This window comes from Butyrivibrio proteoclasticus B316 (assembly GCF_000145035.1).
In the GTDB taxonomy this organism is placed as follows: domain Bacteria; phylum Bacillota; class Clostridia; order Lachnospirales; family Lachnospiraceae; genus Butyrivibrio; species Butyrivibrio proteoclasticus.
In genome coordinates this window covers 2,232,057-2,289,727 of record NC_014387.1, presented here as the reverse complement: position 1 = coordinate 2,289,727, position 57,671 = coordinate 2,232,057, and the positions used below count along the sequence as shown (strand labels likewise).

General features: G+C 41.1%; 54 protein-coding genes and 1 tRNA gene (2 of these 55 cut by a window edge). 54 read left to right on the top strand and 1 reads right to left on the bottom strand.

What is annotated here, in order from left to right; genetic code table 11:
- The 32 genes from BPR_RS09485 to BPR_RS19805 form a co-directional block, all read left to right on the top strand.
- A protein-coding gene (locus BPR_RS09485) for a HEPN/Toprim-associated domain-containing protein (RefSeq protein ID WP_013281261.1) crosses the window boundary here: on the top strand, window positions 1–267 show its 3' portion. It extends 213 nt beyond the left edge of the window; 267 of the gene's 480 nt are visible here — the last part of the coding sequence; the start codon falls outside the window, past its left edge; the stop codon is at window positions 265–267.
- 286 nt (window positions 268–553) lie between these two features.
- The gene (ychF, locus tag BPR_RS09480) at window positions 554–1,651 is read left to right on the top strand and encodes a redox-regulated ATPase YchF (RefSeq protein ID WP_013281260.1); all 1,098 of its coding nucleotides are present in this window, start codon (window positions 554–556) and stop codon (window positions 1,649–1,651) included.
- A 33-nt stretch (window positions 1,652–1,684) separates the two neighbouring features.
- Window positions 1,685–2,581, top strand: a complete 897-nt coding sequence (lgt, locus tag BPR_RS09475; protein WP_013281259.1) for a prolipoprotein diacylglyceryl transferase — start codon at window positions 1,685–1,687, stop codon at window positions 2,579–2,581.
- Window positions 2,582–2,821: 240 nt separating this feature from the next.
- A complete protein-coding gene (gene mraZ / locus BPR_RS09470; protein WP_013281258.1) occupies window positions 2,822–3,262 on the top strand; it encodes a division/cell wall cluster transcriptional repressor MraZ in 441 nt (146 codons plus the stop codon).
- A gap of 56 nt (window positions 3,263–3,318) precedes the next feature.
- Window positions 3,319–4,260, top strand: a complete 942-nt coding sequence (gene rsmH / locus BPR_RS09465; protein WP_013281257.1) for a 16S rRNA (cytosine(1402)-N(4))-methyltransferase RsmH — start codon at window positions 3,319–3,321, stop codon at window positions 4,258–4,260.
- 71 nt (window positions 4,261–4,331) lie between these two features.
- On the top strand, window positions 4,332–4,772 hold the full coding sequence (locus BPR_RS09460; RefSeq protein WP_013281256.1) for a cell division protein FtsL: 441 nt from the start codon (window positions 4,332–4,334) through the stop codon (window positions 4,770–4,772).
- Between the two features lie 54 nt (window positions 4,773–4,826).
- Window positions 4,827–7,067, top strand: coding sequence for a penicillin-binding transpeptidase domain-containing protein (locus BPR_RS09455; protein WP_242662149.1), 2,241 nt, complete (start codon window positions 4,827–4,829; stop codon window positions 7,065–7,067).
- A gap of 45 nt (window positions 7,068–7,112) precedes the next feature.
- Window positions 7,113–8,081 carry a phospho-N-acetylmuramoyl-pentapeptide-transferase gene (gene mraY, locus BPR_RS09450; RefSeq protein ID WP_013281254.1) on the top strand — a complete coding sequence of 323 codons (969 nt, stop codon included), beginning with the start codon at window positions 7,113–7,115 and terminating at the stop codon, window positions 8,079–8,081.
- A 51-nt stretch (window positions 8,082–8,132) separates the two neighbouring features.
- Window positions 8,133–9,506: a UDP-N-acetylmuramoyl-L-alanine--D-glutamate ligase gene (gene murD, locus BPR_RS09445; protein ID WP_013281253.1), complete on the top strand. Its 1,374-nt coding sequence runs from the start codon at window positions 8,133–8,135 to the stop codon at window positions 9,504–9,506.
- Between the two features lie 42 nt (window positions 9,507–9,548).
- On the top strand, window positions 9,549–10,694 hold the full coding sequence (locus BPR_RS09440) for an FtsW/RodA/SpoVE family cell cycle protein (protein WP_042256864.1): 1,146 nt from the start codon (window positions 9,549–9,551) through the stop codon (window positions 10,692–10,694).
- A 75-nt stretch (window positions 10,695–10,769) separates the two neighbouring features.
- Complete coding sequence (locus tag BPR_RS09435; protein WP_242662148.1) at window positions 10,770–11,558, top strand: cell division protein FtsQ/DivIB; 789 nt, start codon at window positions 10,770–10,772, stop codon at window positions 11,556–11,558.
- A gap of 111 nt (window positions 11,559–11,669) precedes the next feature.
- Window positions 11,670–12,911 (top strand): cell division protein FtsZ, encoded by a 1,242-nt coding sequence (ftsZ, locus tag BPR_RS09430; protein ID WP_013281250.1) that lies wholly within the window; start codon window positions 11,670–11,672, stop codon window positions 12,909–12,911.
- Between the two features lie 204 nt (window positions 12,912–13,115).
- Window positions 13,116–13,628, top strand: a complete 513-nt coding sequence (gene nrdR, locus BPR_RS09425; protein WP_013281249.1) for a transcriptional regulator NrdR — start codon at window positions 13,116–13,118, stop codon at window positions 13,626–13,628.
- Between the two features lie 195 nt (window positions 13,629–13,823).
- Window positions 13,824–15,428, top strand: coding sequence for an ABC transporter substrate-binding protein (locus tag BPR_RS09420; RefSeq protein ID WP_013281248.1), 1,605 nt, complete (start codon window positions 13,824–13,826; stop codon window positions 15,426–15,428).
- 106 nt (window positions 15,429–15,534) lie between these two features.
- A complete protein-coding gene (locus BPR_RS09415; RefSeq protein ID WP_013281247.1) occupies window positions 15,535–16,479 on the top strand; it encodes an ABC transporter permease in 945 nt (314 codons plus the stop codon).
- A gap of 6 nt (window positions 16,480–16,485) precedes the next feature.
- Window positions 16,486–17,301: an ABC transporter permease gene (locus BPR_RS09410; protein WP_013281246.1), complete on the top strand. Its 816-nt coding sequence runs from the start codon at window positions 16,486–16,488 to the stop codon at window positions 17,299–17,301.
- Window positions 17,292–18,095, top strand: coding sequence for an ABC transporter ATP-binding protein (locus BPR_RS09405; protein WP_013281245.1), 804 nt, complete (start codon window positions 17,292–17,294; stop codon window positions 18,093–18,095). The genes BPR_RS09410 and BPR_RS09405 overlap by 10 nt, the downstream gene beginning before the upstream one ends.
- 167 nt (window positions 18,096–18,262) lie before the next feature.
- Entirely contained in the window at window positions 18,263–19,021 is a 759-nt protein-coding gene (locus BPR_RS09400) for an ABC transporter ATP-binding protein (protein ID WP_143754281.1), read from the top strand.
- Between the two features lie 149 nt (window positions 19,022–19,170).
- Window positions 19,171–19,599 (top strand): hypothetical protein, encoded by a 429-nt coding sequence (locus tag BPR_RS09395; RefSeq protein WP_026661880.1) that lies wholly within the window; start codon window positions 19,171–19,173, stop codon window positions 19,597–19,599.
- Between the two features lie 612 nt (window positions 19,600–20,211).
- Window positions 20,212–21,744, top strand: coding sequence for a shikimate kinase (locus tag BPR_RS09390; protein WP_013281242.1), 1,533 nt, complete (start codon window positions 20,212–20,214; stop codon window positions 21,742–21,744).
- A gap of 93 nt (window positions 21,745–21,837) precedes the next feature.
- Window positions 21,838–22,572, top strand: a complete 735-nt coding sequence (locus BPR_RS09385) for an epoxyqueuosine reductase QueH (RefSeq protein ID WP_013281241.1) — start codon at window positions 21,838–21,840, stop codon at window positions 22,570–22,572.
- Window positions 22,565–22,987, top strand: a complete 423-nt coding sequence (locus BPR_RS09380) for a hypothetical protein (protein ID WP_042256859.1) — start codon at window positions 22,565–22,567, stop codon at window positions 22,985–22,987. Before BPR_RS09385 ends, BPR_RS09380 begins: the two co-directional genes overlap by 8 nt.
- Before the next feature lie 155 nt (window positions 22,988–23,142).
- Entirely contained in the window at window positions 23,143–24,912 is a 1,770-nt protein-coding gene (gene argS / locus BPR_RS09375) for an arginine--tRNA ligase (protein ID WP_013281240.1), read from the top strand.
- A 268-nt stretch (window positions 24,913–25,180) separates the two neighbouring features.
- Window positions 25,181–26,524 carry an MATE family efflux transporter gene (locus tag BPR_RS09370; protein ID WP_013281239.1) on the top strand — a complete coding sequence of 448 codons (1,344 nt, stop codon included), beginning with the start codon at window positions 25,181–25,183 and terminating at the stop codon, window positions 26,522–26,524.
- Between the two features lie 131 nt (window positions 26,525–26,655).
- A complete protein-coding gene (locus tag BPR_RS09365; protein WP_042256857.1) occupies window positions 26,656–29,169 on the top strand; it encodes an EAL domain-containing protein in 2,514 nt (837 codons plus the stop codon).
- Complete coding sequence (locus tag BPR_RS09360; RefSeq protein ID WP_013281237.1) at window positions 29,144–29,779, top strand: L,D-transpeptidase; 636 nt, start codon at window positions 29,144–29,146, stop codon at window positions 29,777–29,779. Before BPR_RS09365 ends, BPR_RS09360 begins: the two co-directional genes overlap by 26 nt.
- A gap of 303 nt (window positions 29,780–30,082) precedes the next feature.
- On the top strand, window positions 30,083–30,868 hold the full coding sequence (locus BPR_RS09355) for a DUF975 family protein (RefSeq protein WP_013281236.1): 786 nt from the start codon (window positions 30,083–30,085) through the stop codon (window positions 30,866–30,868).
- A 67-nt stretch (window positions 30,869–30,935) separates the two neighbouring features.
- On the top strand, window positions 30,936–31,625 hold the full coding sequence (locus BPR_RS09350; RefSeq protein WP_042256852.1) for a response regulator transcription factor: 690 nt from the start codon (window positions 30,936–30,938) through the stop codon (window positions 31,623–31,625).
- Window positions 31,626–31,645: 20 nt separating this feature from the next.
- Complete coding sequence (locus BPR_RS09345) at window positions 31,646–32,731, top strand: sensor histidine kinase (RefSeq protein WP_013281234.1); 1,086 nt, start codon at window positions 31,646–31,648, stop codon at window positions 32,729–32,731.
- Window positions 32,732–33,363: 632 nt separating this feature from the next.
- Complete coding sequence (locus tag BPR_RS09340) at window positions 33,364–34,401, top strand: alpha/beta hydrolase (RefSeq protein ID WP_052301816.1); 1,038 nt, start codon at window positions 33,364–33,366, stop codon at window positions 34,399–34,401.
- Window positions 34,402–35,373, top strand: coding sequence for a YwqG family protein (locus BPR_RS09335; RefSeq protein WP_013281232.1), 972 nt, complete (start codon window positions 34,402–34,404; stop codon window positions 35,371–35,373).
- Between the two features lie 23 nt (window positions 35,374–35,396).
- The gene (locus tag BPR_RS19805; RefSeq protein WP_052301815.1) at window positions 35,397–37,031 is read left to right on the top strand and encodes an SGNH/GDSL hydrolase family protein; all 1,635 of its coding nucleotides are present in this window, start codon (window positions 35,397–35,399) and stop codon (window positions 37,029–37,031) included.
- Between the two features lie 157 nt (window positions 37,032–37,188).
- Here the strand turns inward: BPR_RS19805 and BPR_RS09325 are convergent.
- Window positions 37,189–37,262: transfer RNA gene (locus BPR_RS09325), tRNA-Met, on the bottom strand.
- A 220-nt stretch (window positions 37,263–37,482) separates the two neighbouring features.
- Between BPR_RS09325 and BPR_RS09320 the strand changes: the two genes are divergently transcribed.
- From BPR_RS09320 to prfA, 22 genes are all read left to right on the top strand, one after another.
- Window positions 37,483–38,427, top strand: coding sequence for a phosphatase PAP2 family protein (locus BPR_RS09320; RefSeq protein ID WP_013281230.1), 945 nt, complete (start codon window positions 37,483–37,485; stop codon window positions 38,425–38,427).
- 86 nt (window positions 38,428–38,513) lie between these two features.
- On the top strand, window positions 38,514–39,818 hold the full coding sequence (locus BPR_RS09315) for an alpha-amylase family glycosyl hydrolase (protein ID WP_013281229.1): 1,305 nt from the start codon (window positions 38,514–38,516) through the stop codon (window positions 39,816–39,818).
- 47 nt (window positions 39,819–39,865) lie between these two features.
- Window positions 39,866–42,169, top strand: coding sequence for a beta-L-arabinofuranosidase domain-containing protein (locus tag BPR_RS09310; RefSeq protein ID WP_013281228.1), 2,304 nt, complete (start codon window positions 39,866–39,868; stop codon window positions 42,167–42,169).
- A 23-nt stretch (window positions 42,170–42,192) separates the two neighbouring features.
- A complete protein-coding gene (locus tag BPR_RS09305) occupies window positions 42,193–44,112 on the top strand; it encodes an EAL domain-containing protein (RefSeq protein WP_013281227.1) in 1,920 nt (639 codons plus the stop codon).
- A 1-nt stretch (window position 44,113) separates the two neighbouring features.
- On the top strand, window positions 44,114–44,551 hold the full coding sequence (locus BPR_RS09300) for a hypothetical protein (protein WP_013281226.1): 438 nt from the start codon (window positions 44,114–44,116) through the stop codon (window positions 44,549–44,551).
- 1 nt (window position 44,552) lies between these two features.
- Entirely contained in the window at window positions 44,553–45,116 is a 564-nt protein-coding gene (locus BPR_RS09295; protein WP_013281225.1) for a GNAT family N-acetyltransferase, read from the top strand.
- Window positions 45,117–45,325: 209 nt separating this feature from the next.
- Window positions 45,326–45,844 (top strand): CarD family transcriptional regulator, encoded by a 519-nt coding sequence (locus BPR_RS09290; RefSeq protein WP_013281224.1) that lies wholly within the window; start codon window positions 45,326–45,328, stop codon window positions 45,842–45,844.
- Between the two features lie 102 nt (window positions 45,845–45,946).
- Window positions 45,947–47,176 (top strand): alanyl-tRNA editing protein, encoded by a 1,230-nt coding sequence (locus tag BPR_RS09285; RefSeq protein WP_013281223.1) that lies wholly within the window; start codon window positions 45,947–45,949, stop codon window positions 47,174–47,176.
- A 16-nt stretch (window positions 47,177–47,192) separates the two neighbouring features.
- Window positions 47,193–47,909, top strand: a complete 717-nt coding sequence (locus tag BPR_RS09280) for an AzlC family ABC transporter permease (protein WP_013281222.1) — start codon at window positions 47,193–47,195, stop codon at window positions 47,907–47,909.
- A complete protein-coding gene (locus BPR_RS09275) occupies window positions 47,902–48,210 on the top strand; it encodes an AzlD domain-containing protein (protein WP_013281221.1) in 309 nt (102 codons plus the stop codon). Before BPR_RS09280 ends, BPR_RS09275 begins: the two co-directional genes overlap by 8 nt.
- Window positions 48,211–48,263: 53 nt before the next feature.
- The gene (gene ispF, locus BPR_RS09270; protein WP_013281220.1) at window positions 48,264–48,737 is read left to right on the top strand and encodes a 2-C-methyl-D-erythritol 2,4-cyclodiphosphate synthase; all 474 of its coding nucleotides are present in this window, start codon (window positions 48,264–48,266) and stop codon (window positions 48,735–48,737) included.
- Window positions 48,738–48,756: 19 nt separating this feature from the next.
- On the top strand, window positions 48,757–50,181 hold the full coding sequence (cysS, locus tag BPR_RS09265; protein WP_013281219.1) for a cysteine--tRNA ligase: 1,425 nt from the start codon (window positions 48,757–48,759) through the stop codon (window positions 50,179–50,181).
- Window positions 50,166–50,603: a Mini-ribonuclease 3 gene (locus BPR_RS09260; protein ID WP_013281218.1), complete on the top strand. Its 438-nt coding sequence runs from the start codon at window positions 50,166–50,168 to the stop codon at window positions 50,601–50,603. The genes cysS and BPR_RS09260 overlap by 16 nt, the downstream gene beginning before the upstream one ends.
- A 26-nt stretch (window positions 50,604–50,629) precedes the next feature.
- Window positions 50,630–51,379, top strand: a complete 750-nt coding sequence (gene rlmB / locus BPR_RS09255) for a 23S rRNA (guanosine(2251)-2'-O)-methyltransferase RlmB (RefSeq protein ID WP_013281217.1) — start codon at window positions 50,630–50,632, stop codon at window positions 51,377–51,379.
- 93 nt (window positions 51,380–51,472) lie between these two features.
- The gene (locus tag BPR_RS09250; RefSeq protein ID WP_013281216.1) at window positions 51,473–52,096 is read left to right on the top strand and encodes a sigma-70 family RNA polymerase sigma factor; all 624 of its coding nucleotides are present in this window, start codon (window positions 51,473–51,475) and stop codon (window positions 52,094–52,096) included.
- A 124-nt stretch (window positions 52,097–52,220) separates the two neighbouring features.
- Window positions 52,221–53,111, top strand: coding sequence for a transporter substrate-binding domain-containing protein (locus tag BPR_RS09245; protein WP_013281215.1), 891 nt, complete (start codon window positions 52,221–52,223; stop codon window positions 53,109–53,111).
- A 17-nt stretch (window positions 53,112–53,128) separates the two neighbouring features.
- Window positions 53,129–53,806 (top strand): amino acid ABC transporter permease, encoded by a 678-nt coding sequence (locus tag BPR_RS09240; protein ID WP_013281214.1) that lies wholly within the window; start codon window positions 53,129–53,131, stop codon window positions 53,804–53,806.
- A 36-nt stretch (window positions 53,807–53,842) separates the two neighbouring features.
- The gene (locus BPR_RS09235; RefSeq protein WP_013281213.1) at window positions 53,843–54,583 is read left to right on the top strand and encodes an amino acid ABC transporter ATP-binding protein; all 741 of its coding nucleotides are present in this window, start codon (window positions 53,843–53,845) and stop codon (window positions 54,581–54,583) included.
- A gap of 144 nt (window positions 54,584–54,727) precedes the next feature.
- Window positions 54,728–54,934: a 50S ribosomal protein L31 gene (rpmE, locus tag BPR_RS09230; protein WP_013281212.1), complete on the top strand. Its 207-nt coding sequence runs from the start codon at window positions 54,728–54,730 to the stop codon at window positions 54,932–54,934.
- 96 nt (window positions 54,935–55,030) lie between these two features.
- Window positions 55,031–56,014: a DUF1385 domain-containing protein gene (locus BPR_RS09225; RefSeq protein ID WP_013281211.1), complete on the top strand. Its 984-nt coding sequence runs from the start codon at window positions 55,031–55,033 to the stop codon at window positions 56,012–56,014.
- Window positions 56,015–56,042: 28 nt separating this feature from the next.
- Window positions 56,043–56,906, top strand: a complete 864-nt coding sequence (gene prmC / locus BPR_RS09220; protein WP_013281210.1) for a peptide chain release factor N(5)-glutamine methyltransferase — start codon at window positions 56,043–56,045, stop codon at window positions 56,904–56,906.
- Between the two features lie 39 nt (window positions 56,907–56,945).
- Window positions 56,946–57,671, top strand: the 5' portion of a protein-coding gene (gene prfA, locus BPR_RS09215; protein WP_013281209.1) for a peptide chain release factor 1. Its footprint extends 348 nt past the window's final position; only the first 726 of its 1,074 coding nucleotides appear in the window; the start codon lies at window positions 56,946–56,948; the stop codon falls past the right edge of the window.

Sequence of the window (57,671 nt, the reverse complement as noted above, 5' to 3'; positions counted from 1 at the left end):
GCTAAAGTTTTATTTGATAATTTGAAAGAAGCGGAGATAGATTATCTGGAAGATAGCACTGAGAATATCGATTTGGAACAGTATAAAAAGGAATTTGATTTTGACAGTTGGCGTAATGCGGTTTTGAAATATGCAAAAATACTTGAAAATGATATCTATAAAGAATTCAAGTATTTAAACTTGGAAAAAGAACGCCAGAAAAAAGTGCCTTTTAGTGAGGGGATACAAAAATCTCATCGTCATATAGCTTTCATGTCATCAAAATAGGTGAAGGCTAGTGAATGTGATGCTCTATAAAACTGGGTAAAAAAGAAAAAGTATTAGAAGATCTGGATTCCCTTATAAATAGATGCTTTTGATCCGAAACAACAGGGACTACAATGAGACATTAGATGTTTTTACAAATCTGTCCTGACATGGTAATATATATTCGCTGTGTCAGGACTATTTTTATATCATAATAGATAAATGGTGCCCGGCATGGTACTCGGTACAATAAGCTGAGAAAACAAATGGCTTAAATAAAGCATTTTTAGAAGGAGATACATAGAAAATGAAACTAGGAATCGTAGGTTTACCAAACGTAGGTAAGTCAACACTTTTTAATTCACTTACAAATGCAGGAGCTCTTGCTGCGAATTATCCTTTCGCTACAATTGATCCTAACGTTGGAGTTGTAGCTGTACCGGATAAGAGACTTAAGGCACTTGGAGATCTTTATCATTCCAAGAAGGTTACACCAGCAACAATAGAATTTGTAGATATCGCAGGACTTGTTAAGGGCGCAAGTAAGGGTGAAGGACTTGGAAACCAGTTCCTTGCTAATATTCGTGAGACTGATGCAATTGTTCATGTAGTAAGATGCTTTGAGGATCCTAACGTTGTACACGTTGATGGAAGTGTAGATCCTGCAAGAGATATAGAGACAATCAATCTTGAGCTTATTTTTGCTGATCTTGAGGTACTTGAGCGTAGAATTGCCAAGGTTACCAAGACAGCCAGAATGGACAAGACAGCAGCCAAGGAGCTTGAACTCCTTAACAAGATCAAGGCAACTCTTGAGGATAACAAGATGGCAAGAGAACTTGAAATTGAGGATGAAGATGAGAAGGCACTTATGAACAGCATGGATCTTCTCACATGGAAGCCTGTTATTTATGCTGCAAATGTCAAGGACGATGACCTTGCAGATGATGGGGCTTCTAATCAGTATGTACAGGCTGTAAGAGATTTAGCAGCTAAGTCAGGAAGTGAAGTATTTGTTATCAGTGCTCAGATAGAGGCTGAGATTTCAGAGCTTGATGAAGATGAGAAGGCAGAGTTCCTTGATAGTCTTGGCCTTACAGAGTCAGGCCTTGATAAGCTTATCGCAGCCAGCTACAGAACACTTGGACTTATGAGTTTCCTTACCTCCGGTGAAGATGAGACAAGAGCTTGGACAATCAAGATTGGAACCAAGGCTCCTCAGGCAGCAGGTAAGATCCACACTGATTTTGAGAGAGGATTTATCAAAGCTGAGGTTATTAATTATGAAGACCTTCTTCGCGAAGGCTCACTTTCTGCAGCAAGAGATAAGGGACTTGTACGTATGGAAGGTAAAGAGTACGTTGTCCAGGACGGAGATGTAATTCTCTTCAGGTTCAATGTTTAATTAAGGCTGATTATAAAATTGGAGGATATGAAAATGCCGGATATCATGGGGAAGATGGACATTGCCTTTCCTAATATTAATGTCTATCTTAATAATGTACCTAAAGAGTTTTCGGTTTTTGGCTTCACTGTTGCTTTGTATGGGGTGATCATCGGCTGCGGATTCTTTCTGGCGCTTCTTTTGATTTCCAGGATGGCCGGGAAGACCGGGCAGAAGTCTGATGATTACTGGGATATAGCTGTTTATATAATTATCTTTTCGATAATTGGAGCAAGGCTATATTACGTTATCTTTTCTTGGGATTATTACAAGGATAATCTGGTGTCGATTCTCTACTTGAGAAATGGTGGACTTGCTATTTATGGAGGCGTTATAGCTGGATTTTTAACTGCTTTTATCTATTGCAGGATCAAGAAAAAGAGCTTTCTGATGATGGCAGATACCATAATGTATGGCCTTGTTCTTGGCCAGGCTATAGGCAGATGGGGAAACTTTACTAACAGAGAGGCTTTTGGAGAATATACTGATGGTCTTCTTGCCATGAGACTTCCTGTGGAAATGGTTAGAAGCGGTGAGATCACAGCTCTTATGCGCGAGCATATGAGTGAGACAGCTAATTATGTTCAGGTTAGTCCTACATTCCTGTACGAGTGTATGTGGAATGTGTGTCTTTTGATCATACTTTTGATTTATTGTAAGCATAAGAGATTTAATGGAGAGATCATTCTTTTGTATCTTGGAGGCTATGGCCTTGGAAGAGCATGGATAGAGAATCTTCGAACAGATCAGCTTATCATGCCACATGTGGGACTTCCGGTTTCACAGGTTTTGGCTATATGCCTCGTTGTGTTTGCGATAGTCATGGATATAGTTGTGAGGATCAAACTTAAAGGTCAGGAAGTTGAGACATGGCCTGGACTTAAGAAGTGATAAGTAAATATTTTTTTGATTTAAACGCCACTCCTTCGGGGGGTGGCGTTTTTGATTGCAATAGAACAAAAGCGAATAGATGCTTACATACATATTTATTAAAACAAAATAAAACTTTAACGGATAGACGAGCAACAGAGAAAATAGGGTTGTTTTATCAAATAAATTACTTTATAATGAATTCAGGTGGTAAAAAGTGTTAAAAAGTGGTTAAAAGTGGTAGAAAAGTGGTAAGATAATTTGGGAACAGCATTTAAAGGTGAATATAGTCATTCCATAGACGCTAAGGGAAGACTCATAATGCCTGCTAAATTCCGCGAAATCCTTGGTGAACAGTTTGTGGTTACCAGAGGTTTTGACGGATGCCTTTTTGTGTTCTCAGAAGAAGGCTGGGAGAAGTTTGAAGAGAAACTTCAGGCTCTTCCTATGGACAAGCCTGAAGCCCGTATGCTCAGCAGATTCTTCCTTGCGGGAGCAATTGACGCTGAGGTTGATAAACAGGGCAGAATACTGATCCCGTCCAATCTGCTTGCTCATTCCAAGATAGAGAAAGAGGCTGTTGTTGCCGGAGTAGGTAACAGGGTTGAAATCTGGAGCAAGGATGAGTGGGAGAAGGCCAGCACTTTTGATGACATTAACAGTATTGCTGCCAAGATGAGTGAATATGGCTTGAGCATCTAAGCCATGCGCAGACATGGCAGATAACAGACATATTGCTTGCACACAAAGGAAAAGACATGGAATTCAAACATTATTCGGTGCTTCTACATGAGTGCCTGGACAATCTGAATATTAAGCCTGATGGCATTTATCTTGACGGAACTCTTGGCGGAGCAGGGCATTCTTTTCACATCGCAGAGAGACTTGATAAGGGTGGCCATTTATATGGCACAGATCAGGATGAAGATGCTATAGCGGCAGCTACCAAGAGACTTGAACCATTTTCAGACAGAGTGACTATCATAAGAGACAATTACGAGAACGCAGTTACCAGACTTAAGAATCTGGGAGTCACCGGCGTTGACGGAATATTACTTGACCTTGGCGTTTCATCTTACCAGCTTGATAATGCCGAGAGAGGTTTTACCTACAAGGAAGATGTTCCGCTTGATATGAGAATGGATCAGAGACAGACTCTTACTGCAAGGGATATCGTCAATGATTATTCGGAGACAGAGATTTTCCATATCATAAGAGACTATGGTGAAGATAAATTTGCCAAGAATATTGCCAAGCACATTTGTATTGAGAGAGCTAAGGCACCGATAGAGACGACATTTCAGCTCAATGACATTATTAAGGCTGCAATTCCTGCTAAGATGAGAGAAAAGGGAGGACATCCTTCCAAGAGAACTTACCAGGCTATTAGAATTGCTCTTAACAGAGAACTTGATGTTCTGCAGAATTCATTAGATGGATTTATTGATTTCCTTAATCCGGGTGGAAGGCTGTGTGTAATAACATTCCATTCTCTTGAGGACAGGATCACCAAGAATAATTTCAGAACCAATGAGAATCCCTGTACTTGCCCGCCGAACTTTCCGGTTTGCGTATGTGGCAAGAAATCCAAGGGAAGAGTAGTAACAAGAAAACCTATTTTGCCAAGTGATCAGGAACTGGCAGAGAACAAGAGATCCCAGAGCGCTAAACTTAGGGTATTTGAGAAAGTATCAGAGTAAGACTTTAGAATAAGACATTAGTTCAATGCATTTATACATGAAGCATTGATACAGATAAGGAGGTTTAGAACATGGCTAGCAGATATGTATATGGAAATACCATTAGAAGAGTAGCTGATCCGGTTCGTGAACGTAGACCATACCATGTTCATGAGCCTCAGCAGGGGAAAAAGAGACACCATATGAGCCTTGGATATTTGTTGTTTTTATCTTTGGCTGTTATCCTTATGGTTATGACATTGGCATGGTATATTTCGCTTCAGTCACAGATCACAAACAGTGTTAAGAACATTGCTACACTTGAGAGTCAGCTTAACACATTGAAACAGGAGAATGATGAGGCGTATAATAGAGCGAATGGAAACGTTGATCTGGATGAGGTTAAGAGAATAGCAATCCAGGAATACGGAATGACATATGCAACTGAGGGGCAGATTGTAACATACTCTGATGGAGGCGGCAATGACTATGTGCGTCAGGTAGCTCCAATTCCCCAAAGTGATGGAAAGTGATACAGAGCAATGAGGAAAAAGAGAAAAAAGAACGTCCATAAATTTACCATAGGAATGAAAAAGAAGCTGGTAGTACTGTTCATATTAGTACTACTGGCTTTCGTTGGATTAGGGGCAAGACTTATCCATATTACCATGAATAACGGAGAGGAATACGAGAAGCAGGTCCTGTCGCAGCAGCAATATGACTCTACAACCCTGCCTTTTAGAAGAGGAGAAATACTGGATGCAAATGGAACGATCCTTGCTTACAGCGAGAAGGTTTACAATCTGGTACTGGATGCCAAGCTTCTTCTTCGTGACGAGAAGTATCTTGAACCTACCCTTAAAGCGCTCGTAACATATTTTAAGCTGGATGCATCAGAGATCAGATCATATCTTAGCGATCATCCTACTTCCCAGTACTATGTTCTGGCCAAAAAGCTCTCGTATGATCAGATTGCAGATTTTCAGGAACTGATCACTCTTGGCTCAGAAAAATATGATGAGAATATCCAGGGAATCTGGTTTGAATCAGGTTATATCAGGAAATATCCTAATAATTCCATGGCTTGCGATGTTATTGGTTTTACAACCGGCGATAACTACGGCATGTACGGACTGGAAGAATACTATAATGACGTCCTCTCAGGAACTGCAGGCAGAGAATATGGATATCTTGATGATGATTCCAAGCTTGAGAGAACAACAATTCCTGCTACTGACGGAGACAGCATAGTCACAACTATAGATGGTAACCTTCAGAATATAGTTGAGAAATATCTTCAGGAATTTAATGATGAATATTCCAATAATGTCAGAGAGGCCAACGGAGCTAATAATGTAGGCTGCATTATGATGGATGTTAATTCCGGAGAGATACTTGCTATGGCAAGCTATCCCTTTTACGATCTCAATAATCCAAGAGATACTTCCAGACTTATCGGAATGCCTTCAGTAGATGAAAAGGGCAACAAGGTTAAGGGTGAATCTGTTTTTGATTCAGGTGTATATATTACGCAGGAGATGATTGACGGATTTACTGACGAGCAGCTCTATCAGAACTATAACGCTCTTTGGAAAAACTTCTGTATTTCAGATACCTATGAACCAGGTTCAGTAGCCAAGCCATTTACTGTCGCTACAGGACTTGAGTCAGGATCTATAACAGGTAATGAGGTATATAGCTGCCCTGGATTCCTCCATGTAGGTGACTATGATATCAAGTGCCATAACAGAAATGGTGACGGATATGTATCAGTCGAGCGTGGTATCGAGATTTCGTGCAATGTTGCTATGATGTACATTGGACAGTCAATCGGAGTGAATACATTTTCTGAGTTTCAGAGAATCTTTGGTTTTGGTTTAAAGACAAACATAGACCTTGCAGGAGAAGCCAGAACAGAAGGACTTACTTATTCAGCAAGTGATATGGGACCTACAGACCTTGCAGTTAATACTTTCGGACAAGGTTTCAACGTAGACATGATAGAGATGATAAGCGCGTATTGTTCTCTTATTAATGGCGGTTATTTTTATGAACCGCACGTTGTTAAGAAGATTGTAAACTCAAGCGGAGCTACAGTTAAAAATATAGAGCCAAGGATCCTTAGACAGACTGTATCTCAGAGTACTTCTGATAAGATCAGGCAGTACTGTGAAGCGGTTGTTATGGGCGATGAGGGTACTGGTAGAACAGCAAGACCAGCCGGATATCGCATAATTGGCAAGACGGGAACAGCTCAGACTCTTCCCCGTGGTAACAGACAGTACGTTGTTTCCTTTATGGGGGCAGCTCCTGCCGATAATCCCAAGGTGGCAATCTATGTTGTAATAGACAGGCCTAATGTTTTGATTCAGGAAACAGCTACAAGACTTGCAACAGTTCTGGTTAAAAAGATCCTCACAGAAGCTCTGCCTTATATGAATGTTCCTATGACTGAGGAACTCTCCGAAAAAGAGATTCAGGAGCTTGAGGAATTAAGAGAAAAAATGGTTACCCCTGCAATAGTTGAAAATCCGGATGCTGCAGGAACAGAAGGCTCATCAGGAGATGAAAGCAGTAGTGAGGGAAGCTCATCTATGCTTACTCCTGAAGAAGCAAAAGCTCTGGAAGCTGCAGAAAAATCAAGCAAATCATCTATTTGGCAGGCATTTGACGTTGACCCTCAGACGGGGTATTATATTGACCCGGAGACAGGTGATCTTTTGGATCCAAATAATGGAAGCCCGACAGGATATGAAGTTCTTCCGGACTTTGATGGAACCGGAGTTTCGGAAAGTGCAGCTGCTGCATCTGGCAGTTCTGCGCAATAAAAATGTCTAAATTGTATTTTTAGTTGATTTAGTGAGGATAAAACGGTGAGTGACTATATTTTCAGAACATTGATACCAACAGTTGTTTCTTTTTGCATTGCAGTTGTGATTGGCCCTAGAGTAATTGAGATGCTCAGACGCCTTAAGGCAGGCCAGACTGAGAGAGAAGAGGGACTTGAGTCTCACAAGAAGAAAACGGGAACACCTACAATGGGCGGAATAATTTTCCTGATTCCATTTCTTATTATTGGTATCTTCTACAGCATGAGCCACAAGGAAGTCATTCCGGTGCTGATAATGACGATCGGATTTGGCATCATTGGCTTTTTGGATGACTACATTAAGGTAGTAAGGAAGCACAACCTGGGCCTTCTTCCATGGCAGAAGCTCCTTGGACAGTTTATTGTAGTAGCTGTATTTGTTCTGTATATATACAATTTTACAGATCTTTCTCTTGCACTTAAGATTCCGTTTACTGATATCACACTTGATATCGGTTTTTGGAACATCCCAATTCTGTTCTTTATTGCACTTGGAACAGGTAATGGAACAAACCTCACAGACGGCGTTGACGGACTTTGCGCGTCAGTTACAGCAGTTGTAGCCGGATTCTTTATTGCGGCAGCGATGTTCTATGGTGCAACAGGTGCAGAAGTTATGTCAGCAGCTATGCTGGGCGGACTTCTGGGCTATCTTGTATACAACGTATATCCGGGCAAGGTCATGATGGGAGATCTGGGATCTCTTGCTATCGGAGGCTTTGTTACAAGTATTGCTTATGTTATGAATATGCCGATTTTCATTGTTATAGTCGGCTTTATTTATGCCGGTGAGGCAATTTCAGTAATCATGCAGGTTACATATTTTAAGCTGACACATGGTAAAAGAATTTTCAGAATGGCGCCAATTCATCATCACTTTGAAAAAGGCGGCTGGTCAGAGACAAGGGTAGTTAACGTGTTCACTACAGTAACTGTGATCATGTGTCTCATAGCTTATGCAGGACTTAGATGATAATAGCCATATTTTATGGTAATAAGTATTTAACTTAAGAGGAAATAAAAAATGACAGCAGATTTAAAAGGGAAAAAAGTTCTTGTAATCGGCTCGGGACTTTCAGGAGTTGGATCAGTAAACCTTCTCAATAAGGTTGGTGCGCTTCCTGTAGTACTTGAGGAAAATACCAAGGTTACAGAGGATAACATCAGAAATAAGTTACATGAAGAAGATAGAGAGGGTACCAGGATAATAGTTGGGACAATCTCTGACGAAGATCTTTCAGATATAGCTCTGACAGTGCCAAGTCCTGCAGTTCCACTTGATGCTCCGACAGTTATGCGTATCAAGGATAAGAATATTCCAATCTGGAGTGAGATTGAACTTGCCTATAACTTTGCTAAGGGCAAAATGATCGCAATCACAGGAACAAACGGCAAGACTACTACTACAACACTTGTAGGTGAGATCATGAAGGCGCACTTTGGAAAAGCGTACGTAGTAGGCAATATAGGTGTTTCCTATGCTGAGAGCGCACTTGAAATGGATGAGTCTTGCGTAACAGTCGGTGAGATAAGCTCTTTCCAGCTCGAAGCAGTAGATAATTTCCATGCTAATGTATCAGCTATTCTCAATATCACACCGGATCATCTTAACAGACATCATACGATGGAATGTTATGCTCAGATGAAAGAGAATATTACACATAACCAGACCAAAGAGGACACTTGCGTTCTCAACTATGACAACGAATATACAAGAGATTTTGGAGCTAGATGTCCTGCCAAGGTTGTATTCTTTTCGTCAAAAGAAAAGCTTGAAGACGGCTTCTATCTTGATGGCGAGGATATTTACATGGCAACTGCAGGAAATGCCATGAAGATCATGAATATACATGATATGAATCTTGTTGGAACCTGTAATGTTGAGAATGTAATGGCAGCTATAGCAATGAGCCTTGCTATGGATGTGCCTCTTGCTACTATTTTGTCTGTTATCAGGAATTTCAAGGCCGTTGAACACAGAATTGAATTTGTAGCTACCAAGAGAGGTGTTGATTACTACAACGATTCTAAGGGAACTAATCCGGATGCAGCAATTCAGGGCGTTAAGGCTATGTGTAAGCCTACAATACTCATAGGCGGCGGATATGATAAAGGAAATGACTATGATGAGTGGATTGAGAGCTTTGGCGATACTATAAAGCTTCTTGTCCTCATTGGACAGACCAGGCAGAAAATAGCTGAGTGTTGTGACAAACACGGCTTTAGTAATTACGTATTTAAGGATACTTATGAAGAGGCACTTGAGTTCTGCACTGAGAGCGCACAGAAGGGCGATGCGGTTCTTTTGTCTCCCGCATGCGCAAGCTGGGACATGTTCCCAAATTATGAGACCAGAGGTAAGAGATTTAAAGATTACGTAAATAAATTATCTGACTAATTATGCAAAATAGACGCTTTTTGTCTATTGCGAGGGGGAAAATTGGCAAGAGCAGCAACACTTGGAAAACCAAAAGAAGAAACCTATGTGGACTACAGTCTTATTTTTGTAGTCCTGTTTCTATTGTCTTTTGGACTTATAATGTTATATTCAACCAGCTCATATGAGGCTGGCGTGAGTCTTGGGGATTCTGCATATTATTTTAAGCATCAGCTTGTCCCGACTCTTTTGGGACTTGGCATTATGCTTTTTATGTCGTTTTTTCCGTATAAAGTATTACAGAAACTTACGGTACCTATTTATCTTTTTGCAGTAGTGCTTCTCATTTTGCTCTATCCCTATGGAAGAACTGTAAATGGTGCGAGAAGATGGATCATTTTTCACGGTGTATCCATTCAGCCTGCAGAGGTTGCCAAGTTTGCCGTAATTGTTTTTACTGCTACGATCATTATCAAGATGCGCAGTAATCTTTTAACAGCCAAGGGGTATTGCACAGCACTCCTTTTCCCGCTTATCCTGGCTCTTATGGTATACAAGATTTCAGAGAACCTTAGCTCCGCTATCATTGTAATGGGAATTGCTGTTATTATGCTGTTCGTTGCTACTCCGGGCTACAAGAGGTATTTGGCTGTAGCGCTTGGAGTAATAGCTCTGGTTGCTGTTATTGTTGTTATTATTGCTAATTCAGATGATAGCAGTGGTATGAACTACAGATTTAAGAGAGTTCTTGCCTGGCTTGATCCTGCTGCTTATGCCAGTGATTACAGTTTCCAGACACTTCAGGCTCTTTATGCAATAGGCTCCGGAGGAATTTTCGGAAAAGGCCTTGGAGAGAGCATGCAGAAGATGAAGCTTCCTGAAGCCCAGAACGATATGATTTTTTCTATTATTTGTGAAGAACTGGGGCTTTTTGGTGCTGTGGCTGTTATGCTGATGTTCATTCTTCTCATATGGCGACTTATGATCATTGCTAATAATGCCAATGATATGTTTGGGGCTCTTCTTGTTATTGGAGTAATGGCACATATTTCCATTCAGGTTATCCTGAATATTGCCGTTGTTACCAATACAATTCCTAATACCGGCGTTACGCTTCCTTTTATCAGCTATGGAGGCTCAGCGGTTATTGTTCAGCTGGCAGAAGTGGGCATAGCCCTTAATGTTGCCAGGAATATTGGAAGGGAATAAATACGTATCAGGATGGCAAAAAAGCGACGAAAAAAGGTAGTCAAAAGACGAAGAAAACAATATGGCAGTTATCACATGAGTATAAGAGACTACATGGAGGATTTTCATCCTTTTGAGGGACTGTTTAGATCCTTGAGAAGTAGCAGGAGTCTTTTTATTATTCTTGGAATTGTACTCACTGTGATGGTGGTTCTGGTGGTAGCACTAAACTATATAGTTGAAAATTATAAGGTTACAAATATTTACGTGAGTGGCAACACTCATTATACCAATGAAGAAATTATCGATATGGTAATGACAGACGGGCTTAGCCGCAATTCTCTATATCTGTCATTTAAGTATAGGAACAAGAGTATAGAAGGCGTTCCGTTTGTTGAGAAGATGGATGTGGACATTGTTTCACCTGACACCATCAGAATAAATGTTTATGAGAAGGCTGTTGCCGGGTATATAGCATATCTTGGGCGTTACATGTACTTCGACAGGGATGGTATTGTAGTTGAGAGTTCCATGGAGCCCTCAGATGTGGTTCCACAGGTAATGGGGCTTGATTTTAACTACGTTATTCTCCATGAGAAACTCCCTGTGGACAATGAGACTGTATTTGCCGAGATACTTGATCTGACTCAGCTTTTGGACAAATACAATATGCATGCCGATAAGATCTTTTTTGACAATGAATACAATGTTTATATTTATTTTGGGGACATTGAGGTCAGTTTAGGTACAAGTTCTTATATTGATGAAAAAATTATACAACTTCAATATATTCTGCCTAATCTGGAAGGGAAAAAAGGCTTATTGGAGATGAAAGATTTTGACGAAGATACTAAAAACATCACATTTGAAGAGAAAAATCAGTGAATTGTCTTCGAAAAAACAAAAATTTAGATAAAAAAAACGGGTTGATAATTGAAACAAAAAATCGTATCATAGCTATTAGGAGTTTATGAGGTTTGTGAAGGAGGAGTTGTCTTGCTGGAGATTAAGTCAAATGAGGCTGAGTCTGGCTGCAAAATCATCGTTGTCGGGGTTGGTGGCGCAGGCAATAATGCTGTAAATAGAATGGTAGATGAGAATATTACCGGTGTAGAATTCATCGGTATTAATACTGATAAGCAGGCTCTTCAGCTCTGCAAAGCACCTAAGCTTTTACAGATAGGTGAGAAGCTTACAAAGGGTCTTGGCGCCGGTGCTAAGCCTGAGATCGGAATGAAGGCTGCAGAGGAGAGTGCAGAGGAGATTTCTGCTGCACTTAAGGGTGCAGATATGGTATTTGTTACCTGCGGTATGGGTGGCGGTACAGGTACCGGAGCTGCTCCTGTTGTTGCCAAGCTTGCCAAGGATATGGGAATTCTTACTGTTGGCGTAGTTACTAAGCCTTTCAGTTTTGAAGCTCGTGTTCGTATGCAGAACGCTTTGCTTGGTATACAGAATATTAAATCAAACGTAGATACTCTTATCGTTATTCCTAACGATAAGCTTCTTCAGATTGTCGACAGACGTACAACAATGCCGGATGCGCTTAAGAAGGCTGATGAAGTCCTTCAGCAGGCTGTTCAGGGAATTACTGATCTTATCAATGTTCCTGCAGTTATCAATCTTGACTTTGCTGACGTACAGACAGTTATGAAGGATAGAGGAATTGCTCATATCGGTATTGGTAGCGGTAAGGGCGATGACAAGGCTACAGATGCTGTTAAGATGGCTGTTGAGTCTCCGCTTCTTGAGACCAAGATCAATGGCGCATCTAATGTTATCATCAACATTTCCGGTGATATTACACTTGCAGATGCATCTGATGCTTCTGAGTATGTTCGTAATCTTGCAGGAGATGATGTTAACGTTATCTTCGGTGCAATGTATGATGAGAGCAAGACAGATACATGTACAATTACTGTTATTGCTACAGGTATTGAGGACAAGATCAATACAGCACCTACACCTAAGCCGGCAGCTACAGCTGCAGGAGTTGCAGGTAACGCACATGTGGCTGGACAGGCAGTTGCACCTCAGCCAACTGTTGTTCATACACCTATTTCACCTGTAACACCTCTTCAGACAGTTGTAACACCAATGCAGGCAGCTACAGAGACAGTTAGCACAGTTAATATCGCCAGACCGGCTCAGCCGCTTACTCTGAATAAGCCTTCAGAGATCAAGAGCACAGTAGAGCCCAAGTCACTTAAGATACCGGATTTCCTTCAGAGGAAATAATTATATTTATGAATTAGAAGTTATGGCCCGTCGCAGTTATGCGACGGGTTTTTTTTCAGCATTTTATCCATTTTTCTTCGAAATTTAGTGTAGAAAAAGGCGGCAATTGATGATACAATAGTTTGTGGAGTTGTATATTGTTCATACAATATACTGTGGAGATGAAAAAACAAATTATTATGAGCGTAAAATGGAGGACACGCTATGAAATGCCCATTCTGTGGAAAAGATGACACAAGAGTAATTGATTCCCGACCAGCAGATGAGAACACATCCATCAGGAGAAGAAGAGTTTGTGATTCCTGTGGTAAACGTTTTACTACCTATGAGAAAGTTGAGACAATACCTCTTATTGTCATTAAGAAGGGTGATGTGCGTGAACCCTATGACAGAGCCAAGATTGAGGCTGGTGTTTTCAGAGCCTGCCATAAGCGCCCTGTAAGTGCTGAGCAGATAACAAGGCTCGTAGATGCTGTAGAGACTGAAGTTTTCAATATGGAGCAGAAGGAAATTCCTAGTCGTGCCATCGGAGAGATAGTAATGGATAAGATGAAGAATCTTGATCCTGTTGCATATGTAAGATTTGCCTCTGTTTACCGTGAATTCAAGGATGTTAACACCTTTATGGATGAGCTTAAATCAGTCCTCAGGAAAGAGGCAGAGGGGACGATAACAGATTCTACGGACAAGAATACACCACTTCTCAAGAAAGAGTGATTTGTTTAAGAGGGCTTTCAGTTCATCTGTAAGCCCTTTATTTATGCCTGTGTTCGGGAACAAACAAATATAAGATGGAGTTGACAAATTCTTGTCAAAGTCTTATATTTTCAATGTGACGCTAGAGGAGTGCGTCATGTCCGCTGACTCTTTTCATTAGAGCAGCAAGTAATTAAATAGGAGGAAGATTTTAACATGATGAACAAGAAAATTGGAAGGATGGGAAGTTCACTTCTGATGGTCGTGTTAACAACACTGACTGTTGCATTGAGCGGATGCTCAAGTGACAAGGCAGGTGATTCCGCCAAGGTAGATGCAAGTGTAGAGGCAGGCACTGAAACAGTGACCGGCACAGAGACAACAGAATCTACAGATGTAGCGGATGATCTTTCTAAGCTTACCGTAGGAATACCTCAGGATATTGACGGTCTTGACCCTCACAATTCAACAGGGGCAGGAACAAGAGAAGTATTCTACAACATTTTTGAAGGCCTTGTTAAGGCTGATTCAGAAGGTAATCTTAACCCTGCTGTAGCCAGTGAGTATACGATTTCAGATGATAGTAAGGTTTACACCTTTACTCTTAGGGATGGTATCAAGTTCCACGATGGAAGCTTAGTTACAGTAGAGGATATCAAATATTCCCTTGAGCGTAATATGGGTGTTGACGGAAGTGAGCCTCTTATCAAGGCTTATGGCAAGATTGACAGTGTAAACATTGTTGATGACAGCCACGTAGAGGTTGTTCTTAAGGAAGCTGACTCAGATTTCCTTACTCAGCTTACAGTAGCTATAATTCCTGCAAGCAATGAACATCCGGAGACAACACCAATAGGAACAGGCCCATACAAGTATGTTTCTAACTCACCACAGGAGAATTTTGTAGTAACAAGATTTGACGATTACTGGGGAGAGAAGGCTTATATCAAGGATGTAGTATTCAAGATTGAAGCTAACATGGATGCAATCGTACTTGATCTTGAGGGTGGTTCCATCGATATGATGGCACGTGTGACACCTACACAGGTTAGCCAGCTTTCTGACAAATTTGAGGTTTATGAGGGAACTATGAACCTTGTTCAGGCTCTTTACCTCAACAACGCAGTTAAGCCTTTTGACGATGTAAGAGTACGTCAGGCTCTTTGCTATGCTGTTAACCCACAGGAAATCATGGATTTCGTTTCAGAGGGCGCAGGAACAGAGGTAGGAAGTGCTATGTTCCCTGCATTTAGCAAGTACTATATGCCGGAGCTTAACGATACATACAATACAGATGCAGACAAGGCCAAGGAGCTTCTTGCAGAAGCCGGATATCCTGATGGCTTTGAGTTCACAATAACAGTTCCATCCAACTATGGCCAGCACGTTGACACAGCTCAGGTTATTTCTGAGGAGCTCAAGGAAATCGGCGTTACAGCCAAGATCCAGGAGATCGAGTGGAATTCATGGGTAAGTGATGTTTACTCAGGCAGAGAATTTGAGGCAACTGTAGTAGGAATCGATGCTTCAACTCTTTCTGCATCAGCACTTCTGTCCAGATATGTATCAGACAATGGCAAGAACTTTGTAAACTTTAACAGTGCTGATTACGACGCAGCTTATGCTAAGGCATCAGCAGCAACTGATGATGCTGAGAAGACAACATATTACAAGGAATGCGAGACTATCCTTTCCAAGGAAGCAGCCAGCGTTTACATTCAGGATCTTCCTGAGTTTGTTGTTCTCAACAAGAAATTTACCGGATATACATTCTATCCACTCTATGTGCAGGATATTGCCAAGATCAGACCTGCACAGTAATATTTAATGAGATAAGGTCAATAATCATAAATGCGCACATGCCTAGTAAGCATTTTGACCTTATTACATGAATTTAATTATTTGCAAGTAAGCGGGGAATATGCATATGAAATACACACTCAAAAAACTCTCATCTACGATTGTTACGTTGATAGTGGTTTCATTATGCGTATTCCTCGCTTTTAATGTTTTGCCCGGAGACCCTGCTATCAGAATGTTAGGGCTTGAGGCTTCACCTGAGCTTGTGGCTCAGACAAGAGAAAAAATGGGACTTAACGATCCTGTTTTGGTCAGATATTTTAGATGGTTCATAGCTTTTTTACAGGGAGATTTTGGAACATCATATACATATAGCGTTCCGGTATCGAGCCTTATTATGAGTAAGGTGCCAATAACGCTGACACTTGGAATACTTGCCTTTTTGTTTACCGTTGTTATTTCCATTCCTGTTGGAATAGCAACAGCCAAGTACGAGAATGGCATTCTTGACAGGATTATTACGGTGATCAATCAGGTTATTATGGCTATTCCGCCTTTCTTTTCAGGTATTTTGATCACTTTTATATTTGGAATGATATTGAAATTATTTACCCCGGGAGGATTCGTGTCCTACACGGAGGATATCAGAGGATTCCTTAGATATCTCTTTTTCCCGTCGATTGCAATTGCGTTTCCTAAAATTGCAATGACAGTCAGAATGCTGAGGGGTAATCTTATAGATGAATCAGGTAAAGATTATGCGAGAACCGCATATTCAAGAGGTAATAACACAAACGGAGTTCTATACAGACATGTTTTGAAAAATGCCATGATTCCGGTCATTACGTTTTTGGGAATGGCTTTGGCAGATATGGTTGCAGGAAGTATCGTTGTTGAGCAGGTATTTAATATCCCCGGAATCAGCCGCATTCTGTTATCAAGTATCAGTAACAGAGACTATCCGGTAGTAGAAGCTATTATTATGGGCATTGCCATAATTGTTATAGGAGTAAATTTCCTTGTAGACATCATTTACAGAGTGATCGATCCGAGGATTGAGATAGAAGACTAAATCAAGATGAAGAATTCAAAACTTAGAAAACTTAGCAAAAATCCATATGTTCTGATAGGCGGGATCATTATGGGGCTTGTCCTTGCGATGATAATCCTGGGTATTTTCTGGATGCCTTATGAGCCTACCAAAATGAGCGCTTCTGAGAAGCTTCAGGGAATATCTCTTCGCCATATTATGGGAACTGACAATATGGGACGTGATGTGTTCAGCAGGGTTATGTATGGTAGCAGGGTCACACTTATGATTGCCATTGGTACGATTATTATCGGTGCCGGCGTTGGTACGATAATAGGCGCTATTACTGGCTACTATGGAGGCATGATCGATGAGGTTACCATGAGAGTAATAGATGCTCTTTTTGCTTTTCCGAGTATTCTGCTGGCACTGGTAATTGTCAGTGTATTTGGCGTTGGCTGGACTCAGCTTGTTATCTCGCTTGGAATCGCCTTTGTACCTAGCTTTGCCAGAATAGTAAGGGGCGAAGTCCTCAGGTGCAAGAACATGGATTATATTGAGAATGCCAGACTTCAGGGCGTTTCAGACCTTAGAATGATCTTTTTACATATTCTTCCTAATATCAAGGGAGTTTTGGCATCATCTATACTTATTGGATTTAACAATGCTGTTCTGGCAGAGGCCGGGCTTTCTTATCTGGGAGTTGGATCACAGCCGCCATATGCCAGCCTTGGACGTATGCTTTCCGATGCACAGCAGTATATGTTTACAAGACCCAGCTATGTTCTGTGTCCCGGTATAGTTATAGTGCTCATGGTTTTGGGCTTTGCATTCTTGGGAGAGGGGATTAAGAGATGGGAATAATTCTTGATGTTACTGATCTCCATATAGAGTTTCATGATTCAGATTCACCGGAGACAGCGGTTGAGGATTTTGATCTGATGCTGGCTGATGGTGAAATTGTCGGCATAGTTGGAGAGTCCGGATCCGGCAAGAGTATGAGTGCACTTGCTATTGCAGGCCTCCTTAGCAGACACGCTATCAAGAAAACAGGCAGGATCATGTTTGAAGGCCATGACCTTTTGACTTGTGACAGGAAAACTCTCAGATCTTTTCAGGGTGATGAGATTTCAATTATTTTCCAGGAACCTATGACAAGTCTGAACCCTGTTAAAAGGATCGGATGGCAGGTAGAGGAGCCTCTTCGCATTCATCATCCTGAGATAAAAAAGGCAGAGCGCAAGAAGCGCGCTATAGATATGCTCAAGGATGTTGGACTTGAGAATGCTGAGGAAGTTTACTATATGTATCCTCATGAGTTATCAGGCGGAATGAGACAGAGGGTTATGATCGCTGCTGCGATGATAGGAAATCCTCAGATTCTGATAGCTGATGAGCCGACAACTGCTCTTGATGTAACAGTTCAGGCCCAGATAGTAGAGCTTCTCAAGAAGATCAATAGAGAGAAGAGGACATCTATTATCTTTATTTCCCATGACCTCAGCCTTGTAAGCCAGCTCTGCGAGAGAGTTATAGTAATGCAGAAAGGAAATATTGTTGAATCCGGCGATACCAGGACCGTGTTCACAAGGCCTATTCACAGCTATACCAAGAAACTCATAGCAGCTATACCCAAGATTGATCTGGATAACCAGTGAGTCCTTGATTGTATGATAATATATTTGCACTGCTGAAGCTTTTTTGGATTATATGATCTAAAATCTGCACTGCTGTAACATTATTGAATCATATGATTATGGAATGAATAAATTTATCATAAATAGATGGCGATATATGATGATTCGCCATAATGGTGTCATATCAGATGGAAAAAGAAAAAGTATTAAGAGTTACTGGGCTTAATGTTTTTTACAAGAACAGAAAGCGTAAACTCTTTTCCCGGAAAAATAAAAAAATACAGGCTCTTTTCGATGTTTCTTTTGACATGGATGAGGGTGAAGTACTTGCGATAGCCGGCGAGTCAGGATGTGGTAAATCAACGCTTGCAAGGGCTATTGTCGGAATAAACAAGGATTATCAGGGCGAAATCTGGCAGAAATACGGAAGGCCCATGATGGTATTCCAGGATCCATATAATTCACTTAATCCAGCCAAGAGGATCGGATGGCTTCTTGAAGAGCCGCTCAAGGTTGACAAGGAGCGCAAGTGGACCAGTGAGGAGCGCCGCAAGAGAGTTGAAGAGATCATGCAGGAAATTGAGCTTCCGCTCAGCATGTTAGACAGATATCCTTCACAGTTATCCGGCGGACAGAGGCAGCGAGTATGTATAGGAATAGCTCTTATGCGAGAGCCCAAGCTTCTGATTGCCGATGAACCTGTTTCAGCCCTTGATGTTACAATCCAGGCACAGATTATGGAGCTGCTCAATAATCTGCACAGGAAGCATGGGATTTCAATCATATTCATATCCCATGACCTGAGGGTTGTATACCAGATAAGCGATCATGTAATGGTAATGAAAAACGGTCATGTGGTCGAGTACGGCGCCACAAGAGATGTGTACAGAAACCCTCAGGCTGACTATACCATACAGCTCCTAAAGGCCGCAGGCATCACCAAATAATTAAATATTAAATATTTATTAAAAGCCTTAAAACATACTAAAAACCGTGTGTTTTAGGGCTATTTTTGTATAATTATATTAAGTATTGTTGTTGCTTTTCCGATATATACATTAGTAAACAAGTGTTTTTATTGGAAAGGAGAGGAAAAATGGCATTAGATAGAATTAATGGATTTGTAAACTATAATGCTTACAACATTCCTCCCGCAGTTGATAATAACATCAAGGTAGGTACACAGGCTCCGCAGAATGCTCCTTTGAAGGCACCGGAGAAGCCTGTGGAAGCTCAGAAGGAAGAACCCAAAAAAGGTCTGGATCTTACCGTTGAAGAGCTTCCTGCAAGAGAAAATGCCTCTATTGAAAACGTGGCTATTTCTTTTGGCATGTACGACAGCTCATCTATAGATCTTTTCGGGGAGAAAGGTCTTGCCTCAGAAGATATGAAGCAGGCAATATCAGGAATGCAGAGAGATAAGATTCTTCACGAGTACCAGTACTTTGTTGGCGGCAAGGATCTTACTGGTAAGCAGAGCAATATTATCACTGGAACAGAAGACGGACTTGTTATCAAGCTGTAATAATACATGCGCACCTCGCGGATATGAAACTAATTGCTTCGCAATTCCGCTCGGGCGCGAAAGAGTCGCGAGCGACTCTTTGTTCAAAATGATATAGATCGCCAAGTGGGCGTGTTATATAGAGAAGAAAACGACTTTTTTAACCAGAAAGCCGTTTTCTTTTCTTTTTTTGTGCTAATCTGCTTAAAATAATAATAACAATAAAGAGATTTCTTGTTCTTTGGTATTATGCTCGAAAATAAAATAATACCAGCAAGAATAATAACCCCATATTGTTATTATGAAAAATTAAAAATCGCGGACCAAATTCTTCAAAAATAATACCAGTACGCTGATTATCAGGCTATTGGTTTTATTTTTTATCAAATATTCTGTGTTTAAATCCAAAATCTGTAATAACAAAATAGCCTTTGAGTTAATGTTGGTATTAAATTGCCCAAAAATAGTATTTAAAGTCCAGTTAAAACAAGGCATTATAGAAAATGCATATGTGATGGCGTCTTGAATTTTGCATTTAAGATGTCGTAATATGTTCATATGTGTAGGTGTATGTAGAGATATTATCTAAAGATAAAGTTTTGATAGAATATGCTGGATCTGGGGAGGATGACTATGGCTAATTTTACTGACGGGAATACTAACGTGTGTGGACTTATAGGAAATCCTGTAAGGCATACGCTTTCACCTCTTATACATAACAGCCTGGCTGAGATTACGGGGATAAACATGGTCTACGTTCCCTTTGAGGTAGCAGAAGGGGATGTTTCTGATGCTGTTAAGGGAGCGCTGGCTCTTGGGGTAAGAGGTCTTAATGTCACTATTCCCTATAAAAGTGATGTTATTCCATGCCTTGAGGATATAGATCCTCTTGCCAAGGCAATAGGCGCGGTCAATACTCTGGTGAGAACACCAAATGGTGGCTTTAAGGGCTACAACACAGATATGACAGGGCTTTATCATTCTATGCAGGATGAAGGCGTTGAGCTTGAGGGTAGGACAGTAGTTATTCTGGGAGCAGGCGGCGTGGCGAGACCTGCAGCTTTTCTGTGCGCCAGCAAGGGAGCAAAAAAGGTATATATACTTAACAGAACCTATGAGAGAGCGATGGATGTGGCAGGAGAAGTCAACAGAGCACTTTTTGATTTAAGCCGTGAAGACCTTGTGACTGCAGATGGCATAAATGCTGAAGGCGATCCCCTGGATATTCCTGAAATCGTAGTTCCTATGAAGATTGAGAACTACAGAGATTTATATGAGGAAAAAGAAAAATTTATAACCCTTCAGTGTACTTCAGTAGGCCTTTTCCCTGATGTAAACAGCGCTATCATTGAGGATAGCGAATTCTATGAACATATCAGCGTGGGAATTGATATGGTGTACAGGCCTCTTGAGACCAAGTTTATGAAGCTTACAGCAGAAGCTGGTGCCAAGGCGGTTTCAGGACTTAAAATGCTCTTATATCAGGCAATTGATGCTTATGAACTGTGGTTTGAAAGTGAGCTTTTTGCTGAAATGCAGAAATCAGGTGAAGATAAGAAAACTGATGCTGAGCAGAAGGCTGTTAAGATATCCAAAGAGCAGGCAGATGAAATATACAAGTCTCTTGTTATGGAGGTTACAGGCGCAAGGAATATTATCCTTGAGGGATTTATGGGAAGTGGTAAGACAACTGTCTCTGAAATCCTTGCTGATAAGCTTGACCTTGAACTTCTTGATACGGACGCAGCTATAGTAGAGGCTGAGGGCCGCAGCATTAGTGACATATTTGAAACTGATGGTGAAGAGAGCTTTAGAGACATGGAGACAGCTCTTTTGGAAACGGCTTCATCAGAGCATTTCAGAGAAATGGTAATATCCCTTGGAGGAGGCCTTGTCCTGCGCAAAGAGAACAGGGAGCTTTTGCAGGAACTTGGTAAGGTGGTGTATCTTAGGACAAAGCCTGAGACCGTCTATGAGAGAGTTAGATATGATGATTCAAGACCGCTTCTAAAGACAGCTGATCCACTTTCTACAATCAGGAAAATGCAAAGTGATCGGGGAAGTATTTACGAGCTTGCAGCTGATTTTATAATAGATACTGACGATCTTACGCCTTCAGAAATCGCAGACAGGATAATTGAGGAGCTTGGGATAGTTATAGTATGACATCCAGAATGAAATTGCAGAAATCCGCACTTACTGCGGACTTCGGAAGAACATGATTTGAGAGTCACAGTATTACAGATTTGAGGTTTTATTTTGAATAAGAGAAATTATTCCAGAGAATTAGAGAATAGAATAGCCGGCTTTGAGCGCGAGAACAGGTTTCCAAGGCTTCTTTTACATGCCTGTTGTGCGCCATGCTCTTCGTACTGCCTTGAATACTTAAGAGAGTATTTTGATGTGACAGTTTTTTTCTACAATCCCAATATTACTGAAGAGAGAGAGTACAGGAAAAGAGTTGAAGAGGAAAAGAGGCTTATTTCTGAGTATAACAGACAGGTGGAAGAAAACAGTTTCGAAGGGATGAATTCGGATTCGCGCGCAAGGCGCATTGAGATAATGGAAGGGGACTATGTTCCTTCGGACTTTATGCATGCTGTTAAGGGGCTTGAGGATTGCCCTGAAGGTGGAGACAGGTGCAGGAAGTGCTTTGAGCTTAGACTTGATGAAACAGCCAGGATAGCAAGGGATAACGGCTTTGAATTCTTTACCACAACGCTGACTATAAGCCCGCTTAAAAACGCGGATGTACTTAATGAAGTGGGTGAGGAGGCAGCAAGGAAGATAAACTCGCAGGCTCGTGCTGCAGATCCGGGAAAAGAGATATCGCAGATACAGTTCCTTCCATCTGATTTTAAAAAGAAAAATGGATATAAACGCTCAATAGAGTTGTCCCATAAATTCGGACTCTACAGGCAGGATTACTGCGGATGCGGTTTTTCCAAGGCACAGAGGGAAAAAGAAAAAGAGGAGAAAAACGTAAATGTATAATCAGCCACCAAAATATGTAATGGTAACACCAAATTTAAGATCGAATGACAACAGCAATTCTACTGTCAGGGCGCTCAATATTGCCGCCATTGCATGCATGTGTCTTGCGAGATTTGTGCCGGCCATGGGGAGTTTTTTACTTCTTTTTGACGAGTATTCTAGTGGTAGTGGTTTTAATCTGTATGGTTTAAATGTGGTTCTTATTCTTGCAAGTTTAATATTACTGATCATAGCAAGGGTCAAATTCCCAGGGGATAGCGTCAGCAAAGGGCTTTTAATTGGCTTTGTTGTCAGAACTGTTTTTGCCATTATGCTAACCATTATGATTTTAGTTCTGGGTATATGGTTTGTAAGTCTATATGCATTATCAGATATTGCAGATATTATATGGGAACTTATAGAGCTTTTTGAATAAGAGTCTTTTTGATCACTGATTATAAATAGTTTGTTGATGTAAATGGAATTCTTTGGTAAAATCGTGTAGATTGTTTGTTGTAAAATATATGGATAAAATGTTATTGGCTTTAGCACAATAGCGATAGTTTATTTATTAGGAAAGAAGGTTAGATTTTGGAAAAAGTACTTGAGCTAATTTCTAAAGAAGTAGGAGATGCATTTGAAGCTGCCGGATATGACAGGGAGCTTGGCAGAGTTACTATCTCTAACAGACCGGATCTGTGTGAATACCAGTGTAACGGTGCTATGGCCGGTGCCAAGAAATATGGCAAGGCTCCATTTATTATTGCAGATGATGTAGCTGCCAGACTTCAGGATAACAGCATGTTTGATAAGGTTGAGTCTGTTAAGCCCGGATTCCTCAATATCACAGTTAGTGGTGATTTCGCAAGAGGATATATAGTAAAGATGCTCCATGAGAAGCATTTTGGAGTAGACAGACCTGCACATGAGCCTACATATATTATCGATTACGGCGGACCAAACGTTGCCAAGTCTCTTCACGTAGGTCACCTCCGCTCTGCAGTAATTGGTGAGAGTATTAAGAGAATCCTTAAGTATACAGGTAACAAGGTAATTGGTGATGCTCACCTTGGCGATTGGGGACTCCAGATGGGTCTGGTTATTACAGAACTCGAGGTTAGAAAGCCTGATCTGTGCTACTTTGATCCGAATTATGAAGGCCCATATCCCAAGGAAGCTCCTTTTACAGTAGAAGAGCTAGGTGAGATTTACCCTGCAGCCAGTGCCAAGTCCAAAGAGGATGAGGCTTTCAAGGCTAAGGCTATGGATGCTACCAAGAAGCTTCAGGATGGTTACAAGCCTTATAGAGCCCTTTGGCACCACATTATGAATGTTTCTCTTGCAGACCTTAAGAAGAACTACAAGAACCTCAATGTAAACTTTGATCTCTGGAAGGGTGAGTCTGATGCTGATCCTGTTATTCCAGGAATGGTTGAGTACATGAAGTCTCATGGATATGCTCATGAGAGCCAGGGAGCACTTGTTGTTGACGTTGCAGAAGAAACAGATACCAAGGAAGTTCCACCATGCATGATCCTTAAGTCAGATGGAGCATCTCTTTATAATACAACAGACCTTGCTACTATCAAGCAGCGTATGGATGACAATCATCCTGAGGGAATCATCTATGTTGTTGATAAGAGACAGGAGCTGTACTTTACACAGGTATTTAGATGTGCTCGCAAGACCAAGCTTGTTATGCCTGAGACAGAGCTTCATTTTGTAGGCTTTGGAACAATGAATGGCAAGGATGGCAAGCCTTTCAAGACAAGAGCAGGCGGTGTAATGCCACTTGGTGATCTTATAGCTGAGATCGATGACAAGATGTACAACAGAATCAAGGAAGGTAATCCTGAAATGCCTGAGGATGAGGCAAAAGATACATCTCACAAGATTGCTCTTTCTGCCCTTAAATATGGCGATCTTTCCAACCAGCCATCCAAGGACTACATCTTTGATATAGAGAAATTCACTTCCTTTGAGGGAGATACAGGCCCATACATCCTCTACACAATGGTTCGTATCAAGTCAATCCTCAAGAAGTATGAAGCAGAAGGTGGCAATGTCAAGGAGGCGCTTCTTGCTAATCCTGACAGCCCGGCTATGAAAGAACTCATGCTTCAGCTTACAAGATTTGCAGATGCTATTGAAGGCGCAGCCAAGGACTTTGCACCTAACAGAATCTGCGCATATATCTACGATCTTAGTAATGCATTTAATAGCTTCTACCACGGAACCAAGATCCTTGCAGAAGCAGATCCTGACAAGAAGAGCAGCTATATCGCCCTCCTTGCAACAACCCTTAAAGTTCTCGAGACCGGAATCGATCTCTTAGGTTTTGACGCCCCCGAGAGGATGTGAGCGATATTAGGAATGAGTAAACACAGTTTTGTGCTTGCACAAAAAACTGTGTTTATGAAATGACTTAACGGACACGAGGAAAAAAAGACATACGAACGAAGTGAGTGTGTCGATTTCCGAGTGGACGTAGCATGGCGAGAGCGAAGCAAAGCCATGCGTATATCGCGAGCAAAAGTAGTTTGACTAGATATATGCATGGCGAGAGCGAAGCGAAGCCATGCGTATATCGCGAACGAAAGTAGTTTGACTAGATAAGGTTATTATTATCATGACACAAGACAAGCACATGTTCAGCAACAGGAAACTTCTCCTGTTGCTGATTCCTATTATAGCTGAACAATTCCTGAACTCCCTCATGGGCATGGCAGATTCCATGATGGTCAGTAACGTTGGCGCTGCGGCTCTTTCCGGAGTATCCCTTGTTGACTCCATCAACAATCTGGTAGTACAGGCCTTCAATGCCCTTGCTACAGGCGGAGTTATCATATGTTCCACATATGTTGGCCAAAAAGATATGAAAAGAGCTAACGAGGCTGCCAGACAGGTTATCCTTGTTTCAGCCTTTATATCTTTTGTTGTTATGCTCTCTTGTCTTATATTTAGAGGGTGGCTTTTAAGAGTGATATTTGGACAGATTGAACCTGACGTATATCAGGCTGCCAGTATCTACTTTATCCTGACTATCCTTTCATATCCGGGTATTTCACTTGCAGCCGCCGGAAGTGCTATTTTCAGAGCTCAGTCTAATACCAGACTTCCTATGAATGTAGCTATTGTTTCTAATATCTTAAATGTCGCAGGCAATGCCCTTTTGATATGGGGCTTTGGACTTGGTGTTTATGGTGCTGCTATAGCAACGCTTGCATCAAGAATATTCTCAGCTGTAGTACTCCTGTACCTTTTAAGGCGTGATGATCAGCAGATATTTATCAGGCAGTATCACAAGATCAGACCGGATATGGACAAGATCAAACGTATTCTTGGAATGGGTATTCCAAACGGTATAGAGAACTCTATGTTCCAGTTTGGTAAGCTGGCTATTCAGTCCTCTGTCTCAACACTTGGTACAATGGCTATTGCAGCTCAGGCGATGACCAACATATTTGAAAATGTCAACGGCGTTGCTGGAATTGGCGTTGGTATTGGACTTATGACAATTACTGGTCAGTGCCTTGGAGCCGGAAGAAAAGATGAAGCCATTTATTACACCAAGAAGATGATAGGCTGGGGATATATTGCAATACTTGTAAGCTGTCTGTTTACCTATGCTATAGCAAGACCTGTGACAATTCTGGCTCACATGGAAGCAGAGAGTGCTGCATTATGTATCTATATGCTTGGATGGATCACTATAGCCAAGCCGCTTTTGTGGGCACCGTCTTTCATCACTCCATATGCTATGAGAGCTGCAGGAGACGTCAAGTTTTCTATGATAATTGCTACACTTACCATGTGGCTTTGCAGAGTAACACTTGCAACCTTCCTGATCCGCGTAGTTCATATGGGGGCTATGGGTGTATGGATTGGAATGTTTGCTGATTGGGCAATTAGAGGAATCATTTTTACAATCAGATTTATGCGTGGTAAATGGATCCATAAAGTTGTCGAATAGTTATTAGTATTTTAATGGTTTTTTAATTAAATAAGGTTCTTATCTAAAATATAATTATGGTGTAGTGAATTTGCGTTTAATAAATTTTGGTAAAACGTATGCAAGAGAGAAAAAGACAAATTTTCTTATATATGCGCTACGCCTTAACTGCAATCGGCATTCTTTTGCTGATTGCAGCTATTATTACGCTTGTTCTCAGTATTCGTTCTGACAATCAGTCGAATGATGTCCGCAGACCGACAGAGGTCAATCACCGCGTACTATTTCTGTGCGCTTATAATTCACTTTATTTTACATATGATGATCAGGTAGAAGGGCTTAAACAGGCTCTTTATCCCCATGGAATAGAATTTGATGTAGTTTATATGGATACCAAGAGCTATGGTACTCCAAATGATAAGCTTGTTTTCTATGAGTTTTTTAAAGACAGGCTTCGCAAAGCTCCGGAATATGAGGCGATTCTCTTAGGCGATGATGATGCACTGGAATTTGCGCTGACCTATCAGGAAGAGCTGTTTGAGGGGATTCCAATGGTATTTTTTGGAATAAATGATATTGATTTTGCCGTAGAAGCAGCCCAAAATCCTATGGCAACAGGCTTTTATGAAAAAGATTACTTGCGAGACTGCATGGAAATAGCGATGAAGGCTATGCCTGATAGAAAAACGCTTGTTGCACTTCATGATGAATCGGCTGCTGGTGCGGCTGATATGGATATTTTTTTCTCCTATGACCAGAAATATCCTGATTACGTATTCCGTGATATTGATACTGCTGAGTTTACTCAGGCAGAACTTATCGGGCTTCTCAGAAACCTTCCCGAAGATTCAATTCTTTTCTATATGACCTGTTACAACGACCGTTATGGAAATACATATTCTATGCTGAATCGAACTAACACTGTTGTTATGAACGCAAAAGTTCCCATAATCAGAAACTATTCAGGCGGAAGAAACCAGGGCGTTCTGGGCGGTGTTTATATGGACTTCATCGCTCAGACCAGGGATGCAGGACAGATTGTTGTCGACATCCTGGAAAATGGCACGGACATTTCAGAGTATCCTCTCGACCTTGAGACGCCCAGTAAATCTGAGTTTAACTATGAGCTTATGCAGAAATATGGCGTAGATGAGAGCGTTCTTCCAGCAAACACGTCGTATGTCAATAAACCTATAAGTCCATTTGAATATTATAAAAAGATAATACCGGCATCTGTTCTGATCGTGTCAGCTCTTTTAATGCTTATTATCTCTGCAAACATGACAGCAAATCTTCAAAAAAATGCTAATGAGCAGTTAAAGACCTTTGCAGATAATCTCAAGAATACAGGAAGTAAGCTCAAATATCAGGCAGACCATGACGAGCTTTCTGATCTTTTGAATAGAAGAGCAATCGTTGAAACTCTTGGCAGAATACTTCAAAAAGATGAGAAATACGCCATCATGATGATAGATATCGATGGATTTAAGGTCATAAATGAGAACTATGGCCATGTAATGGCGGATCAAATAATCAAACATCTGGCTAAAGAGCTCAAGAATTTGGCGGAAGAACAAAAATGGCAGGTTGGAAGATATGGAGGCGACGAGTTCATAGTCATGGTTCCGGATGTGAAGCTTGATGTGGACTCCAAAGAAGTACGGCAGATTCTCGAAATATTCAGAGAACCGATAGTAGCCGGCGAGGAGACTTTGGCTTTGTCTGCCAGTGTAGGAGTTTCTAATTCAGATGGAGCCAGCAATCCTGAGCAGCATATCATAAATGCGGAAATAGCAATGTATGAGGCCAAGGAACACGGCAAAAATACAGCATTTGTCTATGCTGATGAGATGCAGAGAAAGATTCAGGAGGAGAATAGACTCAAGGCACTCGTTACAGAAGCTTTTGATGAAAATCTCTTTTACATGGTATATCAACCCAAGATTGAGACTGCAACAGGCAAGACAATTGGCTTTGAAGCTTTGGTGAGAGCAAGGAATATTCAAAGCGGGCCCAGCACTTTTATTCCGATCATAGAAAAGAACGGATGGGTAATAAGACTTGGCAGAATGGTTACTGAGCAGGTTATCAGGCAGATGGCTCTGTGGAGAGATCAGGGAAAAGAGCTTATTCCTATATCAATCAATTTCTCATCCAAACAGGTTAATGATCTGGGATTTATGAATTTTATAAAAATGCTTATGGATCAATATGATATTTCGCATAAGTTCATTCAGATAGAGATTACGGAATCTCTTTTGATAGAACAGAATATTCAGACCCAGAAGCTCTTTGATGAATTCAAAGATATGGGATTCAGGATCCTTATGGATGATTTTGGAACGGGCTATTCGTCTCTTGGATATTTGATCTATATCCCAATCGATGAGATCAAGCTCGATAAATCTCTTGTAGATGCCTATCTTGTGCCTGGCAAGGACAACTTCATCGGTGATGTGATTAAGCTTGTTCATGACATTAATAAAACTATCATCATCGAGGGCGTAGAAGAAAAATGGCAGTATGAGAGGCTTAGGGAATTCAAGGCGGATGCTGTTCAGGGATATTACTTTAGTAAGCCTCTTGAAGCTGATGAAGCCATCAAATTTATGGCTCAGAGTGAGGAAAGGAAGTGCCGGAATGAGAAAATGGATTTTCTTAAGTAAAAGAATTGCTGCTATACTGGTGTTTGTGGGAGTTATGTGCACTATTTCATTAAGTGCCAAGGCCGGGGATTTTGACCCTGATTTTTATGCGGCCCAGTATCCTGATGTTGTAGCTGCCTATGGCACTAATCCAAATGCACTTTATAGTCATTATCTGACTTTTGGAGTAAACGAGCACAGATATAAGAACAGAGAAGATATGATAGCTGCACAAAATGGGCAGCAGATTTCTCAAGACGTGCCTTCAACTTATGTAGATGTCGATATCGATAATCAGACTATGAACTACTATGTCGATGGCGTATCTGTATTGTCTTCAGCTGTTGTAACAGGGAACACCCAAAATGGCAATGGAACTCCAAGGGGCGTATTCTTCATTGACTCAAAGATTCCCGGCAAATACCTTGTAGGCCCAACCTGGAATGTATGGGTCAACAGATGGATGAGATTTACAGGCGCTGTAGGACTTCACGATGCCAGCTGGAGAAGCGAATTTGGCGGAGATATCTACACCTACAACGGCTCCCACGGATGTGTCAATCTTCCAAGTGACGTTGCCAATACTCTTTACGATATGGTCAGCGTCGGAACAATGGTTGTGGTGCACTGAGAAATGGTGTAGTTTGCTTCATACATAGGAAATCAGGAAAAGTCTCAATGATAAATTGTTTTCATTGAGGCTTTTTATATTTCTCGGGATTTTTTTAATGATAAAAATGCTCTGCTAAATTATAATTTTAAAGAAGGGCATAAACACTCAGAAATCCCTGCATTTTAAGTTTATGAAAGCGTTAAGGTTTTGTTAAGGTTCTTTTCGATTAGCAGAAAGGTTTATCTGTTATCCTTGCTTCATAAGATAACAACACCAAATGACAAGCATATAATTGGCGCATTCATAAACGGAGGAAAAAATATGTGGACAAGAAAAGAACTTAAGGAAAAAGGAAAAAAAGCATTTTTGTTTAATTACTGGAAGACTGTTCTGGTAAGCCTTGTACTGGTAATACTCGTCATAGGAACTTCAGGATCAGTTGCAGGCAGGGGAAGATCAAATCCGGCAAATGACAGGGGAGAAAAATCTGCAGTTACAACTATGACTGAAACAGCAGAAGATACCATTAACGAGCACAGCTTAGGCAATAAACAAGTTGAACTTCCACCTGCAGCAAAAGCTGTACTTGCTGTTCTTGCAGTAATTGTTGGAATAGTAGGCGTTGGATCTGCACTTGCATTCATGGCATTTCTGGTTAATCCCTTTGAAGTTGGTTGTAGACGTTTTTTTCTGAGAAATCTTAATCAAAAAGCCAAGTTCAGTGAAGTAGCATTTGCTTTTGATAATAATTATCTGAATATTGTTAAGATTTGTTTCTTCATGACCATTTACACATTTCTTTGGGGATTATTGCTGATCATTCCCGGAATCATAAAGTCTTATGAATATAGGATGATCCCATATATACTTGCTGATCATCCCGACATGAGTCAGAAAGAAGTTTTTGCAAAGAGTAAAGAGCTTATGAAGGGACAGAAGTGGAGAGCATTTGTGCTTGACCTTTCCTTTATCGGCTGGGAGATTCTTTCTCTTCTTACAGCCAGAGTATTAGGAGTGCTCTATGTTACTCCATACAGAGACATGACAAATGCAGCATTATACGAAAGACTCGAGTATGGTAACCTGGCTGCTGAGGAAAATAATTGATATATAAACACTCATTGCTGAGAAAATAATTGATAGATAAAACACTCATTGCTGAGGAGAATAATTGATGGATAAAATCCTTATTGCTGATGATGAAACTGAGATCAGAAGCTTGCTAAAACTATATCTGGAAAATGAAGGTTACGCTGTAGCAGAAGCAGGGGATGGCCAGGAAGCCTTGAAGATATTGGCGGGCGGAGACATTAGTCTCTGCCTGCTTGATGTCATGATGCCGGAAATGGATGGCTTTCATGTACTCAAGGAGATGCGCAAAAACAACAACATCCCTGTGATCATCATATCAGCCAGGGACACTGATCCTGATAAGATACTTGGACTTGACCTAGGGGCAGATGATTATATGATAAAACCTTTTAATCCACTTGAAGCTGTGGCCAGAGTCCGTTCCAATCTTAGGAGGTTCCACGCACTTAAAGGAGACTTGCAACCTCAGACTGGTAAGATAATTGAACTTCTCGACCTCAAGCTCGACACAGAGGCTTGCATCCTATATCGCCAAGGAGAGAAGATTGAGCTTACTTCAAATGAACTTAAAATGATGGAACTATTCATGGAAAATCCGGGAAAAGTTTTTACCAAGGAAAAGATATATGAGTACGTCTGGGGCGATACCTACGTCGTTGCAGACAATAACATCATGGTTGCAATCAGTAAACTCAGATCCAAACTCTGCGACGATCCTTCTGCCTATATCAGGACCGTCAGGGGACTTGGCTATCGTATGGAAAAAGAGTGATCAGAGGAATATAGCTTATTATGGATAAGTTCAAATACTTTTTAATCAAACATCTTGTTTTTGTTATGGTAATTGTAGTTGCTATAGAGCTGATACTTACCATTATTTTTAATAGCTTGATTTTTCCATTCATTGGATTTTTGCTGGGACAACCGGAAATATCATCACTGTCACTTAGCAGTATTCCGTTTTTTATATGGGGACTGATCAGTGGTAACAGTGCATTTGTTTTTAACGCTCTGGAGACTTCTACGGTCATTCTGCTTATTCTCTTTTCACTGCTTCTTGTTGTTCTTCCTATCATAGTTGGAATATTGATATATGCGAGAATTGTCACAAGGCAGATGGAGATTTTTGAAAAAGAGAGGATTGAAGAGCGGAAGAGTTACGAAGCAAGGAGAAATCTCATGCTATCTGATTTTGCTCATGATCTTAGAACACCGATCATGACGATCAGCGGTTATGCAAACGCGATAACAGACGGAATGGTAAAAGATGAGGCTCAGAGAAATGAGTATTTATCTGCAATTGCGGCAAAATCCAAAAGAATGGCTGAGCTGATAACTATTCTCTTTGAGTATGTAAGGGTAGGAAGCGAAGGATTTACTCTGACAAGAAAGAGGGTTGACCTGCATGCGCTTCTCACCGAGGTTATTGCCGGATTTTATCCTGATCTTGAAAAGGCTGGAATTGATGTAAATATAGATATTCCCGAAGATCCTTTTTACATCAGTGCAGATGAACTGCACCTGAAAAGAGTTATAGAGAACCTGATCATTAATATCATAAGACATAATGAGCCTGGGATAAAAGCAGGCTTTATCATCAAGAAAACTTCCGGCGTAGAATTTTTGGCAGTTGCTGATACCGGAGAGAAGATTCAAAAGAGCGAAGAAGAATTGTTTGAACCTTTTGTAAAAGATGATGACTCTCGTTCCAAGAACGAAGGAAGCGGACTTGGACTATCGGTAGCCAGACAGGTAATGGATATGCATGGCTATGAAATTCACTTAAAACAGCCGTATGGGGACTATACTAAGGCTTTCGTGCTGAAGTTTATAGAGGCGGACTTGGTGGATGAAGTATTATTGGACGGCACATGCTAAAATGAGCGTGCCGATAATATGAGGGCGGCTGTTAAAGCCGCCTTTTTTTCTATTCTGTTCTCCGGGAAAAATGTAGTAATAACAAATGTCTATATTTAATTGACATGGTATTATTGTAAAACTCGTGATAATACCATCAAATGTAAAATATGCTCTATGGTATTACAAAATCCAATTTATTTACGCCACAGTACAACTTTTTGTAATACTAAAGAGTTGAAAAAAGAAATCATGGTATTATAAATTGGTTAAAATCATGCTCTTCTGGAGAAATGTAGTAATAACAAATGTCTATATTTAATTGGCATGGTATTATTGTAAAACTCGCGATAATACCATCGACGTACGAATGATTGTGATGGTATTATTTTTAATATATTAGGAAATTCCTTCGGATTTCCTAATATATTAAAAACGCTCCGCTGTGGATGCGCACTCGCGCGATAGGTAAATGTTGCATAAATGCAACCGCGCGCGGCGCGAGAATATCGCTTGCGATATTCATTTTAGCATGCATAGCGTAGTAGAATGGGGATTACGAATAAATGAAAAAGAAAAGTATATGCGTAGTATTGGCGTTTTGGGTCGCAGTGTTATGTGCGTGCGGCGCTAATACACAAGGGGAGAGTGACATGAAAACAAGTAGTAATGAAGCAATTGTGGAAGAAAACAGTGGTACTGCAGATGCGAGTAGTAATGAGGCTGTTGCAGATAGTGAAACTAGTAATCTAAGTAATAAAGAAACTACTGCAGATAGCGAGGATTTAAGCTCATTTGCGACTGGAATAAAAACAGAGGACGAGGCAGAGGCTGCCGATACAACTTTTGTTCTTAATGATGAGATTGAAAATCGTTGTCCTGTGATATACGAAGCTACGAGAGGCAATGTTTCATATGGCGAATTTACACATGGAACATATTATTCAAAAACATGTGGCATGGAAAGAGGCTACAGTATTTTGCTGCCTGCTGACTATAGTGAGGATAAAAAATATCCTGTTTTATATCTCTTGCATGGCATTTTCGGTGATGAATATTCTTTTTCACAGGATAAATCCAATAAGATAAGAGAAATAGTAGGAAATATGGCAGCTGACGGAAATATAGATGAGACTATTGTGGTGTGCCCAAATATGTATGCAACATCTGATCCAGATCAGAAACCAGGATTTGATAGCAAAAGCGTCCTTCCGTACGACAATTTTATAAATGATCTTGTTAATGACCTGATGCCTCATATTGAGAGTGAGTATTCTGTTCTTACAGGAAGAGAGAATACTTATCTCGCCGGATTTTCAATGGGTGGAAGGGAAACTATTTTCATAACGCTTCAAAGACCGGAACTTTTTGGATATGTTTGCGCGATTTCTGCAGCGCCTGGAATTGTACCTACTAAGGATAAATTCATGTCTCACGAAGGACAGCTTCAGGAAAGTGAAATGAAATTTGCTGACGATGCAGTAGTTCCCAATGTATTTATAGTATGTTGCGGGACCAGGGATTCTGTAGTTGGAACTTACCCTAAACAGTATCATGAAATACTTGATGTCAATGGGGCAGATCACATCTGGTATGAAATTACCGGGGCTGATCATGATAATAATGCGATCAAGAGCGGACTGTTCAACCTTTTCAAGCAGATCGCTTATGATAAAAAAGGAGAGAGATAAATGGGGATTTTTAGTATATTGAGAGCGCTTACTGCGACCAATGCCAGAGACGCAGAAAAGGCAAAAAAAACAGAGTTTGATCTAAAGAATGACACCGGTAATAATACAGATGCTACAGGTGCCGTTTTCGTCAAAGAAAACATGCTTGTAATTCCGAGGGAAAAGCTTGATATTCTAATAGAGAGAATCAAAAAAGATACAGAAAGAAAGGTCATAAATATCGAAACTGAAGAAAAGGCAGATATTGGGCTTACAGACAGCAAGTTCGGAGGCTATCCCTATTGGCCATCCAATATGGAATATCCGGTAAATTCAGAAGGCGATAAACTTATACTTCTTGCACAGATAAATCTGTCTGATGTTAGCGACAATCGCCTTCCTGAGACCGGCATTTTACAGTTCTTTATAAGCTGCGACGATATAAATGGACTTGATGATGAAAAGGGCTACAAAGTCGTTTATCACAAGGATATTGACCCCTCTGTTACAGAGGCAAGCGTAAAAGAGCTTGGAATAAGAGCTGCAAGTGATCTTGATCATGAAAATGATGAATATATGCCACTTTCCAAGAGCTACAGCCTAACCTTCTCTGAAGATACAGACTTCATTGGCAGCAGCTGTAATACCTTTGAAAGCGTAGTAGCAGGAGAACTAAAAAGTCTTTATAACATTGATATGAATGAAGTGGAAATTGATGGGTATTACAAGCTGTACGGATTTTTGAATGCTGATGACAGTGATTACCTGTCTGAAGCGTTTAGTAATGCTGGGCATAAAATGTTTGGATATCCATTCTTTACCCAAGAGGATCCTCGGGATAACGGCGAGAACGACATTCTCCTTTTCCAGATGGACTCAGATTATAAAGACATCATGTGGGGAGATTCCGGTGTTGGTGGATTCTTTATAAGTGAAGAAAATCTCAAAAACCTGGATTTCGATAAAGTAGTATATAATTGGGATTGTTATTAATTCATGGAGGAAAAAGTATCCGGATGAGTAAGGATAATTTCAGAAAACGTAATAACGGGACAAAGAGAAGCTGCTTCAAAGAAATCATGCAGGGCCTTGGTGGAAAGAATATTACCATCATCTCATCGGTCGTGATTGCGGCTTTATTTGTGATCATTCTGCTCGTTATGTTCATAAAAAGTCCCGTGTTTATTGCTTGGAGAGAGAATGGCAGTGAAACCCAGGTTGCAAGTGAGGAAATGGCTGCCGGCGAAGAAACTATGAATGTAGCTTCTGGTGAGGAAGATATGCCCGTAGTTGAGACTGCCACTGAGGGGATGAAGGCTGAATCTACTCCGGATACAACTGTGCTTGCGAAAAAAGAAAATGCCAAGGATGGATATCTTAACAGATGCGTATTCCTCGGTGATTCCAGAACAGTTGCGATGGTTAACTACGGCTTTTTCAATGACGATGCTGCTCTTGCGCAGATTGGCATATCACATCCGGCATTTGCATCCAATAAATTTATTAACAATGCCGGCAAAGAATATACTTTAAAGTCGTATCTGTCGTCGCATCAGGCTCCGGTCATCTATATTCTCCTGGGAGTAAACGGGATCAATGATTCCAGCGAGTCGCACTATCAGAATACATTTATTTCTCTTATAGACAGTGTAGCCAAGATGGCGCCTAATTCCAATATTGTACTTGTAGCTATAGGCCCTGTCGATGATAACGGAATCTACAAAAATAGTGTTCAGAACGCATGGATAGACAAATACAATGCGTTTTTACTGGAAACCGCAAGACAGAAGCATATTTTTTATCTCGATATTGCTGAAATCCTCAAAGGATCAAACGGACAGGTCAAGCCAGAGTATAACGGCGGTGATGGACTTCATTATTCCGGAAAAGGGTGTGAAGCGATATTCAGGTACATAGTAGAGCATCCTGTGCCCGGAATATCTGATGAAGGTAAGTATGTAGTTAAATATATCAAGCCTGATCCAAATAGGATGAAAGTTACGATGGATGATGGTTCCGGAATTGATGAAGGCAAGATCCAGGATCTTATGGACATGATGATGGGGACCCCAGAAAATCAGACTGCCTCAGATGCTTCCACTGAAAGTAGTTCGGAAACTGAAGAGGAATTAGAAAAGAAGAAGGCTGAGGAAGAAAAGAAGAAGGCTGAGGAAGAAAAGAAGAAGGCTGAGGAAGAAAAGAAGAAGGCTGAGGAAGAAAAGAAGAAAGCTGAAGAAGAAAAGAAAAAGAAAGCTGAAGAGGAAAAGAAGGCCGAGGAAGAAAAGAAGAAAGCCGAAGAAGAGAAAAAGAAGGCTGAAGAGGAAGAGAAAAAGAAAGCCGAAGAAGAAAAGAAGAAAGCCGAAGAAGAACAAAAGAAGGCTGAAGAAGAAAAAAAGAAGGCCGAAGAGGAAGAACAAAAGAAGGCTGAAGAAGAGAAAAAGAAAGCCGAAGAGGAAGAACAAAAGAAGGCTGAAGAAGAGAAAAAGAAAGCTGAAGAGGAAGAAAAAAAGAAAGTTGAGGAAGAAAATAAGGAAGAGTCCGAGAAAAAGGAAGGAGAAAAAGAGGAAAACGGGAATAGCGGTAACAGCGCCGGGGAAGCTTTAGAAGGATCCGCCGGCCATTCTGAGGAAGAAACTGTAAATAACCCGTAATGAGATGGATAATTATCAAAATGAGCCCTTGACTTAAGTCAGGGGCTCATTTGTGCTCTATGTCCTTGCGACCGGCAAATGAATTAGTATGCAAGCATCCATTCGCTTGCCGGTCTTGTGCAACAAAAAAGGAAAGCATCAAATGCTTTCCTCTTAGTAGCGAGAGGGGGATTCGAACCCTCGACACCGCGGGTATGAACCGCGTGCTCTAGCCAGCTGAGCTATCTCGCCATATTTTGTTGTCCGCCGCAGCCGACTTGTATAATATACCTCGCTCAAGGCTACTTGTCAACAAGGTTTTTAACATTTTTATAAAAAATTAGTTATACGTTTTGAATTTATCAATAATTCGTAGTGCAACCTTATGATACAATAGAATATATGGCTAAAACAAGGGAATTATGTAGTATACTTGTTTGATTATAGAAAATCATTTAAGGAGATTGTTTGTATGGGAGTAGTTGTTGGGAATAGTTTTTGGTTTGATTTTGAAGTGGAGTTAATGGAGTTTCTGCAAAGAACCATAGGAGATACAGGAATAAGTATTATTTCCTTCTTCTCATATTTTGGAGAAGAACTGATACTGATCCTTCTGCTTGGCTTTTTGTTCTGGTGTTATGACAAGAAGGCTGCGATATATATAGGAACAAATGTAATGGTTGGTCTGGTATTTACTCCTCTTATCAAGAATTTTTTCTGGAGGAGAAGGCCATATTTTGACCATGAAACAATTAAGTGTCTAAGACCGGTTGATAAGAAAGCAGATATATATGACATTGCGGCGCAGGGCTTTTCTTTTCCAAGTGGCCATTCCACAAATTCAGCTACTGTCTATGGATCTCTTGCAAGGTTTTATAAAAAGCCTGTGTTTACGGCAGTTGCATTTATCCTGCCACTTCTTGTAGGCCTTTCAAGGGTGATTGTAGGCTGCCATTATCCTACAGACGTGCTATTTGGCTGGCTCTCAGGTGCGCTGATCATATTTGTGATTCCTGCACTGGTTAGAAGATTTAGCGAGGAAAAGAGATGGATCATCTATCTCATTATTTTCCTTATTTCCTGCATTGGACTTTTATACTGCAAGACATCCGACTACTACACAGGACTTGGCCTTATGGGAGGCTTTTTCCTATCTGTAGAGTTTGATAGAAGAGTAGTTAAATTTGAGAATACCAGAAAGCCCTTGTGGTGCATAACAAGGCTTCTTGGAGGCTTTATCATATATTTTGCACTTAATACACTTCTCAAGATGCCATTTAGCAAGGTATTTCTTGATTCAGGAGTATTTCTTGCAAACATAGTAAGATTTATCAGATACACGATCGTAGCCTTTGTAACAATTGGCGTATATCCGCTTGTTTTCAGAGTTGAAAAAGTTTTTTCAAAGAATAACTGAAAATGGGTAAAAGAGAATGCATTATATCCAAGAATAGCTGAGAACAGGTACATGCTGACAGGGGCAAGATAACAGGAGGGCAAGACATGTGGGCTTATGAAACATCTTTTTATCAGATCTATCCATTGGGCTTTTGCGGAGCTCCTTTTGAAAATGATGGTAAGCTGGAACACAGGATTTTGAAGGTGATTGACTGGATCCCGCATTTCAAAAAGCTGGGAATCGGAGCCATAATGTTCAACCCAGTCTTTGAGTCTGATACTCACGGCTATAATACAAGGGATTACAAAAAGATAGATGTGCGCCTTGGGACTAACAAGGATTTTAAGAAGGTTTGCGATGCCCTTCACAAGGAGGGAATCAAGGTTGTCCTTGATGGTGTTTTCAATCATGCAGGAAGAGGCTTTTTTGGCTTTGTAGATGTCCTTGAAAAAAAGTGGGATTCTCCCTACAAGGACTGGTTTAACATAAGCTTTGAAGGAAACAGTAACTATAATGACGGATTGTGGTATGAAGGCTGGGAAGGCAATTATGACCTTGTTAAGCTCAATCTTCGCAATCCTGCAGTTACAGATTATCTGATGGAAAGTGTTAAGTTCTGGATCGATGAGTTTGGAATAGATGGTCTTAGACTTGATGTTGCCTATTGCGTTGATCCTGACTTTATCAGAAGACTCAGACGTGAAACACCTGCATGGAAGGAAGATTTCTTCCTGATGGGTGAGATGATAGGCGGAGATTACAATCGTATTATGGGCGATGATCTGTGCCACAGTGCTACTAACTACGAGTGCTACAAGGGTATGCATTCCGCTCTTAACAGCATGAATCTCTTTGAAATAGTTCATTCGCTCCTGCGCCAGTTCGGCCCTGAAAACTGGACTTTGTACAGGGGTAAACACCTCTTATCTTTTGTAGATAACCACGATGTCAGCAGGATTGCCAGCGTATTGCAGAGACCTCAGCACTTGCCGCTTATCTACACGCTTATGTTTGGTATGCCCGGAATTCCTACAATCTACTATGGCAGTGAGTGGGGCGAGAAGGCTGACAAATCCCAGGGAGATCCTGCTCTAAGACCATGCTTTGATAAGCCTCAGTGGAATGAACTTACCGATGTTATCAGTAAGCTCTGTAAAGGCAGAGAAGGCTCTAAAGCCCTGTCCTATGGAGATTTTAAGTCACTTCTTCTTACAAACAGGCAGTGCATTTTTGAAAGAGAAGCAGAAGGGGACAGAGTTTTAGTTGTAATTAATGCTGATGAGAATCAGTTCCACGCTGATTTTGATGCAAGAGCAGGAAGAGCAACAGATCTTATCACGGGAAAAGAGATTGATTTTGGCGGAGGACTTGATATTCCAGCTTATACAGGATATCTTTTGCAGATATGAATTACATATAAATACGCATAAGTCTATATAAGGATATACAAACATATATGAAAATACACTTTGATAAACTGTATAAAGATGAGAGAAAAAATGAACTCCTGGGTATAGGTGTGCCTTTTCCAAAAGGAGAGCTTACCCTCAAAGAGTACGAGAGGCTTGCGGTTATTGACTCCGGCAAGATAATCCCTTCGCAGATCAAGATAACTTCCACCTGGGAGGATGGCTCTATACGCTTTATCTACGTGAGATTTTTGGGAACACTTCCGGGGAATGCGGCCAAGGATTTTGTCCTTGTTACTACTTCTGACATGATCGATAACAGCAATGTTTTTGCTGATGGAATTGACAATAACCTTGTTACAAGGACTAACACTGCAATTTCTGTATCCAATGGAGTGTTTAATTTCAGGGTGGCTGATTTCCAGAATGGGCCTTTTCAAGAGCTATCCTATGAAGGACATGTATTTACCAGAAATCAGTTCATAGGCCCTGTTCTTAAAATGGACGGATATGTTTTTTCTCCAATCTTTGAATTATGGCAGATTGTTGAAAATGGTCCTATTTTTACTATTATCGAAGCTTCGGGGCATTTTGAGGACAATAATCAGAGATTGTCGGGAGAGGGGATCAAGTTTACCCTTCGCCTTTCTATAACCTGTGACAAGCCCTGGATAGAGGCTGCTGTCAGAATCTTTAACTGTACGCTGGACACTATTGAGCCTGATGAACTTACATTTGAAATCAGGAATACGGGAAAAGACAAGGTGATTCCGCGCACAACTGTGGGTATTTCCAATTTTAAGACCAAATTTGAAACTAGTGATGAAGGAGAAGAGGTTTCCAAGACAATAACAGCTGAGCTTCTTGAAAGAGAAGCTAACGAGCATTTTGCAGAAGTCTTTTATGGGACTTTTCTGGCTGATGTTTCTGATTTTGGAGATGGCGTGGGGATTTGCGCGACTGTCTTTCAGGCACAGCAGAATTATCCCAAGGCTATCAGTGCAAGCAGTGACGGAATTAAGATTTCTCTTTTACCTGATAAAAACAGACTTATGGATATTTCCAATTCGTATTCGGTCAGATTCGAATCAGGAATGGCAAGAGAACAGAGATTTCTATTGCATTTCCATGATGCAGGAGAAGATCTGTACGAGCTTAATAACAGAAGCATAATTTATCAGATGCCCGATACAGGGTATGTCGATCCTGAAATATTTGAGCAGGCCGGTGTTTTTCCGGAAATATTCCTTCCACAGAAAGAGCAGATTGATGATGTTGAGATTGCTCTGATCGATAAAGCGGATTCTCATGCAAGATGCTATGGAATTCTGAACTGGGGCGATGCGCCTGATCCAGGCTATACTTCTCAGGGAAGAGGCGGCGGAAATCTGGTCTGGACCAACAATGAATATGACTATCCTCATGCCATGTACATGATGTATGCAAGGACCGGCATCCGAAGAATGTTTGATTACGCCAATGTTGCCTGCTGGCACTGGATGGATGTTGATATTTGCCATTACAACACAGATCCTCTTTTTGTAAACGGTCAGTGGGAGCATCAGAAGAGACACAGCGGAAACTCGGAGCCCGGAAGGGGGACACGTGGAATCATGGCCTGCTCCCATGAATGGGTAGAGGGGCTTCTTGATCATTATCATTTCACTGGAGATGAGAGGGCACTTGAAACAGCTATTGGAATTGGACGAAACGTATTGGCTCTTCTGGATACGCCTGCTTATCAGGTTCCCGGCGAAATAGGCGCAAGGGAGACCGGGTGGGCACTTAGAAGTCTGACGGCTCTTTATATAGAGACCCATGATAAAAAGTGGCTTGAAAAAGCAGACTGGATAGTCGGACAGTTCGAAGAGTGGAATGATAAATATGGTAACTGGCTCTCAGCCTATACTGATAATACAACTATCAGGGTTGGATTTATGATCTCTGTGGCTGTTGGTTCACTTATGCGTTACTACAGGGTTGACGGGAGCGAGCGCGTTAAGCAGCTCATTATGAAGGCTATCGATGATATCGTAGATAACTGCAGAACTCCCAACGGACTTTTTTACTATAAAGAGCTTCCAAGCCTTGCCAGAAACGGTAACAATACACTTCTTTTAGAGTCTATGGCTATAGCTTATGAGATCACGAAAGAAGACAGATACCTTGACTATGGGCTTAAGACTTTTTACAAGCAGATTTCATCCCAGAGCGGTATCTCTTTTACCAAGAGAATTGTGGAAGATACAGTTATGGTTGGGAATGGCCCGACCAAGAATTTTGCCCAGTCGTTTTTGCCTCTGACGCTATTTTATGTCAAGGCTGTTCAAGCTAACAAGTTGTTGCAATAATAGTTTTATATTATAATAAATTTATGGAAATTCGTACACCTTTAATTGCAATAATGGTATCAATCATACTGCTGGTGATATACCTTAGAAAGAACATTCCGCAGCTTATTTCTGCGCGAATTTTCTTCGTTTTTTTGGTGTCCGTATTTGTCTGCAATATATGTGAGATTCTAGAGTGCACTGCCTTTATGCTGATAGATGAGAAGAGCTCGGCGGCAGCCCTTAGGGAAGTTACACAGATATTGTATGTCGGCTCTCTTTTGTTTAGTGCATTTATCATGTGCATTTATATTTATGCCAAGACGACCCTCAAAAGAGCTGTGTCTAACCTGGTCGTGGTGATTACCGGAATTCCTGCTCTTATTGCGGTGATCATAGCCATTGTCATGGGCATAGATGTTGGAGTCAATGAATGGGGCTATTACTATAACTATGGGACAGCAGTTATTATATGTTATGCAATCGGCTTTACTTACGTTTTGCTGTCTATTTTGCGCACAATATATTTTAAGAACCGGATCAGAAAAGACAGCTTTTTTAGCATTTTATCAGGCCTTATAGTATGGGCGATTCTTCTGATCTATCAATTTATTGACAGGGCAATGCAGGTTTCAGCAGTTGCTATGATGATTATGGCGCTTATTCTTTTCCTGTCTATGGAAAATCCCAGAGAGTATTACGAGAGATCGATTGATGGGGTCAGGAACAGAGATGCCTTTGAAATGGCTCTTTTGGAGCGAATGGGCATGAGAAGAGAATTCTTTGTAGTGTCCGTTATTTTTACCGGTAAAACAGCAGTCATGTCCAATTCCGAGAGAAGTGAGATGACTGATCTTATGAAGATAGTTGGAAAGATTTCAGAAAGTCACGTGGGGACTCCGGCATATCTTTTTAACTGGAATACGCTGTGTTCGATTGTCAGAAACCCTGAGAGAGTTGAGACCTTCATGAACATAGTCAATAATTTAAAGGATAATGAGGGCAAGAATTACAGGCTAACCTTTAGCATACTGGAACTTCCCAAGTATGCCAGCGAGGCGGATAAGGCTCTTCAGATTCTGACTTATGTGTCCGGAGAATATGCTTTTAAACAGTCGTCGCCAAACCTTGTTATAGATCAGGTTGTCGTAGATAAGATGACCTACAGAAATTCCATTGAGGATGTGGTCAGGACTGCGGTAAAAGAGAAGTCCTTTGACGTTTATTACCAGCCTATCCTGTCGGTAGAGGATGGCAGCTTTTCATCGGCTGAGGCGCTTGTAAGGCTTCAGAGGCCTGATAAAGGGAAATTTATTTCACCTGAAGATTTCATACCTATCGCAGAAAAATGCGGACTGATCCAGGAGATTGATGACCTGGTATTTGAAAAGGTTTGCTCCTTTATTGCAAGGGAGAACCTTCAGGCCTATGGAATTAAAACTATAGAAGTTAATCTGTCGGGAAATGAAGTCGTCGATGAGCAGACACATATAAGGCTTATCAACAAGATGAATAAATACCAGATTCCGCCTGATTTTATCAATTTCGAGATTACAGAGACCTCATATATCAACAATGATGAGGTTTTCAAGGAAAACGTTGCAAGACTAAGGGAGAGCGGAAGTACAATTTCAATGGATGATTTTGGATCCGGCTATTCCAACCTTCTGGAGATTCTCAAGATGGATTATGCACTCGTCAAGATGGATAAAGAGTTTGTGTGGAGCTGTCTTGACAAGGATAAACCGGAAAATATGAGGATGCTTGATTATACTATTAAGTTTCTTAAGGACTTTGGCCTGCATATCCTTGCAGAAGGTGTAGAAACTATGGATCAGGCCAAAATTCTTATAGATAAAGGCGTAGAATATTTACAGGGCTTTTATTATTCAAGACCGATACCTGAAGAAGAATATATCGATTTCCTCAAGGCTCAGAAAGGTTTGTTTGCGAAAGGAGAATAATATGAACGAAGGTCTTTACAATGCTGTTTTTTGCTATGGCGAAAATAAGGTTGATCCGTTTGAGCAGACTGCGGTGGATTTTGACAGGATCATCGGCGATATGAAGCTCGTAGGCTACGAGATAAATTCGCTTAATATTGTTCATCAGATCATGCTTGAGCAGCTTGATAATCTCCTCAAAATCAAGAATAAAATTATTGAAGAGGTTATGGATCTTGATAACAAAGATGATTACTGCAGAGAAAAATATGGCCTTTCTTTCAAGGATATAGTTGCTCTTGATCCTCAGCATGATATTGAGTGGGATATCAAGAGTGGTAAGGTTATTGTTTTCCTTTCCCACGAAGCGATGCACAAAGAGACCGCATACTTTACATTATTCAAAAAATCTTTGGACGCCTTTACTGCCAAGACAGGCTTCCAGTATATGGGCCTTTGATATGGGATTTGTTCTGGAAACAGAAAGATTGATATTAAGAGGCTGGAGAGATGAAGATGCTCCCAGCCTCTTTAAGTATGCAAGTGATGAGCGTATAGGACCTGTGGCAGGGTGGCTTCCGCATAAGGATATCAATTACAGCAGGGCTGTGATCAGAACTATTTTTGCCAAAGATGAGGTATATGCCATCTGCATAAAGGGTGGTGGAGGAAACCCTGTAGGAAGTATTGGGCTTACATTAAAGGGCTCACCTGAAAGGCCACTTGAAGAGGCATCTGCTGAACTTGGATATTGGATAGGATATCCCTTCTGGAATCATGGATATGTTACGGAAGCTGTAAAAGAATTGATGCGACATGGCTTTGAGGACCTGGGGCTGGAAACAATAGTTTGCGGATACTTTGACGGAAATGACAGGTCAAAAAGAGTCCAGGAAAAATGCGGATTTACATACAGGTACACCAATGAGAACTCGAATATTCCTATGCTTTCTGAAGTGAGGGTGGAGCATATGGGGATGATCACTAGGGATGAGTACTACAGTATTCGTTTAATCCAGGGATGACCTTGGTTTAGCAAATCAGATAAAAAATACAGTTTTTATCGTCTGTAAGTATTACAAAAAATGTAATATCGTGTTATAATACTAACATGCGAGTGAGGACATGGTGAGTGGGGACCAAGGACATTTCTGCTTCCATGTTTTTTTAATCTTCAGCCGTGAAAGCGCTTTCAGAGTTAACTATGTTTTGTTTCAGTTTAAGGAGGAACACGATGTTAAATATTGGAGAGTGCGTAATTTACGGTAGTCATGGCTTATGCCAGGTACGAGAGATTCTGGTACCGTCGTTTCTTGAGAGGGGCAAAGAGAAACAGTATTACATGATGATTTCCGCAGTGGATGCCGGAAGTGTCCTCTACGTTCCAGTAGAGGGAGCCGAAGACAAGATCAGGGAAGTCACAGGCGCTGACAATGCTGAAGATTTGATAGAAGATATCGAGGAAGTTGATGAAATTCTACTTCCGGAGGGTAAGAAGGCCGAACCCGCAATGCTTGAGATCATTAAGAGGAATGATGTAGAAGAGATGATGGGTCTTGTGAAGTCCTTGCGCAAGATCAAAGCTACCAGGGAAGCGCAGGGCAAGAGATTCGCCACGCTTAATGAGAGATACCTGAATTTGGCAGAAAAGCTTCTTTACACTGAACTGGCTTATTCCCTTGAGACAGAAAAAGAGACTATTAAGAGAAGGGTATTAGAAATGCTTTCAGAACTTCCATTGGAGACCGCGTAATAGCGGTCTCTTTTGTATTTACTGAGAAATATGGTAAAATATGCCATAGTGCCTCTTTAATGCGATAAAGAAGAGGCAATAATATCAGGTTGGGGTTTAGTGATGACTAAAGAGTTATATTACGAAAGTGCTTATATATCAGAGTTTTTTGCTGAAGTAATAAAGTGTGAGAGATCAGAGAACAAGGCCTATAAGGGCCGCTACGAGGTTGTCCTTGACAGAACAGCTTTTTTTCCTGAGCAGGGCGGTCAGGGCAGTGATATTGGTGTTCTGGAATTTGATGATGGCAAGAGTGTTGCAGGTATCGAGCATGTGAGCATTGGCTCAGAAATCAGACACATAGCAGACAAAGAGATACCGGTAGGTACCAGAGTTCGCGGCGTTATTGATTTTGCCCGTAGATTCAGTAATATGCAGCAGCATACAGGAGAGCACATTTTTTCAGGACTTGTTAATTCTGAATATGGCTATAACAACGTTGGCTTTCATTTGAGCGACTCGGAAGTGACCATGGATTATGACGGCGTGTTAACTGCTGAGAATATCAGGAAACTTGAGATAAAGGCCAATGAAGCTATCTGGGCAAATCTCGATGTGATCTGTGAATTCCCGGAAGCAGATAAGCTGTCTGAGATCCCATATAGGAGCAAAAAAGAACTATCAGGCGATGTGAGGATAGTTACGATTCCCGGAATCGATATCTGCGCCTGCTGTGCTCCGCATGTAAACAGGACTGGCGAGATCGGAATGCTCAAGGTAGTTGGACTTCAGAACTACAAGGGCGGCGTCAGAGTCAATATTCTCTGCGGCAGAAGGGCTCTTTTATACCTTCAGGGTGAGCATGATATTGTAGGCGAGCTTACAGCTCTTTTGACAACTTCTGCTGACAAAGTGGTTACTTCTGTTAAGCGTGCATTTGATGATAACAGCAATATGAAATCAGAATTGTCACAGGCAAGAGAAACTCTGATTGGATACGAGATTTCTGAAATTGTACAGGTCACTTCTAGCGATATTTCCGGAGGAATATTTGTGAATGCCGCCGAAGATGACATTTATGTGGTCAAAGACAATGCCTATGACTCCAATATGCTGCGCAAGCTGGTTAATTCTCTTTCTGAACACAAGAAGGGCTATTGCGGAGCTTTTGCAGGTTCACAGGAAAGCGGATACAGATTTATTATTGCATCCGGAGCTTCCGGAAAAGATTGTAAAGCGCTGTGCGATAAGCTCAGAACAGAGTTTGGAGCAAAGGGCGGCGGCTCAAATGCGATGGTTCAGGGAAGCCTTAATGTTGCTGATCTTAGGTCAGTTTTGGATTCTTTGACCTAACTGGAAGGACGAGAAGATGAGTGTTGGGAGTATGAAGGATTTCAGGGAAGGCTGCCAAAATGCCATTCCTATCTGTCTTGGATATATAGCTGTTTCTTTTGCATTTGGAATAGAAGCTTCCAAGATTGGGATGACTACTTTTCAGGCGGCGATGACTTCTCTTTTAAATGTGACAAGTGCAGGACAGTTTTCGGCTCTTGAGGTGATCGCCAGAAATGGCAGTTTTATTGAGCTTGCAATCTTGCAGTTTATTATTAACCTCAGATATATGCTGATGTCCACAGCTCTTTCACAGAAACTTGGCTCAGACGTTGGAACTGCCAGCAGGCTTGGAATATCATATGGCGTTACTGACGAGATATTTGCTGTCAGCATTTTCAAAAAAGACAAGCTGTATCCTATGTTTTCCTATGGACTTATTTTTACCTCTGTTTCAGGGTGGGTTCTGGGAACCGTTCTTGGGGCAGTGGCAGGTCAGATTTTGCCTCAGGTCCTGATCAGCAGTCTGGGACTTGCTATCTATGGAATGTTTATAGCAATCATCATTCCGGATACAAGGGTTAAAAGATCTGTAGCTGTGGTTGTTATAGCTGCAATGGTCATGAGCTGCGTGTTTACATACGCCCCACTTCTTAAAATGATTTCCGGTGGTTTTAGGATTATAATAGTAACAGTGGTAGTTGCTGCAATTGCAGCAGTAGTGTCACCGGTCAGGGAGGAAGAGAATGAGTAAAGTTTATTTGTATATCCTCCTTATGGCTATTGTGACATATTTGATCAGAGCACTTCCTCTTACACTTATCAGGAAAGAAATAAAGAGCCGCTTTATCAAATCTTTTTTGTACTATGTTCCATATGCGACTCTTGCAGCGATGACTTTTCCTGCAATACTTAAGGCTACAGACCATTTGGCTTCTTCTATAGCCGGATTTGCCATGGCGCTTATCCTTGCTTTTAACAAAAAGAGCCTTCTGACAGTGGCAGGATTGTCATGTCTTACTGCATTTGTGGTGGAACTGTTTCTTTTACTATAAAAACATGATTTAATATGATTAGATTTATTGAATAAAGACGCGAGGTATTTGACATGAGAGTTGGAATGGGATATGATGTGCACCGTCTTGTAGAAGACAGGGACCTTATTATCGGAGGCGTTAAGATTCCATATGAAAAGGGACTTTTAGGACACTCTGATGCGGATGTTCTTTTACATGCTATAATGGATGCACTTTTGGGAGCAGCAGCTCTTGGCGATATCGGCAAGCATTTCCCGGATACTGATCCTAAGTTTAAGGGAGCTGATTCAAGAGCTCTTTTGAGGGAAGTCTGTAGAATGCTGGACGATAATGGATACTGCGTTGAGAACATCGATGCCACCATAATTGCCCAGGCGCCCAAGATGAGACCACATATAGATACAATGAGACAGAATATTGCTGATGATCTTGGGATCAGTCTTTCTCAGATAAATGTCAAGGCTACAACCGAGGAAGGCCTTGGATTTACAGGAACAGGAGAGGGTATTTCCTCTCAGGCGATATGTCTTTTGACCAATAAATAACTATAGGAGAATATAGATAATGTCACATAAATTTACTTTTTATAACACTCTTTCCAGAAAGATAGAGGAGTTCAACCCAAGGGAGGAAGGCAAGGTATCAATGTATACCTGCGGACCGACCGTTTATCATTTTGCTCATATCGGTAACATCAGAACCTATATCATGCAGGATGTTCTTATCAAGGCTCTTGGTTATGCAGGATATGATGTAAAAAGAGTCATGAATATTACAGATGTCGGACATCTTTCATCAGATGCTGACACCGGTGAAGATAAGATGCTTGCCGGAGCCAAGAGGGAGCACAAGACTGTAATGGAAATTGCCAAGTTCTATACAGATGCTTTCTTCAAGGATTTTGATGCAGTAGGAAATAAGCGTCCTGATGTGGTAGAGCCTGCTACTAACTGTATTCCTGAGTTTATTCACATGGTAGAAGTTCTTCTTGAGAAGGGCTATGCCTATGTTGCAGGCGGTAACGTATATTTCGATACCAGCAAGCTTCAGGATTATTATGTATTTTCTTCAGAGGTAGAAAAAGAGCAGCTTCAGGTTGGCGTACGTGATGATGTAGAAGAGGATACCAACAAGAAGAACAAGACTGACTTTGTTCTCTGGTTCACTAAGTCCAAGTTTGAAGATCAGGCTCTTAAGTGGGACAGCCCATGGGGCGTTGGTTACCCGGGCTGGCATATTGAGTGCTCATGCATTTCTATGAAGCACCTTGGAGAATATATCGATATTCACTGCGGTGGTGTTGACAATATTTTCCCTCATCACACAAATGAAATTGCTCAGTCAGAGAGTTATCTTGGCCATGAGTGGTGCAAATACTGGTTCCACTCTAATCACCTCAATGACAAATCAGGCAAGATGAGTAAGAGTAAGGGAGCAGTTCTTACTGTTTCTGTACTGCAGGAAAAGGGTTATGATCCTTTAGTTTACAGATTCTTCTGCCTACAGTCTCATTATCGTAAGCCTCTTGAGTTTTCTTATGAAGCTCTGGATCAGGCTGCACAGGCATTTAACAAGCTTGTTAAGAGAGTTTCTGAGCTCAAAGAGGATGGAGCAGTTGATACCGCTGCCAAAGAGAAATTTGAAGAGAACTTTAGAGATGCAGTCAGCAATGACCTTAACACATCAATGGCAATTACAGTTTTATATGATGTGCTCAAGGCTGATATAAATGATGCAACCAAACTTGCTCTTGTTGAGAGCTTTGATAAGGTTCTTTCACTTGATCTTCTGGGACATGCCAAGGCTGTTTCTGAGGGACCTTCTGTTGATCCTGAGCTTGAAAAGTTTATTCTTGATGCTATTGAGAGAAGAGCAAATGCCAAGAAAGCCAAGGACTTTGCTACAGCTGATGCGATCAGAGCAGAGCTTTTAGAAAAGGGTGTCGAGATCAAGGATACTCGTGAGGGAGTTAAATGGCAGCTGATTTAAATGCTTATTTAAACGATAAATTTGGTATAGAGACTCAGGATATCAGGACTTATTCTCCTCTTACCCTGGCCTATATAGGTGATGCCTTTTTTGATATGATCATCAGATCCATACTGGTCAATAAGGGCAACACAGCAGTTAATAATCTTCACAAGAGAGCCAGCAGTGTGGTCAAGGCTCCGACTCAGGCAGCTATGGTCAAGGCTCTTATGGAGGACTTGACTGAGGAAGAACAGGACTACTATCGCAGAGGCCGCAATTCCAAACCTCACACCAAGGCCAAGAATGCCACAACTATGGATTATCTTGATGCCACAGGGTTTGAGGCTGTGATGGGCTTTTTGTACCTGACAGGTGGTATTGACAGGGCCTGCGAGCTTGTGAATCTGGGAATTAATAAGTTGGAACTTGATATACTTTAATATTTGCAGGTTATGAAAGGATTTTTATGGAAGAGAACTTTGAGAGCAGGATCATTGAGGGCAGAAATGCGGTACTTGAGGCTTTTAGATCCGGCAAGACGATAGACAGATTATTTATTCTTGATGGATGCAAGGATGGCCCTGTGCAGACTATTCTTCGCGAAGCCAAGAAACATAAGGATACCGTTATTTCTTTTGTCAAAAAAGAGCGTCTTGATCAGCTCTCTGAAACAGGCAAGCATCAGGGAGTAATTGCATACGGTGCTTCTTACAACTATGCAGAAGTAGATGACATCCTCGAAAGAGCAAAACAAAAGGGTGAAGATCCCTTTATTATCATTCTTGATAATATCGAAGATCCTCATAATCTGGGCGCGATCATCCGTACAGCCAACCTGGCCGGAGCCCATGGTGTTATCATCCCCAAGCACAGAGCAGCTTCACTTACAGCGACAGTAGCCAAGGCTTCTGCAGGCGCAATCAACTATACTCCTGTAGCCAAGGTTACTAATATTGCCAACACTATAGAAGACCTCAAGGACAAGGGATTGTGGTTTGCCTGCGCTGATATGGGCGGAACAACCATGTATCAGCTGAACTTAAAGGGACCTATAGGCCTTGTTATCGGCAATGAGGGTAGTGGTGTCAGCAGACTTGTAAGAGAGAAGTGTGATATGATCGCATCTATTCCTATGAAGGGCGATATCGATTCCCTTAACGCGTCTGTTGCTTGTGGTGTTCTTGCATTCGAAGTAGTAAGACAGAGACTTTCATAAGCTGTGACGATGATAGTCATGGAGTAATTTGTATATCATATAGTGTCATTATTTGCTTTTGACACCTGCATCTTTTTATGGGACTATGACTATATGAGCGATAACAGATACAAAGAAAAATCTGATGAAGAACTGATTTTATCTATAAGAGATGGCGATGATCCCGGTGCTGTGGACCATATCATGAACAAGTACAAGAATCTTGTCAGAAAAAAGGCAGCTTCCATGTTTGCTCTTGGTGCTGACAAGGATGATTTGATACAGGAGGGAATGATAGGTCTTTTCAAGGCTGTCAGGGACTATGACTGTGGCCGTGATGCCAGCTTTGCAACCTTTGCAGAGCTGTGTATCTCAAGGCAGATGTATTCTGCTATAAAGGCTATGGCCAGGAAAAAGCATGCGCCTCTTAACAGCTATATCTCCATTTATGCCAAGAGAGAGGATATGGGAGATGATGCGTCCGTAGCTCTTGAGGAGCTTCTTGAATCTGATTCCAGTATGATTCCGGAACAACATGTAATTGATCAGGAGAATCTAAAGGCTCTTGAAGAGGCTATAGAAAGTGAGCTTAGCCCTTTGGAGGGACAGGTTCTGGATCTTTATATTACAGGTATGAGCATCAAACAGATTTCTGCTGTGCTTTCAAGAGATGAGAAATCGACAGATAATGCAATGCAGAGGATTAGAAATAAGCTCAGAAAATATTTAAGCAGATAGTATTTATTTACTATTATTTCCTAGTAAAGTGATAGGATTTTGACATTCTCAAAATAATTATGTAGAATGTGTTGTAAAACCAAATGCAATTATATTGCACAAAACGTAAGAGGAGATATAGATTATGAAACTATTTGAGAGTAAAAAAGTTATAGGTTTAACTGCAGCAATAACACTCCTTGCAGGTACTCTTGCAGGTTGTGGTAGTACAAATGGAGCAGCAGATGCTGGTGCTGAGGTTGCTACAGGGGCAGAAGCTTCTGCAGAAACTAATGAAGCTACAGCTGCACCAAAAGAGAGCACTAATGATCTCTATGCTACGATCAAGGAGAGAGGCAAGATTATTATTGCTATGGAAGGTCAGTGGGCACCTTGGACTTATCATGATGAGTCTGGCGAGCTTGTTGGCTTTGATACTGAAGTAGGTCAGGAAATTGCCAAGAGACTTGGCGTTGATGCTGAGTTTGTAGAAGGTGAATGGGATGGCCTTTTTGCAGGTCTTGATGGCGGAAGATACGATATGATCATCAATGGCGTAGAAATAACTGACCTTCGTAAGGAAAAGTATGATTTTACAGAACCTTATGCATACATCAGAACAGCTCTTGTTGTTAAGGATGACAACAGTGATATAACATCTTTTGATGATCTTAAGGGCAAGAAGACAAGTAATTCACTTGGATCAACATATGCTGATCTGGCAGCTGACCTTGGAGCAGAGGTTCAGAACGTAGATACACTTTCTGAGACTATTGATATGGTTCTGTCAGGAAGAGTAGATGCAACTCTTAATGCAGAAGTATCTTTCTATGATTATCTCGGAGAGCATCCTGATGCACCTATCAAGATTGTAGCTCTTACAGATGATGCTTCAGAAGTATCTATTCCACTTAGAAAAGGAGAAGAGACAGCATCACTTCGCGAGGCTGTAAATGCGGCAATCGCAGAAATGTCTTCTGATGGTACATTGACTGAGCTTTCAACCAAGTACTTTGGAAGAGACATTACAAAGTGATTATTTGATATATATACATGAGCGAAAGATTAATTGGAATAATAACAAGTTCATTTTTTAAGATACTGATACCCGGAATCAAGGTTACAATACCGCTGACGATTTTGTCTTTTGCACTTAGTCTTGTGGTTGGGCTTTTGCTTGCACTTATTCAGGTTGCTGATATCAAAGGCCTTCGCCAGCTGGCAAGATTCTATATATGGGTATTTAGAGGAACGCCGCTTATAGTTCAGCTTTTTATCATATTTTTTGGCCTTCCCAATATTGGGATCACGCTAAATGCCTTTCCATCTGCTGTTCTGGCTTTTGGACTAAATCTGGGAGCTTATAACGCAGAGGTTTTCAGGTCTGCAATCCTTGCTATACCCAAGGGACAGATGGAAGCTGCCTATATGATAGGACTGAGCTATCCGCAGGCTATGATAAGGGTAATACTTCCTCAGTCATTTCCTGTAGCTTTTCCGAATCTTTTTAATAATCTTATCAGTTTGCTCAAAGATACAGCGCTGGCTTCCAGTATTACGGTTATAGACCTGTTTACAACAGCCCAGCAGATTGCAGCAAGGACCTATGAGCCCTTTGCTCTGTATCTGGAAGCGGCATTTATTTATCTTATCTTCTCAACTGCACTGACATGGCTCCAGCGTTATCTGGAACAGAAGCTTGTATGGAAGAGCAGTGACAAAAAGAAATAATGCCAAAGGTTTAAAGAAAAGGATAGGATAGGAAAAATGCTGGAAATACATAATTTACACAAATCCTTTTCCGGTACTGGAGTACTCTCCGGAATGGATTTTAAAGTTGACAAAGGTGAAGTAATTGCAATTATCGGCCAGTCAGGATCCGGTAAGACTACGCTTCTTCGCTGCATGAGCTTTTTGGAAAAGGCTGATATCGGTGAGATCATTTTTGATGATTATAAGGGTGATATGGCCAGGATTTCCAAGAGTGATATCAAGAAACTCAGAATGGAGATGGGCTTTGTGTTCCAGGGCTTTAATCTCTTTAACAATATGACCGCGCTGGAAAATGTCATGGAAGGACTTGTGACTGCCAGGAAAATGCCCAAGGATAAGGCCAAAGAAATATCTCTTGAGGTACTTGCCAAGGTTGGAATGCTAGACAGAGCTCACTTTTACCCCGGTGAACTGTCCGGAGGACAGCAGCAGAGAGTAGCTATAGCAAGAGCAATTGCTCCTGAGCCAAAGGTTATTCTGTTTGATGAGCCTACCAGTGCACTTGATCCTGAGCTTACAGGAGAAGTTTTAGAGACTATGAAAAAGCTTGCTCTTGAAGGCACTACCATGGTAGTTGTTACACATGAGATGGCCTTTGCAAGGGAAGTGGCATCCAGAGTTGTGTTTATGGACGGCGGTGTGGTCGTAGAGCAGGGAGCACCTGATGAGATCTTTGGTAATCCCAAGGAGGAGCGGACAAGACAGTTCCTCAACAGAGCGCTGCACAAGCTGTAATAATTCTTAATTAATTAGAAATGAATTAATGAAAAAACACTTGCGCTTGACTTTTAATTATGTTATATTGATATAGCTGTTGTAATGAACGGCGGTAACTATAGTTAATTAGAAGATTTTTTGTATATAGAGAGGTGAGAAGAGATGAGACAGGACATTCAGCCAGAATTCCATCAGGCCACTGTTACTTGCAACTGCGGTAACACATTCACAGTTGGATCAACAAAGAGCGAGATTCACGTAGAAATTTGCTCAAAGTGCCATCCATTCTATACTGGCCAGCAGAAGGCTACAAGTGCTCGTGGACGTATTGACAGATTCAACAAGAAATACGGCATGAACAACCAGTAATCTATTTAGAAAATAAAGAGGTTGAGGCAATTAGCCTCGACCTTTTTTCGTTATATGGATTAAAATATAAGTAAATACACTAATGGGGACAACGTGATGAAGAAACGCAAGGTCAGACATTATTCAGGAATAGGCGGACAGGCTGTACTTGAAGGCGTTATGATGAAGAACAAGGACATGTATGCAGTAGCTGTCAGAAAGCCTAATGGAGATATTGAGGTTGAGGTTGATGAGTACCATGGAATTGCTTATGGCAGTAAACTTCTCAATATTCCTTTTGTGAGAGGAATATTCGTATTCATAGATTCTCTTATTTTAGGACTCAAGTCTCTTAATTATTCATCTTCATTTTATGAAGAGGGCAACGAGAAACCTACCAAGCTTGATGAAGAAATTGAGGCTGTTTCAGGAGGCCACGAGGATACCTTCCTTATGGTGATAACTACAGCAATTTCATTTCTTTTTGCTATTGGACTTTTTATGGTCCTGCCATATGCACTTTCTGAGATACTGAGCAAATATATCAGGAATGACTCTATTATTGCGATTATTGAGGGTGTTCTCAGAATAGTTATTTTCATTGCATATATACTGCTTATTTCCTGCATGAAAGATATCAGACGTCTGTTCCAGTATCATGGTGCAGAGCATAAATGTATCAACTGCATCGAAAAGGGCAGACCTCTTACAGTTAAAAATGTCAGGAGAAGCTCAAGGCTTCATAAGAGATGTGGGAGCAGCTTTATCCTCTTTGTTATGCTTGTTAGTATTATCCTGTTTTTCTTTATCAGAGTGGATTCTTACGCCCTTAGGATTTTAGTCAGGATTTTGCTTATCCCTGTCATTGCAGGAATATCCTATGAGCTTATCAGACTTGCAGGCAGAACAGATTTCTTCCTGGTCAGGATTATTTCAGCACCGGGATTATGGCTTCAGAGACTCACAACCAAGGAGCCTGATGATGACATGATAGAAGTTGCTATCAAGTCTGTAGAGTCAGTGTTTGACTGGAAGGAATTCCTCAAGGATTCCTTTGGCTACGAGATTGATGAGAGCTGGCTTGTTGACGACGAAGATTGAGAATGACACTTGAATAGTATAGTAGAATATGAATAATAGATACATTGATTTATACACAACTGGATCAGAAAAATTGTTAAGAGCCGGGATCGCAGAAGCTAAGCTAGATGCCCGGCTTCTTTTAGAGTACGTCTGTGGTACTGACCATAGTACTCTTTTGGCCCATCCTGATAAAGAGGTTACGGATGAAGAGAGAGACAAATACCTTTCTATGATTGACAGAAGGGCAGCTCATGAGCCGGTTGCCTATATTCTGGGCACCTGGAATTTTATGGGACTGGATTTTAAGGTAAACAGTGACGTGCTGATTCCTGAACAGGACACAGAGATTCTCGTAGAGGAAGCGCTTCGCAATTTGGAAGACGGCATGAGGGTACTTGATCTGTGCACCGGATCAGGCTGTATTGCTCTTAGTCTTTTAAATTATACAAATGAGACCAGGGCTGTATGCACAGATATTTCAGACAAGGCACTTGCGGTTGCCGGGATGAATGCTGAGAGACTTGGACTTTCTGATAGAACTGAGTTTGTCAGGACAGATCTTTTTCCAGAAGAATCTGTTGGTAAGTTTGATCTGATAGTGTCTAATCCGCCATATATTGCCAGCAAGGTTATAGATACACTTGCGCCTGAGGTCAGAGACTATGAGCCCAGGCTTGCACTTGACGGATCAGAGGATGGACTTGTTTTTTACAGGAGGATCATCGAGGAGACTCCTAAGTTTTTGTATTCAAGCGGATATCTCTTACTGGAAATAGGCTATGATCAGGGGCAGGCAGTTAAAGAGATGCTTGAAGATAAAAAGTATATCATGACATTCAGGTTATCAAGGATCTTGGCGGTAATGACAGAGTGGTTTCTGCATGTTTCTATTAGCGTAGTTGTAGTTTGATTTTTAAATGGAATAATTCATAAGCGCGAGGATAGAAATATGTTTGATAAGATAGAAGATATTCTTCGTAAGTTCGAAGATATTACAATGGAACTGAATGACCCGTCAGTTATCGCTGATCAGGAGAGGTTTAGAAAGCTCATGAAGGAGCAGAAGAACCTTGAACCGTTAGTTGAGTGTTATAACGAGTACAAGAAGTGCAAGGAGACTATAGATGAGAGCCTTGCAATGCTGGATGAGGAATCTGATCCTGAGATGAAGGAAATGCTCAAGGATGAGCTTCAGACAGCCAAAGACAAGATACCTGAACTTGAGGATAAGCTTAAGATTCTGCTTCTTCCCAAGGATCCTAATGATGATAAAAACGTAATTGTTGAGATAAGAGCCGGTGTTGGCGGCGATGAGGCAGCTCTTTTTGCAGCTGATATGTACAGGGTGTACACCAGATATGCTGAGAGACAGAACTGGCGCGTTGAGACCATGAGTGTCGAGGATATTGGAATTGGAGGTATCAAGACTGTCAGCTTCATGATCAAGGGAAACGGTGCCTATTCAAGGCTCAAATTTGAGAGTGGTGTTCACAGAGTTCAGAGAATTCCGGCTACGGAATCAGGCGGCAGGATACATACTTCAGCTATAACTGTGGCAATTATGCCTGAAGTTGAGGATGTAGAAGTTGAGATTGATATGAACGACTGTAAGTTTGATGTATTCAGGGCTTCCGGTAACGGTGGACAGTGCGTTAATACTACGGACTCAGCTGTC

Coding starts and splice junctions, on each gene's coding strand:
- ychF (WP_013281260.1), top strand. CDS start 554: ATGAAACTAGGAATCGTAGGTTTACCAAACGTAGGTAAGTCAACACTT.
- lgt (WP_013281259.1), top strand. CDS start 1,685: ATGCCGGATATCATGGGGAAGATGGACATTGCCTTTCCTAATATTAAT.
- rsmH (WP_013281257.1), top strand. CDS start 3,319: ATGGAATTCAAACATTATTCGGTGCTTCTACATGAGTGCCTGGACAAT.
- BPR_RS09460 (WP_013281256.1), top strand. CDS start 4,332: ATGGCTAGCAGATATGTATATGGAAATACCATTAGAAGAGTAGCTGAT.
- BPR_RS09455 (WP_242662149.1), top strand. CDS start 4,827: ATGAAAAAGAAGCTGGTAGTACTGTTCATATTAGTACTACTGGCTTTC.
- murD (WP_013281253.1), top strand. CDS start 8,133: ATGACAGCAGATTTAAAAGGGAAAAAAGTTCTTGTAATCGGCTCGGGA.
- BPR_RS09435 (WP_242662148.1), top strand. CDS start 10,770: ATGAGTATAAGAGACTACATGGAGGATTTTCATCCTTTTGAGGGACTG.
- nrdR (WP_013281249.1), top strand. CDS start 13,116: ATGAAATGCCCATTCTGTGGAAAAGATGACACAAGAGTAATTGATTCC.
- BPR_RS09420 (WP_013281248.1), top strand. CDS start 13,824: ATGATGAACAAGAAAATTGGAAGGATGGGAAGTTCACTTCTGATGGTC.
- BPR_RS09415 (WP_013281247.1), top strand. CDS start 15,535: ATGAAATACACACTCAAAAAACTCTCATCTACGATTGTTACGTTGATA.
- BPR_RS09410 (WP_013281246.1), top strand. CDS start 16,486: ATGAAGAATTCAAAACTTAGAAAACTTAGCAAAAATCCATATGTTCTG.
- BPR_RS09405 (WP_013281245.1), top strand. CDS start 17,292: ATGGGAATAATTCTTGATGTTACTGATCTCCATATAGAGTTTCATGAT.
- BPR_RS09400 (WP_143754281.1), top strand. CDS start 18,263: ATGGAAAAAGAAAAAGTATTAAGAGTTACTGGGCTTAATGTTTTTTAC.
- BPR_RS09395 (WP_026661880.1), top strand. CDS start 19,171: ATGGCATTAGATAGAATTAATGGATTTGTAAACTATAATGCTTACAAC.
- BPR_RS09390 (WP_013281242.1), top strand. CDS start 20,212: ATGGCTAATTTTACTGACGGGAATACTAACGTGTGTGGACTTATAGGA.
- BPR_RS09380 (WP_042256859.1), top strand. CDS start 22,565: ATGTATAATCAGCCACCAAAATATGTAATGGTAACACCAAATTTAAGA.
- BPR_RS09370 (WP_013281239.1), top strand. CDS start 25,181: ATGACACAAGACAAGCACATGTTCAGCAACAGGAAACTTCTCCTGTTG.
- BPR_RS09365 (WP_042256857.1), top strand. CDS start 26,656: ATGCGCTACGCCTTAACTGCAATCGGCATTCTTTTGCTGATTGCAGCT.
- BPR_RS09360 (WP_013281237.1), top strand. CDS start 29,144: ATGAGAAAATGGATTTTCTTAAGTAAAAGAATTGCTGCTATACTGGTG.
- BPR_RS09355 (WP_013281236.1), top strand. CDS start 30,083: ATGTGGACAAGAAAAGAACTTAAGGAAAAAGGAAAAAAAGCATTTTTG.
- BPR_RS09350 (WP_042256852.1), top strand. CDS start 30,936: ATGGATAAAATCCTTATTGCTGATGATGAAACTGAGATCAGAAGCTTG.
- BPR_RS09345 (WP_013281234.1), top strand. CDS start 31,646: ATGGATAAGTTCAAATACTTTTTAATCAAACATCTTGTTTTTGTTATG.
- BPR_RS09340 (WP_052301816.1), top strand. CDS start 33,364: ATGAAAACAAGTAGTAATGAAGCAATTGTGGAAGAAAACAGTGGTACT.
- BPR_RS09335 (WP_013281232.1), top strand. CDS start 34,402: ATGGGGATTTTTAGTATATTGAGAGCGCTTACTGCGACCAATGCCAGA.
- BPR_RS19805 (WP_052301815.1), top strand. CDS start 35,397: ATGAGTAAGGATAATTTCAGAAAACGTAATAACGGGACAAAGAGAAGC.
- BPR_RS09320 (WP_013281230.1), top strand. CDS start 37,483: ATGGGAGTAGTTGTTGGGAATAGTTTTTGGTTTGATTTTGAAGTGGAG.
- BPR_RS09315 (WP_013281229.1), top strand. CDS start 38,514: ATGTGGGCTTATGAAACATCTTTTTATCAGATCTATCCATTGGGCTTT.
- BPR_RS09310 (WP_013281228.1), top strand. CDS start 39,866: ATGAAAATACACTTTGATAAACTGTATAAAGATGAGAGAAAAAATGAA.
- BPR_RS09305 (WP_013281227.1), top strand. CDS start 42,193: ATGGAAATTCGTACACCTTTAATTGCAATAATGGTATCAATCATACTG.
- BPR_RS09300 (WP_013281226.1), top strand. CDS start 44,114: ATGAACGAAGGTCTTTACAATGCTGTTTTTTGCTATGGCGAAAATAAG.
- BPR_RS09295 (WP_013281225.1), top strand. CDS start 44,553: ATGGGATTTGTTCTGGAAACAGAAAGATTGATATTAAGAGGCTGGAGA.
- BPR_RS09290 (WP_013281224.1), top strand. CDS start 45,326: ATGTTAAATATTGGAGAGTGCGTAATTTACGGTAGTCATGGCTTATGC.
- BPR_RS09285 (WP_013281223.1), top strand. CDS start 45,947: ATGACTAAAGAGTTATATTACGAAAGTGCTTATATATCAGAGTTTTTT.
- BPR_RS09280 (WP_013281222.1), top strand. CDS start 47,193: ATGAGTGTTGGGAGTATGAAGGATTTCAGGGAAGGCTGCCAAAATGCC.
- BPR_RS09275 (WP_013281221.1), top strand. CDS start 47,902: ATGAGTAAAGTTTATTTGTATATCCTCCTTATGGCTATTGTGACATAT.
- ispF (WP_013281220.1), top strand. CDS start 48,264: ATGAGAGTTGGAATGGGATATGATGTGCACCGTCTTGTAGAAGACAGG.
- cysS (WP_013281219.1), top strand. CDS start 48,757: ATGTCACATAAATTTACTTTTTATAACACTCTTTCCAGAAAGATAGAG.
- BPR_RS09260 (WP_013281218.1), top strand. CDS start 50,166: ATGGCAGCTGATTTAAATGCTTATTTAAACGATAAATTTGGTATAGAG.
- rlmB (WP_013281217.1), top strand. CDS start 50,630: ATGGAAGAGAACTTTGAGAGCAGGATCATTGAGGGCAGAAATGCGGTA.
- BPR_RS09250 (WP_013281216.1), top strand. CDS start 51,473: ATGAGCGATAACAGATACAAAGAAAAATCTGATGAAGAACTGATTTTA.
- BPR_RS09245 (WP_013281215.1), top strand. CDS start 52,221: ATGAAACTATTTGAGAGTAAAAAAGTTATAGGTTTAACTGCAGCAATA.
- BPR_RS09240 (WP_013281214.1), top strand. CDS start 53,129: ATGAGCGAAAGATTAATTGGAATAATAACAAGTTCATTTTTTAAGATA.
- BPR_RS09235 (WP_013281213.1), top strand. CDS start 53,843: ATGCTGGAAATACATAATTTACACAAATCCTTTTCCGGTACTGGAGTA.
- rpmE (WP_013281212.1), top strand. CDS start 54,728: ATGAGACAGGACATTCAGCCAGAATTCCATCAGGCCACTGTTACTTGC.
- BPR_RS09225 (WP_013281211.1), top strand. CDS start 55,031: ATGAAGAAACGCAAGGTCAGACATTATTCAGGAATAGGCGGACAGGCT.
- prmC (WP_013281210.1), top strand. CDS start 56,043: ATGAATAATAGATACATTGATTTATACACAACTGGATCAGAAAAATTG.